We start from the raw sequence: 57671 nt of genomic DNA on the forward strand, positions 1-57671 counted from the left end.
GCACGCCACGCCACGTCGCGTCCGCGCGGCTGCGCGGCATGTTGCGTCCGCGCGCGGCCGGCACGTCGCGTCGCGTTTGCGCGGCTCCACGGCATGTCGCGTCGCGTCCGCGCGTGGCTTCACGGCATGTCGCGTTGCGTCCGTGTGGCTGGCTCGGCGCGGTGCGTCTGTGCGGCGGGTCCGTCGTGGGTCAGCGCGACGGGGTCAGCGTGGGTGAGGGGGTGAGCGCGGGCGAGCCGGACGTGGAGGGCACCGCCGAGGGCGTGGGGGTCGGGGCGGCCTTGGTGTCGGGCTGGACCAGGTGGCGCTGGAGGGCGACCTCGGTGAGGCCGGTGCCGCCGACCTGGATGTCGTCGTAGGCGGAGAGGTGCTGGTTCTCGTCGAAGTACAGGATCGACAGGGCCAGCGGCAGGGGTTTCGAGCGCTCCAGGCCGCGCAGGCCGGCCCCGCCGGTCGAGCCCTCGACCATCAGCAGGGTGCGCTCCTGCAGGGCCTTGAGGGCGGCCGGCGACTCCGACGTCGACGGGGAGGGGACCGGCACGGGCGCGGGGGCGGCGTTGGCGGGGTTCGGGTTGAGGCGGGCGATCGAGCGTTCGTGCTTGTGACCGGCCAGGACCAGCGGGCACAGGCCGGCCAGTTGCTGGGCCGCGACCGGGTCGTGCACCATCGCGACGTCGACCGGCTTGGAGCTGCTGCGGATCTTCGCCGCGAGCACGTTGCCGGCCTCGATGACCTCCTGGTGCTGCTGCTCGTCCGTCTCGTCGGTCGACTTGTCCGGGGTGAACCGGGGGTCGCCGATGCCGGCGAAGGTGATGCCGTCGACGGTGACGACCGTGTCGTCGAGGACCGTGGCGTTGGGCTGGCGGCCGACGGCGGCTGCGGTGACGGCCGAGTCGTGGTTGCCGCGGACGTAGAGGTACGGGACCTTGAGGTCGCCGATCACGTTGACGTAGGAGGCCTCGGGCTCCGAGCCCCAGTCGTTGATGTCGCCGGTGTCGACGATGATGTCGATGTCGAACTGGTCCGCGACCGAGCGCACGACGCCCCACGCGGCCGGGTTGAGGTGCATGTCGGAGATGTGCAGCACCTTGGTCGTGCTCGTGTCCGGCTCATACACCGGCAGCGCCGAGATCGTCCCGTACAGCTTGCTGACGTTGAGCACGAGCTTCTGCAGCTGGTCGCGGTACTCCTCGAACCGGTCGGTGATCCGCTTCGCGTCACCGATGATGGCCGGCGCGTTGACCAGCAGGCCGCGATAGGTGGGCTCCTGGATCGCCGCCGGCTTGAAGGTCAGCAGCGTCGCCGCCCCGGTCGATGCCAGCACGCCGAGCACCACGAAGCCCGCGATCGCCGTCTCCCGCCGCGCCCGGAACACCAGCGCGACCAGGATCATCCCGCCCAGCAGCCCGAAGCCCGCGGTCTGCATCGCCAGCCGCCGCACCCCGAGGTTGAGCTGGTCGACGGCGTCGTGGCTGAGCTGCTCCAGGTTGCCGGACTTCGCCGCGAACGCGCGGGTGCGCGCCTCGTCCAGCGACTCCAGCCGGATCCGCAGGTGCGCCGGCCCGTCGTGGCTGTCCAGCTCCAGGGAGCCCAGCGGCGGGATCTCCACCGACGTGTCCCCGGTGAACGACGGCGCCAGGGAAAGCTGCGCGCGGAACGGTCCGATGTCCTGCGTGGTGCTGCCGCCGAGCGACACCCCGATCAGCATGCCGACGATCGCGACCGCGCCGACGAGCAGTCCGTGCCCGAGCCGCCGCAGCCGGGGGTGCTTCGGCGTCTTCGACCTTCGGCCCGGCCCGGCCGGATGGTGCCGGCGCCCGGCCGCCATGACGATCGCGCGGCGCCGGGCCCGGGCGGCGGCCAGGGCGACGCGGCGCCGGAACAGCGATCTCAACTCTTGCCGGCCTCGCCGACGTCACTGATCACCAGGCGCAGAAGCTGGTCGTCGTCCGGCTTCGGCGTGCCCCGGCCGTCCTTGTTGGACGTCGACACCCACAGGCTGCCGTCGGGCGACACCGCGGCCGCGCGCAGGCGCCCGTACTTGTCGTCGAGCAGCGGCACGGGTGCGCCCAGGAGCGTCCCGGCTTCGGTGGCCTGCATGACGTACAAACGCTGGCCCTTGAGACAGGAGGTCACGAGGAAGCCCCCGAGGTAGGCGAGCCCGGAGCAGGAGGCGTCGGCCGGCTTCCAGGTCTGGATCGGGTTCGTGTACTTCGGGTCGCTGCCCTTGCCCTCCACGGCCGGCCAGCCGTAGTTCTTCCCGGCCTCGATCACGTTGAGCTCATCGACACTGTCGGCCCCGTAGTCCAATGCGTACATGCGCTGGTTCTTGTCCCACGCGAACCCTTGCACGTTGCGATGTCCGTAGCTGTACACCGCGGTTCCGAACGGGTTACCGGGCGCCGGCTTCCCGTCCGCCTGGAGCCGCAGGATCTTCCCGCCGAGGCTGGTGAGGTCCTGCGCCGTCTCCGGCTTGTTGGCGTCGCCGGTGGCCACGTAGAGGAACCCGTCCGGCCCGAACCGGATCTGCCCGCCGTCATGCGTGGTCGCCTTCGGGATGCCGGTCAGGATCGGCGTGGGCGGCTGCCCGAGGGTCAGCTTCGCCACCCGGTTGTCGTCCTGGGCGGTGTAATACACGAACACCGTCTTGTCCGTGTCGTACTGCGGCGAAACCGCGACCCCGAGCAGCCCGCCCTCGCCACCGGACACCGCCGCGTCGATCTTCTGCAGCTCGGCGACGAGCATCCCGTCGGACGTGGTCTCCTTGCCGACCTTGAGCAGCCGCTTGCTGTCCCGCTCCGTGACCAGCGCCGACCCGTCGGGCAGGAACGCGATCCCCCACGGCACCGCGAGCCCCTTGGCCAGCACCGTGACCGGCACCTCCGCGCCGCCGTCATCGCTCCCGCCCGACCCGGAGGGCGACGGATACGGCGAAAGCTTCGGCGGCGACCCGAGCTCGTCAGGCGGCGGCGGCCCGAACGAGCAGGCCGCGAGGCCGAGAACCGCCACCGCCGCGCAGAGGCCAGCAACACTCCGGCCGACGGCACGGCCTGCAAAACGGTACGTCCGGGCGCTCACCCGGCCAAGCGTAGCGTTGCCACCTGAGCGCTACCGTTCCCACCGCACATCCGCCCTCAACCGCCTCAAACCCACCCAACGCCGCACCGCGTCGGGGCGTTGGAAGTTACTTGGTCGGCTGCGGGCTGTCCGCTACGGCGTCCAGCTGCCGGCTGTTCTGCACGGGACCCGGCTGTGGGCGGTCTTCGGTTGCGGCCGGCTGTGAGGTGTCCTCGGCGGCGTCGGGCGCGGTTGCATCGGGTTCGGTCGCATCGAGCTCGGTCGCGTCGGCGTCCAGGGCGTCGGGCGCGGTTGCGTCGGGTTCGGAAGCGTCGGGCTCGGGCGCGTCAAGTTCGGCGGGGTCGGGGTCGGTCGCTTCGGAGTCCGGGGTGCCGGGGTGGGTGGTGGGGCGGTCCGGCTGCAGGTCCTGGCCGCTGGCCTTGATGAGGCGGGGGAGGTCGGCCGGGCGTACCGCGTCCAGCTGCACCAGGTGGCCGTTGGCCAGGCGGGCCTGGACCGTGTTGCCGTCGGTGACCAGGCCGTCGACGGCGTTCCACGGGACCGTGCGGTGGCCGAAGAGCGCACGCACCGTGAAGCCGCGCTCGTCGGCGTCCGTGCCGGCCCGCCAGGCCCAGACGGCGATCGCGAGGGGGATCAGCAGGAGCGGCAGAAACCAGACGCTCTCGGCGAGCAGCGGAATGCCGCCGATCACCGTGATCGCGCCCGCCACGGCTAGGGCGGCGCTGCGGCGGAACTTGACCTTGATCTGCTGGCTCACACCGCCATCCTCCCACCTTTCGAGGAACTGCCTCCGGGCGCCCGGGCGGGCATACTGAGCGCCGTGGGGGATGAGAACGGCCGCCCTTCGCCGCCACGGGCGGCCGGGGTTACGCTCGGTGCCGTGCTTGACGAGATCGCGACCGGTCGGGGGGCCGGACGGGCGATCGGCGGTGGTATGTCCGGCTTCGTAAGCTTCCCCGGCGATCGCCGGCCGGCCCGGGCCGTGCGCTCCGTAACCGCGCCGGTGCGTGGTCGCGGTCCGCGGTCGGCCGCGTGCTCCGCAACTGTGTGCGGCGGTGAGTCTGCTGGTCGTCGCGGTGCGTGGTGTGGCGGGCACGTTGCGGCCGGATGTCGGGATTATGGCTGTGGCGGGGGTCGCATCGGCTTCCGGTCCGGGTCGGTGGCGTGGGACGCTGGGCGATCCGCGACCGGTCGGGGGGCCGGTGTCGGAGACGTTCGATATGTCCAGCTTGGCGGGTTATCGCCCGTGGCGGGAGGCTAGGACGTGACCACCACATTCCGCCCGGACGCACCCGCGCCGTGGGCCGACGGGGTCAAACGCAGCAAGCGCGTCGCCGTGCGCCCGACCGGTCTCGTGGCGGGCGTGCTGCTCGGTGTCGCGGTCGTCGTGGGGCTCGCCGTCGCCGGCTGGGGGATCAAGGAGCTCAGCATCCTGTGGGGTGCCGCGGCGATCCTGGCGCTCGCCGGTGTCGTGGCCCTGACGCTGCGCGGCTTCCCGCTGTTCGCCATTCTGGCCATCGCCGGCGGCGCGGTCGCGTGGGGAGCGGCCACGCGCGGACGGCTGCCGGACAGCTGGTTCGACATCCTCGGGGTCCTGGAGTTCATCGGGATCAATCTCGCGTTCGTAGTACCACTGGCCGGGTCTTTTCTTTCCGCTCTTCTCCTTGACGCCCGCCGCGTGTCCCGGCTGTCCATCGACGAAGCCGTGAGCGGCCGCCGCTGGTGGGGCAAGCCCGACGATCACCTGCCCCGCCTGAAGGAGCTCGAGGCCATCCCGAGTGCGCGGTTCTTCGCGCTGGGTGAGGGCGGCTGCACGCATCTGGTCGCCGCCGGCCGCCGGGTCGCGCTGTTCCTGCCGACGGTGTGGCCGCACGGTGAGTTCACGATGGACGCCGCGGGGCAGGTCCTGCGCGGCGGCCGGCTGTTCGTGCCCGGGTCGGAGGACGTCGACGGCCTGGCCGCCGAGGTGCACACCTGGCGCGAGCAGTTGGCGAAGGTCGGTGGCTCGGTGCGGGGGTACCTCGTGGTCGCCCCCTCGCGCGGCGACGTCTCCGAGGACCTGGTCATCTCCGTCGCGCCCGGCGAGCACCTGCACCTGGTCCACGCCCACGAGATGGTCGACGCGGCCGGCCGGTGGCTGTCGGCCGAGCCATACCGCGTCGATCTCCACGTCATGGAGCGCCTCCTGGTGCTGGCGGCCGGCAACGAACTGCCCGAGCCGCTGTCGCTCCCGCGCACCTTCGCCCGCGAGGCCACCGAGCCGTCGGCGGAGCGCTCGACCTCACCTACGGACGCCGCCTTCGCCGCCGCGGCTTCCGCGCCGACCGGCGGGGCGTCTGCCGGTGGGCCGCCGGCCGTGCTGGGTGGTACGCCGAGCGAGGCGGCCGGCACGACGACGGCGTGGCGCCCGGGCAGCGGTGCGATGCGCGCCCGGCTCGGCCGCCTGGCCCGCAGCGCGACGACCCGCGGCGAGGGGCACGGACCGGCCGTGGACGAGCCGTCGGGCGATCGGCCGGACGCGTTGACCGCGGATCGGGCCGACGCTTCGGGTGGTGCGCCGGACACGCTGGGTGCTCGGGGTTTCAAGTCCGACGGCGAATTCGCGGCCGAGGGGTTGTTGGCTGACGACGACCGGTTCGAGTCCGCCGATCGCCGTGACCGCAGTTCCGGCTTCGGGGCCACGCTGGGGCTCGGGCGCGATGCGGAGCTCGGCGGTGATGCCGGCCGTTCGGGTCGGGGCATGGACTCGGGTGGTGCCGGCCGCTCCGGTCGTGGCGTGGACTCTGGTGCGGGCTCCCGCTCGGGTCGCGACGACGGGGACTCGGGTGGGGGAGCGCGCGGGGGCCGGGGTGCCGGGGCCGGGGGCGGTTCGCGCTCCGGTGGGGACGGCGGCCTGGGTGGTTCGGCGGGAAATGATCGGGATTCTGACTTCGGTGGACGTCCGCGCCTTGATCGCATGTTCGATGATGGTGCTGCTTCGGGATCTGATGGCGACGCTCGGTCCGCGACCGAGCGGCGTGCGGCGGGTCGCGAAGGTGACGGGCGTTCGCGCTTTGAACGTGAATTGGACCGGATTGACCGCGACTCGGGCGCGTCCGCGCGCCGGGGTTCCGATCTTGGAGATGAGTCGTTGACGCGCCCTTCTGGCGAACGGAACGATCACGAGCAAGCCGGCGAGTCCAGTGCCTCCTGGGAGGCGCGGGCCACTCGCGAACTGGTGGGGGACTGGGACAACGACTCCGCCAGCCGCTTGGCGGCCTGGGCGGCCGAAGGCGCCACCGAGCCGGAGTCTCGCTCCGCGGCTCGGCGGTCCTGGTCGCCGATGGGCGGCGAGACGCCCGCGCCGGGCGACCGGTTCCAGTGGAGCAGCCAGGCCGACGACTTGCCGGTGGCGTACGAACCCGGGAACTGGCCGGAGCAGGCCTCCGACGCCTCATCGAACACGGAGCGTGACCGTTCGGGTGCGGGATCGTGGGACGGGTCGTCGTCGCGGGCCGCGTCCGCGCCGGCCGGCGAGTCGTGGCGGGACAGCCGGGCGCCGGAACCCGTGGCGGACTCCCGGTCGGATCGCCGTGCGCCGGAGCCCGTGGCGGACTCCCGGTCGGATCGACGCGCGCCGGAGCCCGTGGCTGACCCGTGGGCGGATCGCCGTGCGCCCGAACCCGTGGCCGAGTCCTGGCGCGAGCAGCGGGCGCCCGAGCCGGTTGGTGAGTCGTGGCGGGATCGCCGTGCGCCGGAGCCGGTGGCGGACTCCTGGTCGGATCGGCGGGCGCCGGAGCCGGTGGCGGATGCTTGGCGGGAGCAGCGGGCGCCGGAACCTGTGCCGGACTCCTGGCGGGAGCAGCGGGCGCCTGAGCCGGTGCCGGACTCGCGGCGGGATCGGCGGGCGTCGGAGTCGGTTGGGGAAGCCTGGCGGCCGTCGCGTGCTTCGGAGCCGGAGCGCGGGCGGGAGCCCTGGGGTGGCGCGTTCGAGCGGGCGCCCGAAGCCTGGGATGGCGGGGCTGAGCAGGGCGGGTCTGAGCTTGGGCGGTCGGACGAGGCGGCGCGGTCGGACGGATCACAGTGGTCGGACGGGGCGTCGCGGTCGGACGGGGCGCGTAGGTCGGATGGGGTGCAGCGGGCGGCTGTTGAGTGGCCGCCGCCGGCTGAGGAGCGGCCCCGGCTCGGTGGGCGGCCTTCGGTTGAGTGGCGGTCTGCGGGTGATGCCGGTGGGTCGGCGGGGCAGTCCGGGTCGTCGGGGCGGCTTGGCCAGGCGGAGCAGTTCGGGGCGGCGGGGTCGTGGTCGGGCGGATCCGAACCTCAGGCGGGCTCCGGGGCGCTGGGGGATGGGTACGGGCCGCATGCCGGTGGAGGTGACCGGCCCCTTGCCGGTGGGGGTGAGCGGCCTTCCGTTGCTTGGCGCAGCGCGGGTGAGGCGGGAGGCGAGCGGCCCTCCGTCGAGTGGCGTAGCGGGGCTGAGGCTGGGGGCGAGCCGGCTTCGAGTGCTTGGCGTAGCGGGGCTGAGGCTGGGAGCGAGCAGTCCGCGGGCGGCTGGCGTGGGGCGGCTGAGGCTGGGAATGAGCAGTCCGCGGGCAGTTGGCGTGGGGCGGCTGAGCCGGGGGGCGAGGCGGCTCCGGGTGACTGGCTTGGCGGGGGTGAGGCGGCTCCGTACGGGCGGGGGGCTGAGGTGCCTTCGGCCGGGGAGCGGCGGCGGGGCGAGCGGGGAGCGTTCACCGGGAATCTCTTTGACGGGGATTCGCCGGAGTTGGTGGCGCAGCCGCTCGAGCTTGGGCGTACGTGGGATTCGGACGCCGGGGCGCGGTCCATCCGGCGGCGGGATCGGATGCAGCAGGCGGACGGGTCCCAGCATCAGGCTGCGGGGCCGGACTGGCGCGGTGATGATGGCGGCGCCGGCGGCTTCGGCGGGGATGTCGGGAGCTCTTCCGGGGCCGGGGTGCCGGTTGTCGAGAATCGGCGGCCCGAGTTCGGGGGGTCGGCTGAGCGTTGGGGTGGCCGGGCCGAGCCCGTTGCCGATGCTTCGGACTGGAGTGGCCGGGGTGACACCGCGCCGGCGGCCGGTGCCGGCTGGGGTGATCGTGGCGATGGCGGGCCGGTCGCTGGGCGCGGGCGCGCTGAGGTGGCTGGGGCCGAAACCGGCTGGGCTGGACCGGGCGATGGTGGGCCGGTCGCCGGGCGCGGGCGGGCCGATGTGCCCGGTGCCGGCGGCAACTGGAGTGGTGCGGCTGACAACTCGCCCGTAGCTGGGAACAGCTGGGGTGGTGCGGCTGACGACTCGCCTGTAGCTGGGAACAGCTGGGGTGGTGCGGCTGACGACTCGCCTGTAGCTGGGAACGGCTGGGGTGGTGCGGCTGACAACTCGGGTGCGGCTGGGGCTCGCTGGGGGCAGGCGGCGCAGCCTGATGCCGGAGCTGGGAACGGCTGGGGTGGACATGCCGCTGGTGGGGGCGAGCCGCAGTACGGGCCGGGCTGGGGGGCGCATCCTTCCAGTGCGGCTGGTCAGGGTTCGGCTTCGAGCGCCGGCGCGGAGAACGGCGGTGGCTGGGGAGCGCATGGGCGGGGTGCGGCGACTTCGGGCCCCCAAAACTCTCAGGTCCCGCAGAGCCCTCAGAGTCCTCAAGGCCCTCAAGGACTTCAGAGTTCTCAGGGCGCTCAAGCTCCTCACGGCGCTCAAGGTCCTCACGGCGCTCAAGGTCCTCACGGCGCTCAAGCTCCTCACGGCGCTCAAGGTCCTCACGGCGCTCAAGGTCCTCACGGCGCTCAAGGTCCTCACGGCGCCCGGGGTTCTCACGTGGCCGCTGCGGGTGGGAACGGGGCTGAAGACGCCTGGTGGGACTCGGGGGCGCCGCCGGCTGCTGAGAGCGCCGAGAAGGGCAAGAAGTCTCGGTGGGGGCGCAACAAGGACAAGGACGCCGGGGCGGAGCGGGACGACGCCGGGAACGCTGACTGGGCGGCTGAGGCCACCACTCGGTGGGATCGGGGCGCGGCCAAGAGTGACGATCGGGCGGTCGGGCGGAACGAGGAGCGTCCGGCCGGGCGCAACGACGACTGGGATCGGCGGGGCGAGCGGGAGGCCGGGCGGCGCAATGACGACGGGGCCGGCTGGGGCAACCGCGGGGAGTCGATTCCGGAGCAGCGCAAGCGGGAGGTCGGGGCCTTCGAGGACCTGGCGCCGCTGGAGCTGAACCTGGACGAGGAGCCCAAGGAGAAGACCTCACGGCGGTTCCTGCGGCGCAAGTAGCTTGACTCTCCAGCCACGGGAGACACCACGCTGGTTTCCATGACGATGAACGTGACACCCGAGGAGCGGCGGGAACTGTTCGGGGACAACGACCCCGAGCAGTACGCCGCGGAGGCTCAGGAACGCTGGGGCGACACCGACGCCTACAAGGAGTCGGCGCGCCGGACGGCGCGGTACACGAAGGCCGACTGGGAGCGGATCAAGGCGGAGGCGGCGGCGAACACCGAGGGGTTCGCGGCCGCGTTCGACGGCGGTGTTCCGGCCGATGATTCGCGGGTCATGGACCTGGCCGAGGCGCACCGGCAGCACATCGGCCGGTGGTTCTACGACTGCCCGGTCGAGATGCATCAAGGGCTGGGCGAAATGTACGTCGCCGATCCGCGATTCACGGCGAACTATGACACCGGGCATCCGGGACTCGCCGCGTACATCCGGGATGCGATCCGGGCCAACGCGGCCCGGCAGTCCTCATAAAGGCCCGCCAGGGCCGGATCCGGGTCGGCAAAGGCCCGCCAGGGCCGTCGTGGTAGAGGTCCGTAACTAAGGCCCGCCAGGGCCGTCGTTGTAGACGTCCGCATGTGCGGACCTGGCAGGGAGGCCCCCCGGGGCCGACCGGTGTCTGGCGGGAGCGGCGGACCGCAATCACCGCGGACCCGAGTAAATAGGCGTTTGAAAAGGGGCCCCTTTCTCGGAAGGGGCCCCTCAATCACGAAATCGCTCAGGCCGTTTCGTTCAGTGGCCGGTCGACCCAGCTCATCATCGACCGCAGCTGCTTGCCGGTCTCCTCGATCGGGTGGTTGGCGCCCTGCTCGCGGTACTTGGTGAAGTTGGGCCGGCCCGCGTCGTCCTCGGCGATCAGCTCGCGGGCGAACTCGCCCGACTGGATCTCGCCGAGAATGCGCTTCATCTCTTCCTTGACGCGGCCGTCGATGACGCGCGGGCCGCGGGTGTAGTCGCCGTATTCGGCGGTGTCGGAGATGCTGTAGCGCATCCGCGCGATGCCGCCCTCGTACATCAGGTCGACGATGAGCTTGAGCTCGTGCAGGCACTCGAAGTAGGCGATCTCCGGGGCGTAGCCCGCCTCGGTGAGCACCTCGAAACCGGTCTGGACCAGCGCCGACGCGCCGCCGCAGAGGACGGCCTGCTCGCCGAACAGGTCGGTCTCGGTCTCCTCCTTGAACGTCGTCTTGATCACGCCGGCGCGGGTGCCGCCGATGCCGGCCGCGTAGGCCAGCGCGAGGGCCTGCGCGTTGCCGGTGGCGTCCTGCTCGATCGCGATCAGGCAGGGGACGCCCTTGCCGTCGACGAACTGGCGGCGGACCAGGTGGCCCGGGCCCTTCGGGGCGACCATGCACACGTCGACGTCCGCGGGCGGCGTGATGAGGCCGAAGCGGATGTTGAGGCCGTGGCCGAAGAAGAGCGCCTTGCCGGCGGTCAGGTTGGGGGCGACGGCCTCGGCGTAGAGGGAGCGCTGGACCGTGTCGGGCGCGAGGATCATGATGACGTCCGCCTCGGCGCTCGCCTCGGCCGGCGTGAGGACCCGCAGGCCCTGCTCCTCGGCCTTGGCGCGGCTCTTGGAACCCTCGGGCAGGCCGATGCGCACGTCGACGCCGGAGTCGCGCAGGCTCAGCGCGTGGGCGTGGCCCTGGCTGCCGTAGCCCAGCACCGCGACCTTGCGGCCCTGAATCAACGACAGGTCGGCGTCGTCGTCGTAGAACACCTCGGCGGGCATGTACTTTCCTCTCAGGCGAACAAAACGACCAAATCGGTCAAAACCGAAAAGAACCAGTCTTACGCGGCGGCGCGGAGCGCTGGGCCGGTCGTGATCGAGCGGGAGCCGCGGCCGATGGCCACGACGCCGGACTGGACCATCTCCTTGATACCGAACGGCTCCAGGTCACGAAGCAGCGCGTCCAGTTTCTCCGACGTGCCGGTCGCCTCGATGGTGAGGGCGTCCGCGGCGACGTCGACCACGCGGGCCCGGAACAGGTTCACGGTCTCGAGGACCTGCGAGCGCACCGGGCGTTCCGCGCGCACCTTCACCAGCAGCAGCTCCCGCTGCACGCTGGCGGTGGTGTCGAGTTCGACGATCTTCAGGACCTGCACGAGCTTGTTGAGCTGCTTGGTGACCTGTTCCAGCGGCGATTCGTCCGCGTTGACCACGATCGTCATCCGGGAGACCTCGGGGTGCTCGGTCTCGCCGACGGCCAGGGAGTCGATGTTGAACCCGCGCCGGGCGAAGAGCCCGGCGACGCGAGCCAGTATGCCGGGCTTGTTCTCCACCAGGACGGAGAGCGTGTGCTTGGCCATGATTGCGGAGTCTCCTACACGTCGTCCTGGTCGAACGCGGGACGGACGCCCCGCGCGAACAAAATCTCGTCGTTGCTGGTGCCGGCCGGGACCATGGGCCACACCATGGCATCCTTGCCGACCACGAAGTCGACGACGACCGGCTGGTCGGTGACCTTCATCGCGGCCTCGATGGTGGCGTCGACGTCCTGCTTGGTCTCGCAGCGCAGCCCGACGCAGCCGAGGGCGTCGGCGAGCTTCACGAAGTCCGGGATGCGGTGCTTGTGGGTGCCGAGCTCGGTGTTGGAGTACCGCTGGTCGTAGAAGAGCGTCTGCCACTGCCGGACCATGCCCAGGTTGCCGTTGTTGATGACGGCCACCTTGATCGGGATGCCCTCCAGGGCGCAGGTGGCCAGCTCCTGGTTGGTCATCTGGAAGCAGCCGTCGCCGTCGATCGCCCAGACCACCTTGTCGGGCCGGCCGACCTTGGCGCCCATCGCGGCCGGGACGGCGTAGCCCATGGTGCCCAGGCCGCCGGAGTTGAGCCAGGTCGCCGGGTGCTCGTACTTCACGAACTGGGCCGCCCACATCTGGTGCTGCCCGACGCCCGCGGTGTAGATGGCGTCCGGGCCGACCAGGGCGCCGATGCGCTCGATGACGTACTGCGGGGCCAGGGTGCCGTCGGACGGCTCCTCGTAGCCGAGCGGGTAGCGGCCGCGGATGTCGTCCAGCGTCGCCCACCAGTCCCGCAGCACCGGCTTGTGGCCGGCCTGGTGCTCGGCCGTGACGGCGGCGATGAGCTCCTCGATCACGTGCTTGGCGTCGCCGACGATCGGCACGTCCGCGGTCCGGTTCTTGCCGATCTCGGCCGGGTCGATGTCGGCGTGGATGACCGCCGCGTTCGGCGCGAACGTCGACAGCTCGCCGGTGACCCGGTCGTCGAAGCGGGCCCCGAGGGTGATGAGCAGGTCGGACTTCTGCAGCGCGTAGACCGCGCCGACGGTGCCGTGCATGCCAGGCATGCCCATGTGCTGCGGGTGGGAGTCGGGGAACGCGCCCCGGGCCATCAGCGTCGTGACGACCGGGGCGCCGGTCAGCTCGGCCAGCTTCAGCAGCACCTCGGAGGCGTGGGCCTTGATGACGCCGCCGCCGACGTAGAGGACCGGGCGCTTGGCGTTGGCGATGAGCCGGGCCGCCTCGCGGATCTGCTTGCCGTGCGGGTGCAGCGTCGGGTGGTAGCCGGGCAGCTCCAGCGTCGGCGGCCACTTGAACGTGGTCTGCTTCTGCAGCACGTCCTTCGGGATGTCGACCAGGACGGGGCCGGGGCGGCCGGTGCCGGCCAGGTGGAACGCCTCGGCGAGCACCCGGGGCAGCTCCTCGCCCGACTGGACCAGGTAGTTGTGCTTGGTGATGGGCAGCGTGATGCCCGCGATGTCGGCCTCCTGGAAGGCGTCCGTGCCGATCGAGGCGGAGGCGACCTGGCCGGTGATGGCGACCATCGCGACCGAGTCCATGTAGGCGTCGGCGATCGGGGTGACCAGGTTGGTCGCGCCCGGGCCGGACGTGGCCATGCACACCCCGACCTTGCCGGTGGCCTGCGCGTAGCCGGTCGCGGCGTGGCCGGCACCCTGCTCGTGGCGGACCAGGATGTGCCGGACGTTCTCGGAGTCGAACAGCGGGTCGTACGCGGGGAGGATGGCCCCGCCGGGGATGCCGAACACGACGTCGGCGCCGAGCGCCTCGAGCGAGCGGACGAGTACCTGCGCGCCGGTGAGCAGTTCCGCCGAGACCGCGGGCGCGGCCTTCTTGGGGTCGGCCGCCGGCGGTGTGGGATGCGCTCGGTGGGCGAGGACTTCTGGCGTGGGTCTCGTCATCGCAGTACGCACTTTCGCTCGAAGGTGTCGGGGCAAAGACTCCGGACATGAAAAAACCCCACGTGCTCGGCACGGGGGGCTAGCGCGCTGACGTCAGGCGTCGGCGCGCTAGATGATAAGTACTCGGAGCGACCTCGACGACATGTGCCCACTTTGGCGCATCTCATGGCCTGAGTCAACCTATCCCAGAATGCGGAACGTGTCAGACTCGCAGGTATGCCCGAGCTGCGATCCAAGACCTCTACATCTGGTCGCAACATGGCCGGCGCCCGCGCCCTGTGGCGCGCCACCGGCATGACCGACTCCGACTTCGGCAAGCCGATCGTCGCCATCGCCAACAGTTTCACGCAGTTCGTGCCGGGCCACGTCCACCTCCGCAACCTCGGCATGATCGTCGCCGACACGGTTGCCGAGGCGGGTGGGGTCGCCAAGGAGTTCAACACCATCGCCGTCGACGACGGCATCGCGATGGGCCACGGCGGGATGCTCTACTCGCTGCCCAGTCGCGAGCTCATCGCCGACGCCGTCGAGTACATGGTGCAGGCCCACTGCGCCGACGCCCTCGTGTGCATCTCCAACTGCGACAAGATCACGCCCGGCATGCTGCTCGCCGCCCTCCGCCTCAACATCCCCACCGTCTTCGTCTCCGGCGGCCCCATGGAAGCCGGCAAGACCATCGCCATCGGGGGCGTCGTCCACGACAAGGACGCCAAGCTCGACCTCATCGACGCGATGATCGCCTCGGCCGACGAGGCCGTCACGGACGAGGAGCTCGGCCAGATCGAGCGCTCGGCCTGCCCGACGTGCGGCTCGTGCTCCGGCATGTTCACCGCCAACTCGATGAACTGCCTCACCGAGGCGATCGGCCTGGCCCTGCCCGGCAACGGCTCGACCCTCGCGACGCACGCCGCCCGCAAGGCGCTGTTCGAGCGGGCCGGTTCGCTCATCGTCGACCTGGCGAAGCGGTACTACTTCGAGGACGACGCGTCCGTGCTGCCCCGCGCGATCGCGTCCCGGCCCGCGTTCGAGAACGCGGTGGCGCTGGACGTGGCCATGGGCGGCTCCACCAACACGGTGCTGCACCTGCTCGCGGCCGCGCGCGAGGCCGAGCTCGACTTCTCCGTGGCGGACATGGACGCGATCTCGCGCCGGGTGCCGTGCCTGGCGAAGGTGGCGCCGAACACGCAGAAGTACCACATGGAGGACGTTCATCGAGCCGGTGGCATTCCTGCCATTTTGGGCGAATTGTCCCGTGGCGGATTGCTGGACGAATCGGTTAAATCGGTCCACGCCGACTCGTTCCGCGAATGGATCGACGAGTGGGACATCCGCGGCGGGAAGGCTTCCGAGCAAGCGCTTGCTTTGTTCCACGCTGCACCCGGAGGCGTCCGCACCACCGAGCCGTTCTCCACGGAGAACCGCTGGAACTCCCTGGACACCGACGGGGAAGACGGCTGCATCAGGAGCGTCGAGCACGCCTACACCAAGGACGGCGGCCTGGCCATCCTCTTCGGCAACCTCGCGCCCGACGGCGCCGTGGTGAAGACGGCCGGCGTCCCCGAGGAGAACCTCGTCTTCTCCGGCTCGGCCCGCGTCTTCGAGTCCCAGGAGTCCGCCGTCGACGGCATCCTGGCCAAGGAGGTCGTCGCCGGCGACGTCGTGGTCATCCGCTACGAGGGGCCGAAGGGCGGGCCCGGCATGCAGGAGATGCTGTACCCGACCAGCTTCCTCAAGGGCCGCGGCCTCGGCCGGGCCTGCGCGCTGATCACCGACGGGCGCTTCTCCGGTGGCACCTCGGGGCTGTCGATCGGGCACATCAGCCCGGAGGCGGCCGGCGGCGGGCTGATCGCGCTCGTCGAGACCGGCGACCGGATCGACATCGACATCCCCAACCGCTCGATGCAGCTCGTCGTCCCCGACGAGGAGCTGGCCGCCCGCAAGATCGCCCAGGAGAAACGCGAGCGGCCCTACACCCCGGAAAACCGCGAGCGCCCGGTCTCCGCAGCGCTGCGGGCGTATGCGTCGATGGCCACCTCGGCCAGTGACGGCGCTTACCGCCGGGTGCCGTAAAAGGCACTATGATGTGCGTCAGTCATCTGCGACTGGCGCACATCAAGGTGGAGTCAACCACCGGGGAGCTTCCGCGATCATGACACCGCGCGCCTGGGTGTCATCGCAGAGGAGGCCCCTGTGCACGATCAGCAAGTCGCCGAACTGATCCGCCTCGAGACCGGGCGGCAGCGCGACACGCTGCGGATGATCGCCTCGGAGAACTACGTCTCCCGCGACGTCCTCGAGGCGACCGGCTCCGTCTTCACCAACAAGTACTCCGAGGGCTACCCCGGCAAGCGCTACTACGAGGGCCAGCGCTTCGTCGACCCGCTCGAGGAGCTGGCCGTCGAGCGCGCCCGCGCGCTGTTCGGGGTCGAGCACGCCAACGTCCAGCCCTACTCGGGCTCGCCGGCGAACCTCGCGGTCTACCTGGCCCTGGCCCGGCCCGGCGACACCGTGATGGGCATGGCGCTGCCGATGGGCGGGCACCTGACGCACGGCTGGCCGGTGTCGGCGACCGGCGCGTGGTTCCGCCCCGTGCAGTACTCGGTGCGCCGCGAGGACGGCCGGATCGACTTCGACGAGGTGCGCGACCTCGCCCTGCGGGAAAAACCAAAGATCATTTTCTGCGGGGGTACTGCCATTCCCCGCACGATCGACTTCCCGCGCTTCGCCGAGGTCGCCCGTGAGGCCGGTGCGGTGCTCGTGGCGGACATCGCGCACATCGCGGGCCTCATCGCCGGCGGCGCGCACCCGTCCCCGGTCGGCCACGCCGAGGTCATCTCGACCACGACCCACAAGACGCTGCGCGGCCCGCGCGGGGCCATGCTCATGTGCGACGAGCGGCACGCCAAGGCCATCGACAAGGCCGTGTTCCCGGGCCTGCAGGGCGGCCCGCACAACCACACCACCGCCGGGATCGCGGTCGCGCTCGGCGAGGCCGCCCAGCCGTCCTTCCGGGTGTACGCCCGGCAGGTCGTCGCCAACGCCCGGGCCCTGGCCGCGGCGCTGCTCGAGCGGGGCTTCGACCTGGTGTCGGGCGGCACCGACAACCACCTGATCCTGCTCGACCTCACCGGCAAGGGCATCGGCGGCAAGCCGGCCGCGAAGGCCCTGGACCGGGCCGGGATCGAGACCAACTACAACACCGTGCCCTACGACACCCGCAAGCCGTTCGACCCGTCCGGCCTGCGCATCGGCACCCCGGCGCTGACCACCCGCGGCCTGACCGAGGACTCGATGCCGCAGGTCGCCGAGTGGATGTCGCGGGCCGTCGATGCGGCCCTGAAGTCCGACGACGCCGCCTTGGATGCCATTGCGGGCGAGGTGCGGGAGTTGCTCTCCACCTACCCCATCTGAGGCAGGACAGCGAACGGCCCCGGCGGGCAGGGAGTTCCGCGCCGGGGCCGTTCTGTCCGTGGAGGCACGATCAGTAGCGGGCGTAGTCCTTGCCGTCGCCCTCGTAGGTCTTGTCGCCCTCGTACGCCTTGTCGTCGGCGTTGTAGTCCTTGGCGTCCTCGTCGTACGCCGGCTTGTCGCCCTCGTACGCCTTGTCGTCGCCCTCGTAGCCCTTGTCCTCGTGCGCCTCGTGGCCCTCGTAGCCCTTGACCTGGTCCTCGATGCGCTCGATGGCGTCGTGGATCTTGTCCTGGATATCCTCGTGGCCATACGCCTGCTGCGCGTGGTCGTCGTACGCGTTCTCGTGACCGGCCTGGTACTCGTGGCCCTGGTCCTCGTAGCCCTTGTCGTGGTTCTGGTCCTCGTAGCCGGCCTCGTGACCGCCGTCGTAGTACTCGCTCATCTCGTTCTCCAAGCCGGTTTCGGGTGGGGTGCCGCTGATGCCCGGAGACACGGGGCGGGCCCGGCCGCGGGTTCAGGACGAACCGGTCAGGAGTGCGACACTGCAACGCCTCGCTGTGATCGCGCTCACGCAATTGGGTCACAGACCCCTGGTCAACCGGGCCTACCATCGCCTGAAGAGGCCGTCCGCCCGGCCCCGTCGCGGTTTCTTCAGTGCGTGGCGGGCAATGCCGCGCGCCCCGCCGAACCGACGCCAACCGTAAAGCCTGGAAGTCGAGGTCCCATGACCCTCCCTCCTGACCGCCCGGTGGTGCTGATCGCCGAGGAGCTGGCCCCGTCCGCTCTCGAGGTGCTCGCCGACGACTACGACGTCCGTCACATCGACGGCACCGATCGCTCCGCCCTGCTGGCCGCGCTCGCCGACGCCAGCGCCGTGATCGTGCGCAGCGCCACCCGCATCGACGCCGAGGCGGTCGCCGCGGCTCCCAGGCTCAAGGTCGTCGCCCGCGCGGGTGTCGGCCTGGACAACGTCGACGTGCCCGCCGCGACCGCGCGCGGCGTCATGGTCGTCAACGCCCCGACGTCCAACATCGTCTCGGCGGCCGAGCAGGCCGTCGCGCTGCTGCTCGCCGTCGCCCGCAACACCGCCGCCGCGTCCGCCGCACTCAAGGCCGGGGAGTGGAAGCGGTCGAAGTACACCGGCGTCGAACTGAGCGGCAAGGTCGTCGGCGTCGTCGGGCTCGGGCGCATCGGTGTGCTCTTCGCCCAGCGGATGGCCGCGTTCGGGGTCCGGCTCGTCGCCTACGACCCGTACATCCAGCCGGCGCGCGCGGCCGCGCTGGGCGTGCGGCTGCTGGGCCTGGACGAGCTGCTCCGGGAGAGCGACTTCATCTCGATCCACCTGCCCAAGACCCCGGAGACCCTCGGGCTCATCGGCGTGCGCGAGCTCGGCATCGTGAAGCCCGGCGTGCGGATCATCAACGCGGCCCGCGGCGGCCTCGTCGACGAGCAGGCCCTGGCCGACGCGATCGCCGACGGGCGGGTCGCGGGCGCGGGCGTCGACGTGTTCTCGAAGGAGCCGTGCGTCGCGTCGCCGCTGTTCGCGTTCGACAGCGTCGTCGCCACCCCGCACCTGGGGGCCTCGACGGTCGAGGCGCAGGACAAGGCCGGCCTCGCGGTCGCCCGCAGCGTCAAGCTGGCCCTCGACGGCGAGTTCGTCCCCGATGCGGTGAACGTGCAGGCCGGCGGCGTCGTGGCGGAGGAGGTGCGGCCGCTGCTGCCCCTGGCCGAGAAGCTCGGGGCGGTGTTCACCGCGGTCGCGGGTGGCATCGCGTCGGCGGTCACCGTCGAGGTGCACGGCGAGGTGGCCAGACACGACGTGTCGGTGCTCAAGCTGGCGGCCACGAAAGGGTTGTTCGGCAGCGTCGTCGCGGAGCAGGTCACGTACGTCAACGCCCCGCATCTGGCGGCCGACCGCGGGGTCGAGGTAGCACTCGCGGTCTTCACCGACTCATCCGACCAGCCCAACCTGGTGACCGTGCGTGGAGCCCTGCCGGACGGGCGGGTAGCCTCGGTGTCCGGTACGTATGTCGCGGGCCCGCGCGAGGCGCTGAAACTGACCGAGATCGACGGTTTCAGCCTCGAGCTGGCGGCCGACGGCGTGCTGCTGTTCTTCCGCTACGCCGACCGCCCCGGCGTGGTGGGCACGGTGGGGTCGATACTGGGTTCGGCGGGGGTCAACATCGCCGCGATGCAGGTCGCCCGGCGCGAGGCCGGCGGGGAGGCGCTCATGACGCTGACCGTCGACCAGCTGGTGGCCGCGGACCTGCTCGGCGAGGCCGGGCAGGCGATCGGGGCGACCGCGGCAAGCACGGCGGACCTGTCCGTCGGTTAGGACTTTCCTCTCACGAGGGTGGGGAGCGTGGCGGCGCTCCCCACCCTCATTTCTTTCCCCGTGTTCTCATTGACCGGGACACGCGTCCACCAAGTAGGACGGCGGCGTACGGTTGAGCGGAATTTCACGAGAGGGGCTAGTGGTGGCGAAGATCGCGGTAGTGGCCGGGGACGGCATCGGCACCGAGGTGGTGGCGCAGGCGCTCAAGGTGCTGCGCGTCGTCCTGCCCGGCGTCGAGACGACCGACTACGACCTGGGCGCCGCCCGATACAACCGCACCGGCGAGGTCCTGCCCGACAGCGTGCTGGAGGAGCTGCGCGGCCACGACGCCATCCTCCTCGGCGCCGTCGGCGACCCCAGCGTCCCGCCGGGCGTCCTGGAACGGGGCCTGCTGCTGAAGCTGCGTTTCGACTTCGACCAGTACGTCAACCTGCGCCCGTCGCGCCTCTGGCCGGGCACGACCAGCCCGCTCGCCGGGGTGAAGCCGGGCGAGATCGACCTCGTCGTCGTCCGCGAGGGCACCGAGGGCCTCTACGTCGGCGCCGGCGGCAACCTGCACCCGGGCACCGCGGCCGAGGTCGCCACCGAGGAGAGCCTCAACACCCGCCACGGCGTCGAGCGGGTCATCCGCGACGCGTTCGCCCGCGCGGCCAAGCGCCCGCGGCGCAAGGTGACGCTGGTGCACAAGACCAACGTGCTCACCCACGCCGGTGGCCTGTGGGCCCGCACCTTCAACGCGGTCAAGGCCGAGTTCCCGGACATCGAGACCGAATACCAGCACGTCGACGCGGCCGCCATGTTCCTGGTCAGCAACCCGCAGCGCTACGACGTGGTCGTCACCGACAACCTGTTCGGCGACATCCTCACCGACATCGCGGCCGCCGTCACCGGCGGCATCGGGCTGGCCGCCAGCGGCTCCATCAACCCGGAGCGGGCCCATCCGTCCATGTTCGAGCCGGTCCACGGCTCCGCGCCGGACATCGCCGGCAAGGGCGTCGCCGACCCGTCGGCGGCCGTGCTGTCCACCGCGCTGCTGCTCGACCACCTCGGCCACCCCGAGGCGGCGGCGAAGGTCACCGAGGCCGTCGGCAACGAGGTCGCCACCCGCACCCCGGGTTCGGCGCTGTCCACCGAGGCCATCGGCGACCGCCTCGCGGCCGCTGTGGCCTAGATTCTGCGAATTTAACGTCCGTTCGGGTAAGTTGGCGGCACGCGGCGCGCGCGTGTCGCCGCGCCCATTTCTGGAGGTATGCATGAACGGCGGTGAAACGCTCGATTTCGAGATCCGTCCGAATCCGCAGCCCGTAGCCGCCGCGGAGCGTTCCGCGCTGATGGCCAACCCGGGCTTCGGCCGGATTTTCACCGATCACATGGTGACCGTGCGCTACGCCGAAGGCAAAGGCTGGTACGACGCGCGGGTGGAACCCCGCGGTCCGATCCCGATGGACCCGGCGACCGCGGTGCTGCACTACGCGCAGGAGATCTTCGAGGGGCTCAAGGCGTATCGGGCGGCCGACGGCGGCGTCACGATGTTCCGCCCCGAGGCCAACGCGGCCCGGTTCCGCAACTCGGCGCAGCGGCTGGCGATGGCCCCGGTGCCGGACCAGCTCTTCCTGGACGCCCTGTCCGAGCTCATCCGCATCGACCGGGACTGGGTGCCGACCGACCCGGAGGGCAGCCTCTACCTGCGCCCGTTCCAATACGCCAGCGAGGTCTTCCTGGGGGTGAAGCCCTCGTCGGAGTACCTCTTCCTGGTCATCGCCTCCCCGGTCGGCAGCTACTTCAAGGGTGGCGTCCAGCCGGTGAGCGTCTGGGTGTCGCGCGACTACACGCGGGCCGCCCCGGGCGGGACCGGCGCCGCGAAGTGCGGCGGCAACTACGCCGCCAGCCTCGTGGCCCAGGCCGAGGCGATGGAGCACGGCTGCGACCAGGTCGTGTTCCTCGACGCGGTCGAGCAGAAATTCGTCGAAGAGCTCGGCGGCATGAACGTGTTCTACGTCTTCGACGACGGTTCGATCACCACCCCGCCGCTGACCGGCTCGATCCTGCCGGGCATCACGCGCGAGTCGGTCCTGCGCCTGGCCGCGGACTCGGGCCACGCGGTGCGGGAGGAGCAGTATTCGTACGAGCAGTGGCGGGCCGACGCCCTCTCGGGCCGGCTCCGGGAGGCGTTCGCGTGCGGCACCGCCGCCGTGATCACGCCGATCGGGACGGTCCGCGACGCCGACGGCGAGTTCGCGGTCGGCGAGGGGAAGGCCGGGGCGGTGACGATGGGCCTGCGCGAGCAGCTCGTGTCGATCCAGCGCGGCACGGCACCCGACCCGCACGGCTGGGTGCACCGGGTTTTGTAACGCTCCGTTCACAGCTGGCTCGGGCGGCGCCGGAATTTACTTTCGGCGCCGCTTTTCCTATTTCGGGCGTTTGGGGTCTTTCACGCCGACCAGCGGCCGAGGTTCGAGGTGCGGGCCGCGCCCGCGCGGACACCGCGCGGCTGCCGGTCGTAGGCCAGCTGCAGCGCCTCCTCGGCCAGCTGCGCGTCCGCGCACGGCCAGAACGCCTTGCACTCGCAGAAGTTGTCGGTCCGGGGCCGGTGCGCGTCGTGCAGCGCCCGGGCGACGCGCCACAGCATCGGATCGGCGCAGCCGAGGGGAGGGTCGACCGGCAGCTCGGCCGGCTCTCGCGGAACTCCGTCGTCCATGATCTCTCCCCAGGAAATATGCACTGCCCGTACTGATCCATACGGTAGACGTCCCCGGAGCCCGGCCACAGACACGGTGTGCGCAACTTGCACGAGCGGATTAGGCCATTTGCAGCAGGTCCAGCGCACCGAGTACCGGATGCGAAGCAAGACCCGGCAATGCGCACCGGCCCGGAAATGCGTACGGGTGCCGGGGCCGCCACCCCGACACCCGTACAAGAGGAAAGCTCCTAGAAGGAAGCCGCCTCTGCATCGAGGGTTACCGCCAGCGCGTGAACAACCGCGGCGACACGCAACACCTCGTCGACCACTTCGCGGGACACCCCTGCACCACGAAGCGATCTTTCGTGCGATTCCAGGCACACCCCGCACCCGGTGATCGCGGATACTGCCACTGACCACGCCTCGACGTCGGCGGCCCCGACCCCGGGCGTGGAGGAGACCTGGCGGCGCAGACGCGCGGGCAGGCCCTGGAACGCCTCGTCACCGATCAGGTGCTTGGCGCGGAAGTAGATGTTGTGGATCGCCATCCGCGACGCGACCGCCTTCGCGGCCTCGACCGCCTCCGGCTTCAGCCGGTCACCGGCCTCCGCCGCGGCCGCCCGGATCACGATCGCGCTGCGGGTCGTCATCGCGCACGCCAGCACGGCGCCCCACAGCCGCTGCTCGTCCAGCAGCTCCGTGGCGAGGACGGAGTCGAGGTTGAGCCGAAGATCCCGCGCATATGGCGGCACGGCCGCCTTGAGCGTCTCGATGCTCACTTCCCCACCCCCTCACCAACGGTGATCGACGCTCCCACACGGGCGCGCCGTCCTGCGTGGCTCCAACAGTGACCGACGCTCGTTACAAGGACGTGACGAACAGGGTGAATCGTGAAGCAGATCACGCCCGATCCCAAAATTCGGAATCACGTGTCACGGACGGCCCACGCGTGGCAAGCTACCGAACGTGACTCGGCTCATTATTGGCCCCTAGCGCGCCCGGCAACCATCCGCCGGACGCGCAGACCTCCCGCATTTCGCGGGGGGTCTTTTTGTTGCGTCTGGCGACCGTGGTGGCCAGGCCAGAAGGCCTCGCTCCGCCGAGCCCTTACGGCCCCTCTCCCCCCGCCTTTCCGCCGAAGGAGCACAGACATGCAGGTGTACGACACAACGCTGCGCGACGGGGCCCAGCGCGAGGCGATCAGCTACTCCGTCGTCGACAAGCTGGCCGTCGCCCGCCTGCTCGACGAGTTCGGCGTCGGCTTCATCGAAGGCGGCTGGCCCGGGGCCATGCCGAAGGACACCGAGTTCTTCCGCCGGGCCCGCACCGAGCTCAACCTCAAGCACGCCGTGTTCGTCGCGTTCGGCGCCACCCGCAAGGCCGGCGTCCGCGTCCAGGACGACCCGCAGGTCCGCGCCCTGCTCGACGCCGAGACCCCGGCCGTCACCCTCGTCGCGAAGTCCGACCTCCGCCACGTCGAGCGGGCCCTGCGCACCACCCGTGAGGAGAACCTCGCGATGGTCCGCGACACCGTCGAATACTTCATCTCCGAAGGCCGACGGGTCTTCCTCGACTGCGAGCATTTCTTCGACGGGTACCGCTTCGACCCCGACTACACCGCCAGTGTCGCCGCCGCCGCGCTCGCCGCGGGCGCCGAGGCCGCCGTCATGTGCGACACCAACGGCGGCATGGTGCCGTCCCTGATCACCCGCACGATCCTCGAGGTCCGCGACCGGCTCGCCGTCGCGCTCGGGGTCAGCGCCGCCGACGCCGTCGCCCGCCTCGGCATCCACTGCCAGAACGACACCTCGTGCGCGGTCGCCAACACGGTCGCCGCGGTCGAGGCCGGCGTCCCGCACTTCCAGTGCACCGCCAACGGCTACGGCGAGCGGCCCGGCAACGCCGACCTGTTCGCCGTCGTCGGCAACCTCCAGCTCAAGCTCGGGATGCCCGTCCTACCGGAGGGCTGCATCGAGCAGATGGTGCGCGTCTCGCACTCCATCGCCGAGATCGCCAACATCGCACCCGACACCCACCAGGCCTACGTCGGGTCGTCAGCGTTCGCTCACAAGGCGGGCCTGCACGCGAGCGCGATCAAAGTGGATCCCGTGCTCTACAACCACATCGATCCCGAGGTGGTCGGCAACGACATGCGGATCCTGGTCACCGAGATGGCCGGCCGGGCCAGCATCGAGCTCAAAGCCCGTGAGCTCGGCGTCGACCTGGCCGCCAACCCGGAGGCCCTGTCCCGGGTCACGAACCGGGTCAAGGAGCTGGAGGCCCGCGGCTGGTCGTTCGAGGCCGCCGACGCCTCCTTCGAGCTGCTGGCCCGGGCCGAGCTGGCCGAGGGGGCGCTGCCGAAGCCGTTCGCGCTGGAGTCCTACCGCGTCCTGGTCGAGCACCGCGAGGACGGCGCCGTCGTGTCCGAGGCGACCGTGAAGGTCCGGGTCCGCGGCGAGCGGGTCATCGCCACCGCCGAGGGCAACGGCCCGGTCAACGCGCTCGACGAGGCGCTGCGGGTGGCGCTGACCCGGCACTACCCGGAGCTGGGCCGCTTCCAGCTGGCCGACTACAAGGTCCGGATCCTGGAGGGCAGCCACGGCACGGGGGCCGTGACCCGGGTGCTCGTGGAGACCCGGGCGACCGGCGAGGACTGGACCACCGTCGGTGTCCACGAGAACGTCGTCGAGGCCAGCTGGCAGGCCCTGGTCGACGCGCTCACCTACGGGCTGGCCCGCGTCCGGGTGTGACCTCGCTCTGTCGATGAAGGGCCCTCGCGAGAGGGCCCTTCGCCGTTATGGGCACTTGTTCTGCCGGTAGGCGGTCAACGCCGCCGGGTCAGGTTCGAACTTCCAAGCCCCGTTCTGGTACTTCACCGTGCTCTGCCCCGGCGCCGCGCTGGTCCCGGCGGCCGGCGTGTGCGTCCACTTGATCGTCGCCGTCGAGTCATTGACCGGCGTCACGCCTGTGACCTGGTATTGCCCCTGCTGTCCGGTGCAGGTCGCGACCAGGTCGATGTAGGCGTCCTTGCCGATCGCCGACTTGGCCTCGTCCGTCCACAGATCCCAGGCACCGGCCCAGTCACCCTCCGACAGGTTGTCGAACACCTGCTCGGCGGCCACCTGTGCCGACTGCGCATCCTGCGGCTGCGCGGTCACCTCCACCGTCGGGCGGTCGGACGCCGGGTCCGCCTTGCCGCCCTGCTTGTCCGAGCACGCGGCCGCCGCACTCAGGACAAGCGGCACGGCGATGGCGAGCGCGAGGCCGCGAAACGTTCGTGTCACCCATCTGCTCCAACGTGGTTCCCGTTCGGGCGGGGGCCCGATCCGTAGGTGAAGGTACTCCCGGCCAACGAAGCTCGTATAGCCGGAGGTACGCCTACGGTACTCAACCCTTGGGAAGGACCAGTTCGGCGAAGACGGCTTTGTGGTCGCTTTGAGGAACCTGGTGTACGGACACCTTGCCGACCCCGACCCGCCGGTCCGCCACCACGTGATCGAGCACCACGCCGGGGATGTACCAGCGCTCGTCATACGGCCACGAGGCCTCGAAGCCGGCCCCGGCGACGTCGGCGGCGTCGCGGTACCCCGTAGCCAGCAGTTCCCGGAACTTCTCATGGTCAAGGGTCGCGTTGAAGTCCCCGATCAGCAGGCTCACCGCCCCGTCCGGGGTTGCCGCCGGCTCCTGCGCGATGTCGCGCTCCCAGCAGTGGCTCAGCCGCGAGGACGCGGGCGCGCACGGGTGCACCGACTCGACCCGCACGTCCTTCGCCCCCGGCACCGTCACCGCGGCCTGGGCCTGCCCGAACGTCGACGGGAACGCCCGGTAGCCGAGGTCGGTCACCGGGAAGCGGCTGTAGACGGCGGAGCCGGTCACGCCGGGCTTCGGGTAGGACACGGCGTTGGGCAGCACGTCGTCCAGCCCGGCGGCGTCCAGCGCCGTCCTGGCCTCCGGGGTGTACTCCTGCAGGGCCACGAGGTCCACATGGAGCTGCCGGACCAGGCCGACGATCGTCCCCGCGTCCGCGCCGCCCATGAGCATGTTCACACTGAGCACGCGCAGCCCCGGCCCGCCCGGGTCGGGGGAGCTGTCGGCGATCCAGCGCGGCACGACACACGCGGCGAGGGCCACCGTGGCGACCGCGGTGAGGACGGCCGGCCAGATCCGTTTCGTCAGGAGCGCCACGAGCAGCGGCACCAGGGAGGCCGCGGCGACATACGGCGTGAAAGCGATCAGTTGTACCGCCGGGAAGCCCGACTCCAGCCCGAGCACCCGCAGCGCCGCCCAGGCCGCGAACGGGACGGCCAGCAGCCACATCAGCGTGCTCCACCACCGGCCGCGCCGGCGTCCGACCGGGCTTTCCGGCGGCAGTCGCAGCGTGTCCTCGGTGCTGACCATCCCGCCAGCGTACGAGACCGCCGCAACGCCGGGTGCGATTCGGCATATGGCATTAGGCTCGGCCCCCGTGCACCCGGTGATCACGCGGATCGGCCCGGTGGCGATCCTGTCCCACGACGTCTTCGTCGCGCTCGGCATCCTGGTCGCCGCCGTCGTGCTGCTCTGGGAGATCCGCCGGCGCCGGGCCCAGGACGAGCGCCTCTGGTACGTGCTGGCCGGCGCCATGGTCGGCGGGGCGCTGCTGGCGCGGCTGGGGACGTGGGCGCAGCACCTCGATCCCCGGGACAACGCGCCGCTGCTGGAGCAGTGGGCGTACGGCAACCGCAGCATCCTGTCCGGGCTGCTCGGCGCCTACCTGGGGGCGCTGCTCGGGAAGCGGATCGCCGGATACCCCCACAAGACCGGCGACCTGTTCGCGCCCGCGGTCGCGGCCGGCATGGCGGTCGGCCGCATCGGCTGCCTCCTGGCCGAGCCGCCGGGCACTCCTACGCACCTGCCGTGGGGCATCCGCCTGGACCCGGCGCACGCCGCCGCGATGCACGTCGCGGCGGAAGTACCACTGCATCCGTCGTTCGTTTATGAGATTTTGTTCCATCTGCTGGCATTCGCCGGGCTGCTGTGGGCGCGCGGACGCGTGACCGTGCCCGGGCGCCTGTTCACCTACTACCTGGCCGCGTACGCCGCGTTCCGCTTCGGCGTCGAGTTCGTCCGGGGCAACGAGGTCGTCTGGGCGGGTCTGACCCGCTCGCAGCTGTTCCTCCTCGCGCTGCTGCCCCTGACGTTGCTGCGGTTCGCGTGGTCCCTTCGGTCGTCCAAGAAAGAGGTGCCGGCATGAGCTGGACCGTGCCCCCGCCCCCGCCGCCGCCGAAGCCGCCGATCCGCACCGGGCGGGTGTTCGCCGGGATCGGGATCGCCTTCGGGGCGCAGGTCGTCGCCGTGCTCATCGGCGTCGCCATCGCGGCCGCCGTGGGCGTCGCCGGCCTGTGGGTGGAGATCGTGCTGCAGGTCGTGCTGTTCATCGCGTGCCTGGCCCTCGGCATCATCTGGATCGCGCACAAGGACCGCGGCATCGGCCTGGGCCTGCTCATCGGCTGGGGCGTCAGCGTCCTGATCTTCCCCGTCATCGGCATCGGCGTGTGCATCGCGCTCCTCAACAACCAGGGAACGGTATGAGCACCGGCATGCAGCTGCGGGGCGACCGCATCCACCGCTACGTGAACGCTTTTTGCGCTATTTGTGCGGCCGACGGTCCTCTGGAGGATGTCCAGCGGCTCTCGGGCTGGCTCGCCGAGCGGGACGGGCGCATCTGGCTGGAGCGCGGCTGCCCACGCCATGGGCTGATCCGCACCCTTTACGACGAAAACCCCGAGATTCTGCGGTACCTCGAGCAGTGGACGGCCCCCACCAAGGTCCACGTCCCGGATGTGGCCGGCAACTTCGCGCCCGTGCCGGCGGCGTATCTGGCCGGGTTGCCGGAGATGCAGACCCAGCACACCTGCATCCTGCTCGCCGACCTCACCGACAGCTGCAACCTGCGCTGCCCGACCTGCTTCACCGACTCGTCACCGGCGATCGAGGGCGTCGTGCCGCTCGCCGACGTCCTGGCCTCGGTCGACACGAAGCTGGCGCGGGAGAACGGCCGGATCGACGTGCTGATGCTGTCCGGCGGGGAGCCGACGCTGTACCCGTGGCTGGCCGAGCTGCTCGACTCGGTCTCCGCCCGCAACGTGGTCCGGATTCTGATCAACTCCAACGGCGTGAAGATCGCCCGCGACGACGCGCTGCTGGATCTCCTGACCCGGCATCGGGAACGGGTCGAGGTCTACCTGCAGTACGACGGCGTGTCCGAGCGGGCCGCCCGCCACCACCGCGGCGCCGACCTGCGCCGGCTCAAGGACCAGGCCGTCGACCGCCTCTCCGCCCGCGGCATCTTCACCACCCTGACGATGACCTGCGCCCTCGGCGTCAACGACGACGAGATCGGCGCGGTCGTCAAGCGGGCCCTCGACACCCCCTACGTCGGCGGCGTCTCCCTGCAGCCCCAGTTCGGCTCCGGCCGCTCCGGCCCGATCGACCCCCTCGACCGCCTGACCCACACCGGCGTCCTCGCGCGCCTCGGCCCGCAGACCGGTGACCTGGTCACCTGGCGCGACCTCACGGCCCTGCCCTGCTCCCACCCGCACTGCTGCTCCGTCGGCTACATGCTGCGCGACGACGCGGGCGAGTGGCAGTCGATGACGAAGCTCATCGGCCACGACCGCCTGCTCGAATTCCTGGACCTCGCCCCCGACCTGGTCGCCAACCGCATCGCCGACGTCCAGCTCCCGGCCGCTCTGCGCACCGCGGTCAAGGACTCCCTGCTGGGCCTGCTGTCGGAGCAGTCGTCGCTGTCCCACCCGGACGTCGGCAGCCTGTGGCGCGACATCTGCGAGAACTGCGACCTGGGCATCTCGACCCTGACCACCCTGGTCTCGGCCTCGCTCCCGGGCGGGCGCAACCGCCTGCGCAAGATGCTGGGGGAGCGGGTCAAACGCATCACGGTCAAGCCGTTCATGGACCTGCACACCATGATCGAGGAGCGACTCCTGCAGTGCTGCGTGCACGTGGCCGGCGTCGGTGCGGGCGGTCATCAGTGCGCACCGTTCTGTGCGGTGCAGGCCTGGCCGGCGCTCGGGGCGCAACGCCTGCCGCGCGCGGTCGCGCTCGAGACGCCGGTCGTGCGATGAACAGCTCGGCGCCGTACGACCCGCTGCGCCTCTGCGTCTACGCCACCATCGCCGCCCTGGCCTGGCTGCTCGGCCCGGTCGCGGTCGTCGGGTTCGCGCTGCTCGGCTTCGCCGGCTACCTCCGGGCCCGCCGCCAAGGCCTGACCCGCTCGAAGTGCGTCCTGCGCGACACCCGCCTCGTCCTGGCCTACCTGGCCCTGCTCGCCCTGGCCGGCACGGCCGCGATCGGCTGGCGGGTGTACCACTTTCTCGGGTGATGGGTCTACGGTTGCTCTCCGTGAGCGATCTTCCGCCTGCGTTGGACCTCGGGTCCGACGGATCGTCCAAGCCCGGCAAGCCCCCGTCGCCGCTGCCGGGCTGGCTGCGCCGCACGGAGGCGGAGCAGCGCTGGCCGGCCGCCCTGGTCATCGCCGTCGCGATCGTCATCCACCTGGTGCTGCCGGCCGACCTGGCCCCGCACCCGCGCTGGCTCCTGCCCGGCCTCGAGGGCGCCATGCTGCTCGCGATCGTGGCGGTCAACCCGCTGCAGATCAACCGGGAGACCCGCGTCCTGCGCCCCCTCGCGCTGGCCATGGTCGGTGTCCTGACCCTGGTCACGATCTGGTCGGTGACGCTGCTCGTGCGCGCGCTGTTCCGGACGCAGGGCGGTGCGGTACCCCCGGCGCACCTGCTGTTGTGGGGCGCGGCCATCTGGCTCACCAATGTGATCGTGTTCGCGCTGTGGTTCTGGGAGACCGACCGCGGCGGACCGGCCGCCCGCGCGGACGCGGACCGCCCCCACCCGGACTTCCTGTTCACCCAGATGCAGGTGCCGGAGCTGGCCCCCAAGGACTGGGAGCCGGGCTTCTTCGACTACCTGTACGTGGCCTTCACGAACGCGACCGCCTTCAGCCCGACCGACACCCTCCCGATGTCGGCCTGGGCGAAGCTGCTGATGGCCACCGAGTCCGTGATCTCGCTGGTCACGGTTCTGCTGGTGGTAGCCCGCGCTGTGAACGTGATCGGCGGCTGACCCCGGTGCCCACCGACCCGATCACCTGCCTGGCCGCCCCGGCCGCCTGGCTGTCCGACTCCCTTCGTGACGACTCCCTTCGTGACGACGCGCTCCATGACGACGCCCTTTTCGTGGATGGTGCGCGCATCCTGTCCGGGTGGCAGCTCCTGGTCGACGGAGCCGCCCCAACCCCCGCGTCGTCACACCGCACGGGCGCGTCGTCGGCTTCCTTCACAGCCGCGTGCGCCAACCCGTCCTTGACCATCACCCGCCGCCGCGTGGCCGAGCCAATGGGCGGCACCGAGATCATCACGCTGGCGAACGCCTCTGACGCTTCGATCACGGTCACCGTGTCGGTACTGACCGAGCCGTCCACGTCCGCGCGCATCGAGGCCACGCCGCCACCCTCGTCCACGTCCGCGCGCATCGAGGCCACGCGGCCACCCTCGTCCGCGCCCGCGCGGATGGAGGCCACGCCGCCGCCCTCGTCCGCGCGTATGGAGGCCGCGCCGCTGTCCGCGTCCGCGCGGTTCGAGGCTGCGTCGCCCGGCCCGGCCGCGCCGCTGACCTGGACCGCGGCGGTGCCCCCGCGCGGCACGTGGTCGGCCGAGGTCCGGATCACCCGCACCGACATTCCGTCGATCGCCCGCCCGAAGCGCTTCAGCACACTCCGGGTGACGGCGGACGACGCCCGCCTGAACGCCCTGGTCCGCGCGGGTGTGCAGGACCTGGACGCACTGCGCCGCACCCGGGGCCCGGACGCGTACTACAGCACCAGCAGCCCCACACACCTGACACTGTCCCCACGGGAAGCGCTGTGGGCGGCCCGCCTGGCCCTCCCACTGGGCCACGACGTAGCTGCAGGCACACTGCGCCTGGTGGCCGACCTGCTCGACGCCGCCCTGGCCCCGCTGTACGCCGCCACCCTGGCCGAGGCGATCCGCTGGGGCATGTCACCGGACGCGGCCCCGCCGGTCTCCTTGGACCTTTCAGCATTTGGCCCGCCAGGTTTGCGCCTCCGCGCGCCAGGCGTGATCACTGATCTCCTGGACGCAGCCGAGCGCCACGACTACCGCCTGCCGCCGCCCGCCGACCTCGACCCGTCGATCTCGTCGTCCGACCGCCCGCACGCGTGCGGAGCCGCCACCGCCCCGGCCGTCCTGACCGCGCTGCTGGGCCTGGACGTAGACGTACCCAAGGGCCAGATCACGTTCGATCCGCTGACCCCGTCGCCGGTGGGTGCTTTCCGCATCCGCGGCCTCAAAATCGCCGACGGTCTGCTGGATGCTTCGGTCACCTCCGAGGGCACACTGACGGTCCATAATGGACCACTCGGCGTGACCTTCCACAACGCGGACGGTAGCCCCGCGCGGATCGCCTGAGCGCGTCCGCGCGGGATCGGCGTGGCGCGTCCGCGCGCGATCGCTTGAGCGCGTCCGCGCGGGATCGGCCAGTGCGCCTCCGTGCGGGATCGGCCTGCGCGTGTCCGTGCGGGATCGCCCTGCGCGCGTCCGCGCGGATTGGCCTGTGCGCCTCGCGCGTGATCGCTTGAACGGATCCGCGCGGGATTGCCTGTACGCGTCCGCGCGCGGATGCCTGTGCGCGGCCGCGCGGGGGATTGCTCGGGCGAGTCCGCGCGTGATGCCTGTGCGCGGCCGCGCGGGGGATTGCTCGGGCGAGTCCGCGCGTGATGCCTGTGCGCGGCCGCGCGGGACGGTCAGCCGGTGACGGCCGCCAGGAGACGCTCGCACTCGGCGATCAGCCGGTCCCGCAGCGGAGCGGCGCGCGTCGCAAACGAGCGCTGCGCCTCGATGTACCGGGCGCGGCCCTCGGGGGTCTCGATGCGCACAGGCGCGTAGCCGAGGTCGGCCAGGTCGTACGGCGAGGCCTGCATGTCGAGGGTGCGCACGTCGCGGGCGAGTTCGAAGCAGTCGGCGATGAGCTCGGCCGGGACGAGCGGGGCCAGCTTGTACGCGTGCTTGTACAGGTCCATGTTCGCGTGCAGGCAGCCCGGCTGCTCGTTGGCGACCTGCGTCTCGCGGGTCGGCTGCAGCAGGTTCAGCGGCCGCGCGGGCGCGGTGTAGAAGCGGAACGCGTCGAAGTGACTGCAGCGGATGCGGCTGGCTTCCACGAGCGCGTCCGTGCCGGCCGGGCCCAGGCGCAGCGGCCAGGCGTTGTGGCGCAGTTCGTCCTGCGTCTGGCGATACACCATGGCCCACTCGTGCAGGCCGAAACAGCCCAGGTGCGGCGCCCGCGCGGCCGTCGCGGTGAGCAGGTCGTGAACCCAGGCGATCGCTTCCGCGCGCCGGGCCGGCACCGCGACCGTCTCCAGGCCGCTATCGCGCAGGAAGACGCCCGCGCCCGGGTGCCAGCGGCGCAGCTGGGCGGGCCGGTACGAGTAGTACGTGAACAGGAAGTCCTCGACCGGATGCTTGCGGCCGAGCCGGCGGCGGGCGAGGTGCGGCTCGATCCACGCGTCCACGCGCGCCTCGTGGGCGGCGCGGCGCGCCTCCCAGGTCGGCCGGTCGAGAACGGTGATCTGCACCGTACAAGCTTACGAAGAGGTAGCTTCGATGCCATGCGCAAGCTCGCCGCTCTGCTGCTCGCCTGCTCAATGGCCCTCGCCGCCTGCTCGGACGCAGGGCAGGAAGGGTCCGCGCCCGCGCGCCCGGGGCCTTCGGCAGCGACCGGGTCGCCGAGCGCGTCGGTGCTCGGTCCGTCGCAGAGGGTCAAGGTCGAGGTGCCGTCCGGGCTCGCGTCCGCGCCGTTCAACCAGGACCGATACCTGCAGCTGCCCGCCGGCTGGACCGCGGCCGTCTACGCGCGGGTGGACAAGGCTCGGTTCATGGCCCTGACGCCCGGCGGCGACCTGCTCGTGTCGCAGCCGGGGGCCGGAAAGGTGCAGGTCGTACGCGCGGGCGCGGTGTCGGAGTTCGCCACCGGGCTTCGGCAGCCGCACGACATGCTGTTCGCGCCGGTGAACGGGCAGATGTTCCTGTTCATCGCCGAGTCGAACCGCGTCGTGCGCTACCCCTACACCAACGGCGACCTGAAGGCCCGCGCCGGCCAGGTAGTCGTCGACGGGCTGCCCGACACCAGCACACCGGAGCTGCGCGGCGCCTACGCGCACGTCCTCAAGAACATCGCGGTACACGGCGAGACGCTGTACGTGTCGATCGCCTCGACCTGCAACGCGTGCGTCTCCGACACCGTGAGCGACCCGCAGCGTGCCACGATCTACGCGTACGCGGCCGGCGGTACCAACGCGTCCCGGCGCCTCCTCGCGCGCGGCATCCGCAACGCCGAGGGTCTCGCGTTCCGACCCGGCACCGACGAGCTCTGGATCGTGGTCAACAACCGCGACAACACCCTGGTCCCGGACGACCGCGACGTTGACGGCGACGGCCAGTCCGACAAGGGCAAGAAGATGCCCCAATTCGTCGACGACTATCCGCCGGAGGAGTTCATCAAGGTCCGCGACGGCGGCTTCTACGGCTGGCCGTTCTGTAACCCGGACCCGGGCCAGGGCCTGCACAACATGGGCTTCCTGCGCGACTACGAACTCAACCGCGACGGCTCGAAGGCCGACTGCACCAAGGCCGACCCGATCGACCTGGGCCTGCCCGCCCACAGCGCGCCCCTGGGCCTGACCTTCTACAACGGCGCCGCGATCGTGCCGCTGCACGGCTCCTGGAACCGCACGAAGCCCGCCGGCTACAAGGTCCTCTACATCCCGTGGACCCTCACCGGCCCAGCCGACCCGGTCGACCTGGCGACGGGCTTCGTGGGCGCCGACGGCAAGGCGTGGGGCCGTCCGGTCGACGCCGCAATAGGCACCGACGGCACCATTTTCATAAGCGACGACGCCGGGGGTACTGTCCTGCGCCTGACGCCTCCGCGCGCCAACTAACCCCACCACCACCACCCACGCGCCCGCACCGCACCGCACCTACGGAGGCCGCGCACCCGCGCCCGCCTCACCTACGGAGGCCGCGCACCCGCGCCCGCCTCACGTCGCGCGTCCCACTCGCCCGTGCGTCACGCGCCCGCGCATCCCCGTGCCCGCCGCACGTCACACGCCCCCGCGCCCGCGCGTCAACGCAGCCGCGCCCCGTGCCCGCGCCGCCCCCGCGCGTCACGCGTCTACGCAGCCGCGCCTCCGCGCGTCACACCCCCGCCTGTGCAGCCATGCGCCCGCGCAACCCTGTAACCACATGCTCGCGCAGCCACGCGCCCGCGCCGCCCCCGCGCGTCATGCCTCCGCCTGTGCATCCATGCGCCCGCGCAACCGTGTAACCACATGCCCGCGCAGCCACGCGACCGACGCTTCCGGCCATCACATGCCCGCGCAGCCGCGCGCCCACGCGACCGACGCATCCCAGCACCACGAGCTCCCACGTCCGAACCTCACGCGCCCGCGCGGGGCAGTCTGATCGCCGGAACCGGAGGCTCCTGGCGGCTGTTGTCGGATGGCCGCAGGGAGGAGTTCGCGCGCGGGCGCCTAGTGTATAAGTCGGGTTCATGTTCTGGCGGGAACTCGGGTCCGGGGAGTGGCAATGAGTGAGGTTCGGCGGCGTCTGGGTTCCCTGCTGGGCATGTGGGACACCGTCGCCACCGTGAACGGCAAGGTCACCATGCGCGGCTGGGCGAGCTTCGCGTGGGCCGACGACGGAGAGTTCCTGGTCCAGCGCGCGGACGCGGACCCGCCCGGCGACGACGTGCCGCGCGAATGGATCGAAAATTCACCGTTCCCGACCACATCGGTCATCGGCTATGACGATGGAAGCAAGATGTTCACGATGTTGTACTCCGACCGCCGCGGCGTACTCCGGGCGTACGGGATGGACGTCGACGGCGGCACCTGGCGCATCTGGCGCGCGGCCGAGGGCTTCAACCAGCGCTTCACGGGCACGATCACCGCGGACGGCAAACGCATCGACGCGCACTGGGAGATGTCCAAGGACGGCCTCAAATGGTCGAAGGACTTCGATCTGACCTACACGCGCAACTGACCGCCCGGAGCCCGCTTCGGCCGCCACGCCGCTCCGGCCACCACGCCGCTCCCGGCCGCCGCGACCGCTCTCGAGCCGTTCGAGCCCGCGCGGTTGCGCCCAACCCGTACGGCGACGCGACGTTGCCTGCGCGCATCACGTCCGGCCGGTGTGGCACACCGCAATCACGCGCGGCCGCCGGTGATGTCTGACCGGGACCCGGCTCGTGGCAGCGCCGGGATCCGCTCCCGCTTCCCGCTTCCCGCTTCCATGATGCTGGGCTTCGGGGCCACGCCAAGATCAATGCTGTCAGCCGTGAGCTTCTCCGACGAGTCCGGCCACCGCGTCGGCACAGCCCCAGGACAGCGTGACGCCCGCGCCGCCGTGGCCGTAGCAATGCACGAGCCGTGTACGACCCGGGAGCCCCGCAGCGTCCACCTCGACCCGCGGCCCACCCTCCCGCGCCGGCCGCAACCCGGCCGCCTCCCACAACGGCCGCGCCCCGGCGAGCTCCGGCACCAGCTCCGTACACCGTTCCAGAATCGCCACAGTGGTAGCCGGATCGGGCCGCTCGTTCCAGTCCCCAGCCTGAAAGGTGCCCCCGAGCACGATGTCCCGGGAGCGCGGATGCACATACGTCATGCCCCTTGGATGCCCCTCATCCCGCACCGACGTCTCCAGCCCCGGATTGGCCACGCCGACGATCTGCCCGCGAGCCGGGAAGACCGCCGGATCATCCGCGAGGACGCGCGAAGCCAGCCCGGTCGCATTGACCACCGTCCCGGCCTGGCCACCGAGCTCAGCCAGCCGCCCCACGCGCCCGCGCGCGACGACGCCGCCGTTGGCGCGGACGCGATCGACGAGCCACTGGAGGTACACCTCCATCTCGGCCGAAGGCACAGTGAACCGCCATTCCCCCGAGTGCACCGCGAAGTCCGGCACCGCCGCCGCCCACCAGGGAGCGCTGTCCGCACCGTGACCAACCACCATCCGGGTGGGTCGCCGGGCGACGCCGGGAACACCGTCAGCGGCCTGCGCCATGAGTTCGTCGAACGCCGCCCGCGCCCACGCCAGGACGCGCGGATCGCCCTCAGTGTGCGTCGGGTACCAGACCGCCGCCGCGAGCCGGGAAACCGTCCGCGCCGGCTCATCGGCGGTCAGTACCCGCACCCGCGCGCCGGCCTCCAGCAGCCGTATCGCACAGGTGAGCCCGATGATCCCCGCCCCGAGCACGACAACGTCATCCATGACTCAAGGCAACCGCTCTCGTCCGCCGTTGTCCAAGGCGGACGGGTTACCACGTGATAAGCCCGCCTTATGACCGCCTGCGGCGGGCGCGCCTATGCTCGGTCGATGGAACCGCTGGATCTGCGGCGGCTGCGATACTTTGCGGTGCTCGCCGAGGAACTGCACTTCACCCGCGCGGCCGCGCGGTTACGGATCGCGCAGCCGGCCCTGAGTCAGCAAGTTCGCACGCTGGAGCGGGAGGTCGGCGCCCGGCTCGTCGAGCGCGGCGCGGGCGCGTGTTCGCTCACCCCGGTCGGTTCGGTCGTCGCGACCGAAGCGGCGCTACTGCTCGCCCAGGCCGGTAGCGCGCGGGAGCGCATCGAGGCGGCCGCGCGGGGGCAGGGTGGCCGGATCCGGCTGGCATACACGCGCTCGGCTCGTGGCGGGCGGGTCGACGCTCTGGTCGAGCGCTTCCGGGCGCAGAACCCGCTCGTCGAGGTGCTGCCGGAGACCGGCTGGCACGCCCCGAACGTTGCGGGGTTGATCGCCGGGCGGTATGACGTGGCGTTCGTCCGGCCACCGCTCGACGAGCCCGGCATCCGCTGGCGGCTGGTCGGCACCGAGGAGCTGCGTCTGGCCCTGCCGGCCGGCCATCGCCTCGCCCACCTGCGCCGGGTACCGCGGGAGGCGGTCGCCGGTGAGCCGGCGGTGATGTGGCCGCGCGAGAACGGGCCGGGCATGTTCGACCGCATCGTCGCGCAGGTGTGGCCGGCCGGGATCAACCTGGTCCGCTACGAGCCGGATGACGAGCAACTCCTGCGCGCGGTCGCGGCGGGCGGGGTCGTCGCGGCGGTGCCCGAGGGCCGCGCGAAGGCCCTGCGACTCCGCGGGGTGGTACTGCGCCGCCTCACCCCGCCGGCGCCGACCGTCGACATCGGACTCGCCTGGAACGTCCGCACCGCAACCCCGGTCGTGCAGCGCCTCCTCGCGACCCTGGACGACCTCGGCTGACCGGCCGCCGAACGGCCGCCATCCCCGTCTCACCCTCCGTCGCCGTACGTGCGAAGCGATTCAGTCTTCGATGAAGGCGAGCAGGTCGGCGTTGAACGCGGCCTCGTAGGCGCCGCTGATGCCGTGGGGCGCCCCCGGGTACACCTTCAGGCTTGCGTTCTTCAGCAGTCGCACTGTTTTCACCGCCGCGGCCTGAATCGGCACGATCTGGTCGTCGTCGCCGTGCGCCACGAACACGGGAATGTCGATGCGTTGCAGGTCCTCGGTGAAGTCGGTTTCGGAGAACTCGCGCACACAGTCGTACGCGGCCTTGAGCCCCACCTGCATGCTCAGCCTCCAGAACTGCTCGCGCAGACCCTCGGACACGGTGTTGCCGGGGCGGTTGGCACCGTAGAACTGGATGCTGAGGTCGCGGTAGAACTGGGAGCGGTCCGCGATCATGCCGGCGCGGATGTCGTCGAACACGGCGCGCGGGCTGCCCTCCGGGTTGGTGTCGGTCTTGAGCATCAGCGGCGGTACCGCACTGGCCAGCACCGCCTTGGCGACGCGCGACGTGCCGTGGCGGCCGAGGTACCGGACGACCTCCCCGCCGCCAGTGGAGTGTCCGACCATGATTGCGTCGGTGAGGCCGAGCTGGTCCATCAGCTCCGCCAGATCGTCGGCGTAGGTGTTCATGTCGTTGCCCGGCCACGTCTGCGTGGACCGTCCGTGACCGCGGCGGTCGTGCGCGACCGCGCGGTACCCCCGCGAGGCGAGCAGCATCAGTTGGTCGTCCCAGGCGTCGGCGCTCAGGGGCCAGCCGTGGCTGAACATGACGGGGCGGCCGGTTCCCCAGTCCTTGTAGAAGATCTGGGCGCCGTCGGACGTGTTGATGAAGGGCATGGTGTCTCCTCGCGGGGCCGGATGCGAGCCGGGTCGGGCGACCTCCCGCTGGGTCTGACCGCACCAGGCTCGATGAACCTCGCCCTCTCGGGTGGCGCGGGCGCGCGGGCGCGGCGGCCTTAAGGAGCGGTAAACCGTACCTCAAGTGAGAGCGCTCCATTGACCGATATTCATAAAGGTTATTTACTGTTAACAATCCTTCCCTTACATTGAGCGGCATCACCCCCTGCTGGAAGGAGCGATTGGATGCGCAAAGCGATCGCTGCGATACCTCTGACGCTGGCCGCTGTGGCCGCCGCCCTCGTTGCGACGGCGGCACCCGCGTCCGCGCACGGGTACATCTCCTCACCGCCCAGCCGCCAGGCGATGTGCGCCCAGGGCCGCGTGGCCAACTGCGGCGAGATCGTCTATGAACCGCAGAGCGTCGAAGGGCCAAAGGGTCTGACGAGCTGCAGCGGCGGCAACAGCCGGTTCTCGCAGCTCGACGACCCGAACAAGGGTTGGCCGGCTACGTCGGTCGGCAACACCGTCGTCTTCAACTGGGTGTTCACCGCCCGCCACGCCACGGCGAACTTCGAGTACTTCGTGGGCGGCACCCGCATCGCCAACATCGACGGCGGCAATCAGCAGCCGCCCGCTACCGTCTCCCACACGGTGAGTCTCGGCGGCCGCACCGGCCGGATCCTGGTGCTGGCCCGCTGGAACATCTCCGACACCGGCAACGCGTTCTACTCGTGCGTCGATCTGCAGGTCGGCACCGGCGGCAACCCGACGCCGACGCCTACCCAGCCGTCGCCGTCCCCGACGCGTCCGAGCCCCACACCCACCACCTCCCCGACCCCCACGCAGCCGCCCGGGGGCACGACCACCTGGGCCGTCGGCACCGCGTACAAGGTCGGCGACCGCGTCACGTACAGCGGCGTCACGTACCAGTGCCGCCAGGCCCACACCGCGATCGCCGGCTGGGAACCGCCCAACGTCCCGGCCCTGTGGCAGCGGGTCTGACCAGGCAGTACCGCTGAAGCAAGGGTGGCGTTGCGACCATCGGGACGCCGCTCCCGCGCGCAAGGAGACCAATGAAACGCATCGCGCTCCTGCTCGCGGCGTTCCTGCTGGCCGGCTGCACCGCCGCCCCGGTGCAGCCGGCTCCGGCCGGCACCGAGCAACGCGTCTTCAACGACACCGACGTCATGTTCAGCCAGATGATGGTCGCCCACCACGGTCAGGCGCTGGAGATGGTGCGCCTGGCCCGCACCAGGGCCGTCCGCGAGGACCTGCGCACCCTCGCGGCCGCGATCGACGTCACCGAGACCGACGAGCTCAGGACGATGCAGGTCTGGCTCGACTCGTGGGGCCGGCTGCCCACCACCGACGCGTCCGCGCACGCCGGCCACGGCGGTGCCCACGGCGCCGACCCCGACGACCTCAAGGCACTCCAGGCCGCGACCGGCACCGACTTCGAGACCAAGTTCCTGAACCTGATCATCGCCCACCAGCACAACGCGATCGAGATCGCCCGGATGGAGACCAGCACCGGCGTCAACCCCGGGGCGCTCGACCTCGCGAAGCGCATCGACGAGTCGCGAACCGCCGAGATACAGCAGATGCTCCGGTACCTCAACGACCCCGCCTGACCCGGCGACCCTCACGGACCGTAGGGCTGCCGCGCCCGCGCGCGCCTTGACGAAGGCTTCCCGGACCAGGCCAAATCCCGCGCCCGCGCGGGTCGCATGAAGCTTCACCCTGGCCGCCCGAGGTCAGCGCGGGTGCTTGGCGCGTGGAGGCCCGAGCCGGCCGGCCCGAGACCCGCGCCGGTGCGTGTTGCGCTGCGACGATGCCCGCGTGGATCGGGCCGAAGCCCGCGACCGCGCGGAGGTGCCTCCCGATCAGGCCGGTATGCGCCTCCGCGCGTGCGTCAGGGCCGCGGTCGGTCCGTTCACTCGCAGCCGATGCCGTCGTGGTCGGTGTCGAGGCGGTACGGGTCGCTGCCGATGACCTGGACGGGGCCCTTGACGTAGGACGGGCCGTCGCCGGAGCCGCCCGCGCAGTCGACGTCGACCGGGTCGTTCGGGACGCAGGGGGTGTAGTTCGGATTGCAGTTCTGCGCCGGAGGCTTGGTCGTGGACTTCGTCGGCGGCTTGGTGGTCGGCGGCTTCGTCGTCGCGGCCTTCGTCGTCGGCTTCGAGTCCGTCGTGGCCGCGGGGGCCGGCGCGGTGGTCGTGGGCGCGGACGCGTCTGTGGTCGGCGGCGGGGCGGTCGTGGTCTGCGCGTTGACGGTCGGGGCGGTGGACGGCGGCGCATCGCTGACCGGGGCTCCCAGCGCCCCGTTGCGTGCGGCGTCCTGCGGCTTCGATGGCTGCTCCTGGTTGCCGGCGGCGGCGATCACGATGCCGCAGAAGACGAAGAGCCCGAGGACTCCGGCGGCCAGGACGAGGTACCAGCCGTGCTTCCGCGGCCCGCGGCCGATCGGCGGGCCGCCCGGTTGCGGCGGGCCGTACTGCGGGCCGGCGACCTGCGTGGAGCCCGTCCACGGGCCGCCGGGCCGCACAGGTCCGGTCGGCGGTCGGCTGAATTGCGCGGCACCGGTCCACTGGCCTTCCGTGTGCGCCGGGCCCGCCTGCGGCCCGCCGGCTTGTGCGGGGCCGGTCCACGGGCTGCCAGGCTGCGCAGGACCACTCGGCGGGCCGCTGACTTGTGCGGCGCCCATCCACGAACCACTGGCCTGTGTGTAGCCCGGCCGCGGGCCGCCCGGGAGCGGACCGGTGCCGTGCTGGCCACCCGCTAGAGGTGAGGCGGCCCAGGTGGTGTCGGCCAGCGGGATTCCGGAAGTCGGAGGCGCGCTCTGCGGAGGGCCCGGCACGTAGAACGACGTGGAGCCGGTCAAGGAGCCGAAGGGCCGGTCGAGCGGGCGCGGCGCCGGGCCGTACACGTCCGTGCGGGCACCACCCGGTCCGGCGGGGGACTGCGGGACGGGCGCGGGCGCGTCGTGGCGGCGGTCGGGGTTGTTCGCCGTGGCGTGGGTGTGGTCCGCGTGGCCCGGCTCCCCGTCGGGATCACCGGGCTGGCCGGGCGCGGAGGCGGGGAGACCGTGCTGCCCGGGCCGCCAGGGGTCGGTACCTTGCGGTCGCTGAGAGGTCACGAGCCGAAGTCTGCGCGGGTGCCCGCGCGCGGGGGAGCGGCCGAATGGCCCTCTCCGGCCTCGTTCGGTGGCGAACAACCCGCATTCGGTGGTTGCCGGATCGGAAGATCGGCGGCCGGGGATCGGCCGTCGGTCGACCTGTTCCGGGTCGTGTCGCAGCACCGCTACGACACCGCCGCACCGAGCGTGGCGTCCCTCCTCGTGACCGTCGGCGCCAAGCCGCTCCACCCGGTGCGACGACGACGAACATCGTTCGGGCCGCTCTCGAGCCGTCGGAGTCAGAGCGGATTCGGCCCAGCCCGGTTCGGGATCGACGCGGAGCCCCGTGTGGCGGAGCCCCATGGCGCTAAAGCCCGCGTGACGGAGTTCCACCGCGCATAGCCCCGCGTGGCGGAGCCTCAGTGCGCAAAGCCCCGCGTGGCGGAACCCCAGTGCGCAAAGTCTGGCTTGGCCGAGCCCTAGTGCGCGAAGCCCCTCGTGGCGGCGCAAACCCGTCGTCGTCCCGGCTGATACGAGGCGGCCACATCCGCGCGGTGGGGGATCGCAAGTGACCGTCGGCGGGCGGAGGCGCGGGAGCGGCGAGGTCGTTACCGTGGCGGGCAGGACCGGGCTTGTGAGGTTGGAGGCGGCGAATGGGTGAGCGGCTGCGGAACTGGGCCGGGAACATCGAGTTCAACGCGGCGCGGGTGCATCGGCCCGGGAGCGTTGAGCAGGTGCAGGAGATCGTGGCGGCGACGGAGAAAGTGCGGGTGCTCGGGACCGGGCACTCGTTCAACACGATCGCCGACACCGACGCCGACCTGGTCAGCGTGGCCGGGTTGCCGGCCGACATCCGGATCGACGCCGACGGCGGGACGGTCAGCGTCGCGGGCGGGGTGCGGTACGGGGAACTGGCGCGGAAGCTCGACGCGGAAGGCTACGCCCTGCACAACCTCGGGTCGCTGCCGCACATCTCGGTGGCGGGCGCGGTCGCGACCGGGACGCACGGGTCCGGTGTGCGGCTCGGGAATCTCGCCACCGCCGTCGCCGGGGTCGACATCGTCGCCGGCAGTGGCGAACTGGTGTCGCTACGGCGCGGAGACCCGGAGTTCGACGGGGCCGTGGTCGCGCTCGGGGCGCTCGGCGTCGTCGTGCGGGTCACGCTCGACATCCAGCCGCGTTACCAGATCAGCCAGCACGTCTACGAGCGGCTCCCGCGTGCCCAGCTCGACGCGCACTGGGACGAGATCGCCTCCGCCGGCTACAGCGTCAGCCTGTTCACCGGCTGGCACGGCGACACCGTCGACCAGGTCTGGGTCAAGCGGCGCGACGAGGACGCGCCCGCGCCCCCGGAGCTGTTCGGCGCGGTCGCGGCTCCCGGCAAGCGGCACCCGATCGCGGTCATGTCGCCGGAGCACTGCACGGAACAGGGTGGCGTGCCCGGGCCGTGGCATGAGCGGCTGCCGCATTTCAAGCTCGAGTTCACGCCCAGCAGCGGGGAGGAGCTGCAGTCGGAGTACTTCGTGGCGCGCGCGGACGCGGTGGCCGCCTTCGCGGCCGTCGAACGGGTCCGTGACCTGGTCACCCCGGCCCTGCAGATCTCCGAGATCCGTACGATCGCGGAGGACGCGCTCTGGCTCAGCCCGCACTTCGGGCGCGACAGTGTGGCGCTGCACTTCACGTGGGTACCAAATCTGGATCTTGTTCTTCGGGCCGTTGACGCGCTGGAAGAGGCACTCGCGCCGTATGCGCCGCGCCCGCACTGGGGCAAGGTCTTCCGGAGCGCACCGGCGTATCCGCGCGGGCGCGATTTCGCCGCCCTCGCCGCTCGGATGGACCCCGCGGGCGCGTTCCGCAACGCGTTCGTGGAGCGCCATCTGGCCGCGGAGTAGATTTCCACCCGTGCGTATCGCTCGTTTCGCCCACAGCAGTGGCATGTCGTTCGGAGTCGTCGAGGGTGAGCCGTCGTCCGGTGCTTCCGGGCTGACCGTCGCCGAGATCGACGGCCATCCGTTCGGGGAGATCAAGTTCACCGGCCAGCGCTGGGCCGTCGCCGACGTGCGGCTGCTCTCGCCGATCCTGCCCAGCAAGGTGGTGTGCGTCGGGCGCAACTACGCCGACCACGCGGCCGAGCTGGGCAACGAGGTGCCGAAGGAGCCCCTGCTCTTCCTCAAGCCGTCCACGTCCGTGATCGGTCCCAACGACGCGATCCGGATCCCCCCGCAGTCGCAGCAGGTCGAGCACGAGGCCGAGCTCGCCGTCGTCATCGGGGTCACCGGCGCGCGCCGGGTCGACCGCGCGGGCGCGGCCGCGGCCATCTTCGGCTACACCTGCGCCAACGACGTGACCGCGCGTGACCTGCAGCGCAAGGACGTGCAGTTCACTCGCGCGAAGGGCTTCGACTCGTTCTGCCCTATCGGCCCGTGGATCGTGACCGGCATCGACGTCAGCGACGTCGAGGTCCGCTGCGAGATCAACGAGGAGGTCCGCCAGCTCGGCCGGACCAAGGACATGGTGTTCGACGTGCCGACCCTTGTGTCATATGTGTCACATGTGATGACGCTGCTCCCGGGCGACGTGATCCTCACCGGCACCCCGGCCGGTGTCTCCCGGATGGTCAGCGGCGACGAGGTCGTGGTCTCGATCGAGGGCGTCGGCGCGCTCAGCAACAAGGTTCTCACCTTGGAATAGGCGTGTTGCCGACAACCGATTTGGCTAGGGGGAGGACCTCCGGTAAAGTTCTCTTTCGGCGCGGTAAGCGCCAATGGGGTATGGGGTAATTGGCAGCCCGGCTGATTCTGGTTCAGCTAGTCTAGGTTCGAGTCCTGGTACCCCAGCACCGCAGCAACATCGCGGTGCTGTAGTGTTCGGCCGCAAGTCAGCACCAACAGCACGTACTGGGGCCCCGTCGTCTAGCGGCCCAGGACGCCGCCCTCTCAAGGCGGTAGCGCCGGTTCGAATCCGGTCGGGGCTACCACGCGCGCAGACCAGCCGCTCCGAGGCGCCAGACCTCAGAGCGGCTGATTTGTTTCCCGGGAACTTTTCGCGCGCCGCACAAGGCCAAGGCCCACCGCGGCCGACGCTCAGGGCCCCGAGGTCTCCCTCGGGGCCCGTTCCGCGTCTAGGCCAAGATCAGGCGGGCGTGCACGACCATGTCCGCGCCCGCGCGCTCCGCGGTCACTCCGAGCGCCTGAACCGGCCCGCCGACCGAATCTCCGGTGAAGTACGCCGCCGCGACCGGGCTCGCGACCGCGCCCGCCATCGCGCGTTTGAACAGCGGACTGTCCGCTAGCCGCGAGGTCGCGCCCGCATACGTCGGCGAGCGCAGCACCACACGGTCCTCGTGCTGCTCAACGGCCGTCTTGTTGATCTTCGTCAGATCGCCGAGATCCCGTACCACCCGCGCGGCCGCGGCGGCGTCCGCCATCCGCAGATCGAGCAGCAGCGGCGCCCCCGCCGACTCATCACCCGCCTTGCCGGCCACCGTGAACGACACCGTCCGCGCCGCGCCCAGCTCCGACTCCAGCGTCGCCGCCAGCTTGTCGAACTGCACCATCGGCTGCAGCCCGTTCAACTGGCCCGGGTCGAGGAACACGACCGAGCCCTCGTTCTGGAGACGCTCCAGCAGCTCTGGATGCTCCTGCAGGTACTTCTCGAACGCCGCCTCGTCGTCCGGCGTGAACTCCGGCGGGCCGCCCTCCGCGACCGCGCCCATGCTCAGCCCGCCGAACATGCTCAACGGGAGGTACCCGGCGTCCGCGCCGAAAAGCTTCGACAGGTCCCCGAGCGGCCCCGCGAGGACGCCCGCCGCGGACGCGTCGCCGGAGAGGGCACCGAGAGCGTTCACGACGTCCGTTTTTGCTCCGGGGGTACTGCCTGGAAGCCCGTCGACCCCGATCAGCCGCACGGTCGCCTCAAGGGCGTCATCAGCCGCTCGCACACCGACGACCGCGACCCCGTTGAGGTCCGGCACCGGCTGGACATCGCTCAACGCCGGCCCGCCACTCGCGGCCGGCCCGGCGCTCACACCCGGACCCGGGCCCGCGCCCGCGCCCCCGCGCAGCTCCGCGATGTACTCCTCCTCGACCGCCGGGCTGAGCTTGCCCGCCGCGGCCAGGTCCGCCCAGCCGAGCAGTGGCTGGTCACCCGGGAGCGTCGCGACCGAGCTGCGGAACACGCCGTTCTGCGACAGCGGGGCCCGCTTCGCCTCCCCGGCTGCGGCCGTCGCGCTGCCCTGGGCGTCCGACTCGTCGAAGGCCATCAGGACGTACCCGTCCGCGACCACGAAACCGACCCGGTCCGTGCCCCGCCTCTGCTGCACCGCCTCCAGCGACGCCCGCGCCTGCTTGGCGTCCTTGGTCGACGCCGCGACGAGCGTCACGGCCCGGTTCGGATGCGCGGGCGCGGCCCACATCGCCACCCCGATCCGGTCGTCGAACCAGGGCGCCACGTCGGCGTACGTGATCGGCGCCTCCAGCTGCTCGAACGCCTCGCGCTTGACGTCCTCGAGCTGCGGCCCGCCGGTCGACTTGCGCAGCAGCTCCTCGAACTTGACCCGCTGCCCCAGACCCGGGCTCAGGTCGATCCGCGCGAACGCCGCGACCGTGCCCGGCAGCCGCTCTTCGGGCAGCGCGCCGGACGGCTTCTCCCAGCGCTGCATCACCGCGTACGCCGTGCCGGCCGCCAGCACCGCCACCACCGCGGCCGCGGACCCGAGCACGAGGGCGAGCCGGCGGCGCGGCCGCGCGGGCGCGTCGAAGGTCATCGCGTCGGCGGACAGGGCACCGGTGAGCGCGGCCTCGACCGGGGTGAAGGTACTGGCGGGGGCAGCGGCCACGACCACCGTCCTACCCGCCTCCGCGCATTCGTCTGCCTCGGTGCGCACCTCGGCTTCGGTGTGCAACTCACCCTTCGGGTACGCGTCCGCGCCTGTACCTGCCGCGTTGGGCGAACCTGCGATTGGGCCGGCGTCGTACGAGGCGACTTCGTTCAGCGCGGCGTCGGGGCTGCGGGTCGGCGCGGATTCAACCGGCTCGAGCAACATCGGCGCGGGCGCGTCGGACTCGGGCGTCACGGCCACCAGCGTGTTGGACCCGGGCGTCACGGACTCAAACGTCACCGGCTCAAACGTCACTGGTTCGGGCGCGACGGGCTCGGGCGTCACGGGCGCGGGCGCGACGGACTGGGGCGCGATCAGGTCAGACGCGATCGGCTCGGATGCTGGCTGCGAGGATTCCAGTGGCGCGGGCGCAGACGGTGCGGCCGACGCAGGCGCCGGCGAGAGTGGCGCGGATATGGGCGGCTCGGGCGCCGGATGTATGGGCTCGGATGCCGCGGCATCCCCGGTGAATTGTGACGGATTGTCCGTCGGTGACATGGTTCTGCCTCCCCGCGCTGATGTGAGCGAGATGCTAGCGGGGGCCGGTGATCGTCATGAATCCCCCGAACCGGCCGCTTCCGTGCGGGAGCGGTGGAGATGGGAGCGTGGCGATGGGAGCGGTGGTAACGGGGGAGGTGGCGGTGGGGCGGTGGCCCTGCCGGTGGTCCGGATCTTGACAGTAGTTCGGACCTTGGCGCTGGCCTGGGCCGCGGCGACGTCGGCGCTGCCGCGGCGACCCGGGTCCTCGGATTGGAGTCCGAGCCGGGGTCGGCCGTGGCAGCGCGCGGTCGCGTCGTGATGGTGCGTTGGTCGGTCGCCTCGGCGCACCAGTCTGGAGCCGGTGGAAGTGTGCGCGGTCGCGTCCCGGTGGTGATGTCCGGTCGGGACGCGCTGGCCCGGGCCGCACGGACGTCGGCCAGTACGGTCTCCCGCTCGGCGGCTGGGTGATGTGTGGAGCCGCCGCCCGAGCGGCCGCCGTCGTCTTCGCTGTGTGTTGCGCAGGTTACAGCTGGGTGGCGATGCCGAGGATCGCGGCGAGGAACACGACGAGGGCGACGATCAGCGACATGCACCCGCCACGGCCGCTGCCACTGTCGCCGGACTGGGCCGGCGGCGGAACCTGCGGCGTCGAGGGTGACTCGGGCGCGTCCGGGCCGCTGGGTCCGTGCCCGGATGGGCTGGCCGGCGTGCCGGACGTGTGGGTGGAGTGGATGCCCGCGGAGCCGTCCGGCTCGGGGCTGGCTGGTGTATTCGAATCGGGCACTGGCGTTCCTTCCAGCTGATGCGCTCCGGGACCGCGCCCCGGATTCCGCCGATGTACTACGCGCCCGCGCCGGTACACCCGGAACTCCGCACGGCACGCCCCGCCGATCGTATGCGCGTCCGCCCGCCGCGCAACCCGCACGACCCACCTCCCAGCATCCCCAGCCACCGTCGATGCCCTCCGCGACTGCGCACGCCGCGTGCAGCGTTCACGCGACCGCGCGCGTCTCTGCACCCGAGGGCCTCTGCACTCCAAACTCGCGCACGTCTGCGATGGGCACCTCGGCGCCCAAGGGCTGGTAGGTCCAGCGCGAACGAAATCCGGCACGTCAACCCGGCGAAAGCGGCACGTCAGCCCAACGAAAAGCGGCCCGGCCGAAGCCGAGCCGCCCGCCGAAGTAGCTGAACCACTGATGCTGCGCCGAGAGCTGAGGAACCGGCGAATTGTCAGCCGGCCGTGGTGTACGAACCCGGGCCCCGAAAGCCCGGTACCTACAGGCCCGACAACCGCTGCCCCGCCCGTACCACGGCCATCGCGTGCCGATCCCCCGGGCGGCGCCCCAGGCGCTCTATCGGCCCGGAAACGCTGATCGCCGCGATCACCCGCCCGGTGCGGTCCCGGATCGGCGCGGACACGCTCGCCACGCCCGGCTCCCGCTCGGCCACGCTTTGCGCCCAACCGCGCCGCCGCACCTCCGCGAGGGTGCGGCCGGTGAACTTGCACCTTGGCAGCAGCGGCATCACCGCCTCCGGCGGCTCCCAGGCCAGCAGAACCTGGGCGGCCGAACCCGCCGTCATCGGCAGCACGGCGCCGATCGGCACGGTGTCGCGCAGGCCGCTGGCCCGTTCGGCGGCGGCGACGCACAGGCGTTCGTCGGCGCGGCGGAGGTACAGCTGCGCGCTCTCACCCGTCGCATCGCGCAGTGCGGTCAGCATCGGCTCGGCGGCGGTCAGTAGGACGTCGGGCGCGGCGTTGGCCAGCTCGCCCAGGCGCGGGCCCGGGCGCCAGCGGCCCTGGGCGTCGCGGACGAGTAAGCGGTGGATTTCCAATGCCTGTGCCAGGCGGTGCGCGGTGGCGCGCGGAAGCTTGGTCCGCTCCACCAGTTCCGCCAGGCTGGCGCCGTCGACGCAGGCGGCAAGGATGACCACCGCCTTGTCGAGCACGCCGACACCGCTCATACTGTGTCCCACAGACCGAAACATACCTCCCAAATTTTAGGATGTCCAGATGGTGGGAGAAGCACAACCGCAAGCTCAGGAGCGGCCGCGGACCCTGGCGGAAAAGGTGTGGGACGCGCACGTCGTGCGGTCCGCCGACGGCGAGCCCGACCTGCTCTACATCGATCTGCACCTGGTGCACGAGGTCACCAGCCCGCAGGCGTTCGACGGCCTGCGGATGTCCGGGCGGCCGGTCCGCCGGCCCGACCTGACGATCGCGACCGAGGACCACAACACGCCGACCGACAATCTGCTGACGATCAGCGACCCGGTCTCCCGCACGCAGATCGAGACGCTGCGGCGCAACACCGAGGAGTTCGGGATCCGCGTGCACTCGCTGGGCGACTCCCAGCAGGGCGTCGTCCACGTCATGGGACCGCAGCTGGGCCTCTCCCAGCCGGGCATGACCATCGTGTGCGGCGACTCGCACACCTCCACGCACGGCGCGTTCGGCGCCCTCGCGTTCGGTATCGGCACGTCCGAGGTCGAGCACGTCCTGGCGACGCAGACGCTGTCCCAGGCGCGCCCGCGCACCATGGCGGTCAACGTCGTCGGTGAGCTCGGGCCCGGAGTCACCGCCAAGGACCTTGTGCTGGCCCTCATCACGCAGGTGGGCACCGGCGGCGGGCGCGGGCACGTGGTCGAGTACCGCGGCCCCGTGATCGAGGCGCTGTCGATGGAGGGTCGGATGACCATCTCCAACATGTCGATCGAGTGGGGCGCCAAGGCCGGCATGATCGCGCCGGACGAGACCACGTTCGCCTATATCGAGGGCCGGCAGTACGCGCCGAAGGGTGCCGACTGGGACCGGGCCAAGGAGTACTGGCGGAGCCTGAGCACCGACGAGGGCGCCAAGTTCGACACCGAGGTGACGCTGGACATCTCGCAGCTGACCCCGTTCGTCACCTGGGGCACCAACCCCGGCCAGGGCGCGCCGCTCGGCAGCGTGGTGCCCAGCCCGGACGACTTCACCGAGAACGCCGAGCGCGTCGCGGCCGAGAAGGCGCTGGAGTACATGGCGCTGACCCCCGGCACGGCGCTGCGCGACGTCGCGATCGACGTGGTGTTCCTGGGCTCCTGCACCAACGGCCGGCTCGAGGACCTGCGCGCGGCCGCGGACGTGCTGCGCGGGCGCCGGGTCAGCGAGAGCGTCCGAATGCTCGTCGTGCCCGGATCCGCGTCCGTGCGCGCGGCCGCGGAGGAGGAGGGCCTCGACAAGGTCTTCACGGAGGCCGGCGCGGAGTGGCGTTTCGCGGGCTGTTCCATGTGTCTGGGTATGAATCCGGACACACTCAAGCCCGGTGAGCGCTCCGCTTCGACCTCCAATCGCAACTTCGAGGGCCGTCAGGGCCGCGGCGGCCGCACGCATCTCGTGTCGCCTCCGGTGGCCGCCGCAACCGCCGTCGCGGGTCATCTCGCCGCCCCCGCCGACCTGAACTAAAAGGGACAACGGACACATGGAGAAGTTCACCGTCCACACCGGCACCGCGGTTCCGCTGCGCCGGTCCAACGTGGACACCGATCAGATCATCCCCGCCGTCTACCTCAAGCGCGTCACCCGCACCGGGTTCGCCGACGGGCTCTTCAACGCCTGGCGCTCCGACCCGGAATTCGTCCTCAACAATCCCGCGTATGAAGGGGCCTCGATCCTTGTGGCGGGGCCCGAGTTCGGCACCGGCTCATCGCGTGAGCACGCTGTTTGGGCTTTGCAGGACTACGGTTTCCGGGCCGTCGTGGCGCCGCGTTTCGGCGACATCTTCCGGGGCAACGCGCTCAAGGGCGGCCTGCTGCCGGTCGAGATCGGCACCGAGAACGTCGAGGCTCTGTGGGCCGCGATCGAGGCCGACCCGAAGCTTGATGTAACGGTCGACCTCCAGGCTCGCCAGTTGCGCGCGGGCGACCGGGAATGGGACTTCCCACTGGACGATTTCAGTCGCTGGCGGTTGCTGGAAGGACTCGACGACATCGGTCTCACCCTTCGCCACGAGGGTGCTATCACCGCCTTCGAACAAGGCCGTCCGGAGTGGACACCCGTCGTTCGCTAGCCCCCGCAGGGCGTCTCGACGAGCCTCCGGCCAAATCCGTTACTCCACAACGATTTCTTTTCCGTCATATGTTTGTATCCTGTGTGCGTTGGGATACCTTGCCCACAGGGACTTCAATTTCCAGTACGGGAGGAAACAACGTGAACAAGGCCGAGCTCATCGAGGCGCTCAGCGCTCGCCTGGGCGACAAGAAGTCGGCGAACGCGGCGCTGGACGCGGTGCTGGCCGAGATCCAGGCCGCCGTGACCAAGGGCGACAAGGTTGCCATCACCGGCTTCGGTGTCTTCGAGAAGCGCATCCGCGGTGCGAGAACCGCCCGCAACCCGCGCACCGGTGAAGCGGTGAAGGTGAAGAAGACGTCGGTTCCCGCCTTCCGCGCGGGCGCCAGCTTCCGTGAGATGGTCGCCAGCGGCAAGGTGCCGAAGGTCGCCGCCGCGAAGAAGACGACCACCGCCGCCGCCACGAAGGCCACCACGGCCAAGGCGACGACCGCCAAGGCCACCACGGCGAAGGCGACTACGGCGAAGGCCGCTCCGGCCAAGGCCGCCGCGACCAAGACCGCCCCGGCCAAGGCCACCGCGGCCAAGACCGCTCCGGCGAAGAAGGCCGCCACCAAGACGACCCGCGCCGCGGCGTCGACGACGGCTCGCAAGACCACGACGGCCACCACGGCCGCCGCCAAGAGCACCACCGCCGCGAAGAAGGCCCCGGCCAAGAAGGCCGCCGCCAAGTAAGCGCACGCACCGAAAAGGGCGGCGCCGCAATCGCGGCGCCGCCCTTTCGCGTTTCCGGCAAGCGCTATCGCAGGGTCACCGGCGCCAGCCGGTCGCGCCCGGCGAGCCGCCCCTCGGAGAAACACAGCACCCAGCCCGCGCCCTTGCGGGTGTGGAAGTTGACGTCGGCCCGGCCGGTGAGCGCCTTCAGCATCGGCGGCATGAGTTTTCCCTGACTGCAAATCACGGTGGTACCCCCACGGCGCGCCCAAGCCGCCAGCGCCTCCGCGGCCGGGCCGGGCTCCGCGTCCTCGTCGAAGGCCGGCTCGATCGCCACCGGCAGGCCCAGCGGCTCGACTGTCTGCCGGCAGCGCACCGGGGTGGCCGACACCACCCGATCCGGCCGCAGCAGCGTCAGCAGGCCGCTCAGGGCCCGCGCATCACGCTCCCCGGCCGTCTCCAGGGGCCGCTCAGCGTCCGGGCCCGACCATTCCTTGCGCTTGCCGGCCTTCGCGTGCCTGACCAGCGCCACCACCGACGTCACGGGCGGCACATCCAGGAACGCACGCACAACGCCGCGGTCATGCGCGTAGCTCAGCATCGTGTGGGCCTCGGTCGCGGGGACCCACCGGGCCTCCTCGATCTCGTGGTCGGCCGGTCGCGGCGCCCACGCGACCGCGCGCATCGACCAGAAGTCCACGCTCTTCTCCACGCCGGGCTCGCCGGTCAGGTATCGCACCGACGGCAGCCGCACCTGCGGCACCGCCTCCACCGAGGTCTCCTCGAAGACCTCCCGGACCGCGGCGGTCAGCTCGTGCTCACCCGGATCGAGCTTGCCCTTCGGCAGCGACCAGTCGTTGTATCGGGGGCGGTGCACCAGCACGATCTCGGTCACCCCGGCGCCGGAACGCCGCCACACCACGCCGCCCGCCGCCCGGACCAGCGAGTTCACCTCAGCCATGCGATGTTCTTTTCCTCCATGACCATCTCCCACACTGCCGGAAAGTCCGCGCGGGCGCGGGTCACCGTCGCCCGCTCGCGCTCGAAGAGCCGCCCGGCCGTCACCGCGAGGTCGTGGTCGTCCGGCGAGGCCGCGGCGACCGCCAGCCACGCGTCCCCGGCGATCGCCGCGTCCTGGTGCTCGCCCAGCACACCTTGCGCCCGCGCGACCGCCTTGGCCAGCAGACGCGCCTGCGGGCCCATCACCGCCGTCACCGCGTCGGCGGCATAGCGGGCGCGTTTGGCCCGCTTCCGGACCTCGTGCCAGTCGAAGTCGGGCAGATCCGAGGTCAGCTCACCCGCCCCGACCACGTCGCCGCCGCCCTCCACGAGGCGCCGCCACGGCTTGCGCACGATGTCCGCGAGGACGTCCTCGGCCTCCTCCCAGGCCGGTGGGGCCAGGCGAGGTGCCTCGACGGCCTCGATGAGCGCGTCGAGCAGTTTGACGTACCGCCGCGAATGCAGTGCCTTGTCGAGGTTTCGCAGCGCCGCGTCCTGCTGCTTCGCCAGCGCGGTGTCGATCCGCGCGACCGCGCGCGAGTCGACCGGCACCAGCGGATCGGCGGCGGCGGTGCGGAACAGCCGTTCGCGCAGCACTTCGACGTCGCGGGCGCCCCCGAGCGCATCGGCCAGCCAGGCCAGGTCCTCCCGCAGCCGCGCCGTCCACCGCGGGTCCAGCAGGGCCTGGAAGGTCTGCAGGTCGCTGCGCAGGCGCCGGGTGCCGACCCGCATCTGATGCACCGGGGTGTCGCCGTTGGGCATCGTCTCGCGCAGCCGGGCGAACGGGTCGTGCTTGAAGATCCGGGTCACGTCGCGCCGGATCGCCTCGGTGACCACGTCGCCGGCGTAGGTGACGCGCGGCCGTGCGGGCGCGGCGAGCAGCGGCCCGTCCAGCGACCCGAGCGCCTCCATGGCCCGCAGGTGCTTGGGCACGAATGCCTCCGCGCCGGTCCCCGCCCGCGCGCCCGCGGCCAGCAGTAGCTTCTCGATGTCGTCCAGCACCGCCCGGTCGCCGTCGACCAGCTCCACCTCGATCTCGCGGAACCGCAGCGCGACGTCGCGCCCGTCGAGCACGCTGACCACGTCATCGGCGACTTCGGCCAGCAGCCGGCCATCGGGCCCGCTCACCTCGTACACGGTGCGCACCGTGCGCAGCACCGCGGCCGGGGTGAGCGCGCGCCCGCGCCGGTAAGCCGTGACGAGGTCCAGCAGCGCTGGTGGTACCACGCCCGCGCCCTGCGACGGCCGCGAGTGCTCGTGGCGCACACCGGCCCGCGACGTCGGCAGTTTCACCGTCCACACCTTGGACGCGGCGTCGCCCTTGCGGTACCGCAGCGAAATCCCGTGGCGGGTCAACAGCCGCTCGGGGGTGTCGTAGTAGGTCGCCCGCAGCGTGACCGGCTCCCGCGCGTTCACCCGCCCGGCGGCGCCGAGGTCGGGCATGGTGAACCCGTCGCCGGCCAGGTACTTGCGCTCTTCCTCAAGCATCCAGCCACCCTAAAGAGGTCGACCCGGGTCACTCCACCCGGTCGACGATGCGGCGCAGCAGCGCCTCCTGCGGGTTCTTGCCCGGCCGGCGGTGCCACACACCGCTGCCCGAGAGCTCGAACGCCCCGGTGTCGTCGTTCATCATCAGGCTCAGCACCCGGTGCAGCTCGTCCGTCGAGGCCGGGTCCGTGACCTGGACCAGCGCTTCCACGCGGCGGTCGAGGTTGCGGTGCATGAGGTCGGCCGAGCCGATCCAGTACTCCGCGCGGGCGCCGTGGCCGAACCGGAACACCCGCGAGTGCTCCAGGAACCGGCCCAGAACCGACCGGACCCGGATGTTCTCCGACAGGTCCGGCACGCCCGGCCGCAGCGCGCAGATGCCGCGCACGATCAGGTCGACCCGCGTCCCCGCGCGGCTCGCCCGGTACAGCGAGTCGATGACCTCCTCGTCGACCAGCGAGTTCACCTTGAGCTGGACGAGCCCGTCCGCGCCGTACGCGACCTCGCGCTCGATCCGCTCGATGATCCCGCGGCGCACCCCGTGCGGCGCGACCAGCAGCCGGCGGTACGACGTCTGCCGGCTGTAACCGGTCAGCACGTTGAACAGGTCGGTCAGGTCGGCGCCCACCTCCGGATCGGCCGTGAGCAGCCCGTAGTCCTCGTACAGCCGCGCCGTCTTCGGGTGGTAGTTGCCGGTACCGATGTGGCAGTAGCGGCGGATGTGGTTGCCCTCCTGGCGCACCACCAGGGCCGTCTTCGTATGCGTCTTGAGGCCGACCAGGCCGTACACGACGTGGCAGCCGGCCCGCTCCAGCGTCCGCGCCCAGCCGATGTTCGCCTTCTCGTCGAAGCGCGCCTTGACCTCGACCAGCACGACGACCTGCTTGCCGGCCTCGGCCGCGTCGACGAGCGCGTCGACGATGGGGGAGTCGCCGCTGGTCCGGTACAGCGTCAGCTTGATGGCCAGCACGTTCGGGTCGGCCGCGGCCTGCTCGACGAAGCGCTGCACGCTCGTGGAGAACGAGTGGTAGGGGTGGTGCACGAGGATGTCGTGGTCGCGCAACCGCGCGAAGACGCTGCGCGGCGTCTCACCTTCTGCGAAGTGTGGGTGCGTAGCGGGTACGAACGGCGGATCCTTCAAATCCGGACGGTCGACACCGTTGTAGACCTCCCACAACGCGGTCAGGTCGAGCCACCCGGGCACCCGCAGGACGTCGTGAGAGTCCATGTCCAGCTCGCGGACGAGCAGCTCCAGCACGTGGTCCGAGATCGACGCCGCGACCTCCAGGCGCACCGGCGGCCCGAAGCGCCTCCGCGCGAGCTCGCGTTCGAGAGCCTGCAGCAGATCCTCGTCGCGGTCCTCGTCGAGCTCGACCTCGGCGTTGCGGGTCACCCGGAACAGGTGGTGCTCCAGCACCTGCATGCCCGAGAACAGCTGCCCGAGGTGCGCCGCGATGAGCTCCTCGACCGGCAGGAAGCGCATCACCCGCGCCCCGTCGCGCGCGGCGTGCAGCGCGAAGAAGCGCGGCACGTTGTTCGGCACCTTGATCCGCGCGAACAGCTCCGGCCCGCCGTCCTTCTCCCGCACCACGACGGCAAGGTTCAGCGACAGCCCCGAGATGTACGGGAACGGGTGCGCCGGGTCGACCGCCAGCGGCGTCAGCACCGGGAAGATCTGCTCGCGGAACGACGCGCGCATCCGCTCGCGCTCGGCCGGGTCCAGCTCCGCCCAGCGAACGATGTGGATGTTCTCCCGGGCCATCGCCGGCGCGATCTCGTCGGCGAACACCCGCGACTGCCGCGACATCAGCCCCGACGTGCGCTCGGCGATCTGCTCCAGCTGCTCCGTCGGCGGCAGAAAGCCGGGGAGCCGCCGCACGGGCAGACCGGTCTGCAGGCGCCGCTTCAGGCCCGCGACGCGCACCATGTAGAACTCGTCGAGGTTGCTGGCGAAGATCGCGAGGAACTTGGCCCGTTCCAGCAGGGGCGTCGCGGGGTCCTCGGCGAGAGTCAGCACCCGCGCGTTGAAGTCCAGCCAGGAGAGCTCGCGATTGAGATACCGGTCCTCCGGCAGAGGCTTTTCCTCCTCTGGTACTGCCACAGCGCTCCCTTCCGACCCGAACCATTCCGCATCGGCGTCTTCGTCGCCATCGAGCGCGTCCGCGCGCTGGGCGGCCGGAGACGTCTTGGGGTTACCCAGAACTGCCGCCGGCTGATCCAGGGGCGTGGAAGCGCCCTCGACCGGCTGGGCGGCGGTGGCCGGACGGGCCGGGACGGCAGGCGTCACCGGGGCGGCTTTGACGGCCGGCGTCGCTTTGACGGCCGGCGTGGCCGGCACGGCCGGTTTGAGGTCGGCGAGTGGCTCGGTCGTCTTGCGCACCGGCGTGGCCGTCGCGGTGGCCGCGGGCCTGGTCGCGGAGCGCGACGTAGCGGCCGGGCGGGCGGCTTTGGCGGCCGGTCCGTCGGGCTCCGCCGGCGTTTCGGTCGGCGCCGGGTCTGCCTTCGGCGCCGGGTCGGCCTTGGCTGCCGGCCTCGCCGCCGGCGTCGTCGGGGACTTCTGCGCCGGCACCCGCTCGGACGCCTGCGCGGACTCTGTCGTGGCCTCGTTCACCGTGACCTCGCTCACCGTGGCTTCGTCGGCCGGCGCGGAGGGCGCGGCCTTTGTGGCTCGACGAGCCCGTGCTGGGGCCCCGTTCCCACCGGACCTCGTCGTCTTGGGCGGCGCACTCGCCGGTTCTGGCCGCTGGGCGGCGCTGCGCGGGCGGCTTCGACCGGTCGTGCTCTCGTCCACCGGATCATCATGGCCCGTTTGTGCCGGTCTGAACATGAACTTCCCGCTGCTTGGCAACTATGGGAAGGTGGGCAAAGTGACCTTTGTGATCGTCCCCACGTCGTCGTGGTCGAGCCGGACCCGCTGACCCAGCCGCAGATGGCGCAGCCCGGACGCGTCGAACGCCGCCGCCGGGAAAGCCACCTCGACCCCGTCGTCGAGCAGCACCGTCCCGGTGCGACTGCCGTCATCGAACGTCGCGACCGTGCCCTGCATACCGATCACGCTACCGTGCAGAGGACTTGTCCGGTATGTGCGCCGAGTCCCAGCCGCGCGGCGGCATCCAGATCGGCTGCGGTGTCGACGTCCCGGCGCAGGCTCGGCCAGGCCCCGTCGAGCCGCACCGCGCCTGAGCGCTGGTGGGCCGCGGCCGACCCGGGCCCGAACTGGGGCGCGAGTGCCTCGCCGGCGGGCGCGGCGAGCAGCACCGTCCCGGTGCCCTCCAGGTCCGGCACGAACGCCCGCCGCCCGGTCCGCACGGCCGCGGCCAGGGCGGCCTCGAGGTCCTCGGGGCGCATGGCCGGCAGGTCGGCGGTCAGGGCCACCACGGCGACACCGGCCGCGCCCGCGCCCGCGAACGGCACTTCCGCTCCCGCGGCCGGCGGCTCCGCCTGCTGGGCGGCCTGGGCGCCGTACGCCAGGGCCGCATTGAGGCCGGCCGCGGGCGCGTCCGGCAGGCACAACGCGCCCAGACCGGACAGCTCCGCGCAGACCGCCGGGTCGTCGCAGACCACGACGACGCGGGCGACCGCGCGGCAGGCGAGCGCGGCGGCTACCGTGTCGCGTGCCATGGCCAGGACGAGATCGGGGTGCACGGCCTCCGGCACCGCGCCCCGCAGGCGCGTCTTGGCCGCCGGCAGCGGCTTGACCGGGACCACCGCGACCCAGGCGGCCGTCCGCTCGGACGCCGTCGGCTGGGTCGTCGACTGGCCGTGGCAGTGCATGAGCCATCCTGACACGGCCACCGGGCGCCCGGCAGTGGCA

Annotated in this window: 49 protein-coding genes and 2 tRNA genes; 26 read left to right on the forward strand and 25 right to left on the reverse strand. The window is 71.5% G+C overall.

Features of this window, described 5'->3' with window-relative positions; genetic code table 11:
• Positions 1–190: 190 nt before the first annotated feature.
• From ACIA8L_RS06360 to ACIA8L_RS06380, 5 genes are all read right to left on the reverse strand, one after another.
• On the reverse strand, positions 191–1894 hold the full coding sequence (locus ACIA8L_RS06360) for a metallophosphoesterase (protein ID WP_395901053.1): 1704 nt from the start codon (positions 1892–1894) through the stop codon (positions 191–193).
• Positions 1891–3078, reverse strand: a complete 1188-nt coding sequence (locus ACIA8L_RS06365; protein WP_395901055.1) for a PQQ-dependent sugar dehydrogenase — start codon at positions 3076–3078, stop codon at positions 1891–1893. Before ACIA8L_RS06365 ends, ACIA8L_RS06360 begins: the two co-directional genes overlap by 4 nt.
• Before the next feature lie 106 nt (positions 3079–3184).
• Positions 3185–3835, reverse strand: coding sequence for a PH domain-containing protein (locus ACIA8L_RS06370; RefSeq protein ID WP_395901057.1), 651 nt, complete (start codon positions 3833–3835; stop codon positions 3185–3187).
• Between the two features lie 480 nt (positions 3836–4315).
• Positions 4316–5248, reverse strand: coding sequence for a hypothetical protein (locus ACIA8L_RS06375; RefSeq protein ID WP_395901059.1), 933 nt, complete (start codon positions 5246–5248; stop codon positions 4316–4318).
• Between the two features lie 989 nt (positions 5249–6237).
• The gene (locus ACIA8L_RS06380) at positions 6238–6522 is read right to left on the reverse strand and encodes a hypothetical protein (protein WP_395901061.1); all 285 of its coding nucleotides are present in this window, start codon (positions 6520–6522) and stop codon (positions 6238–6240) included.
• 2344 nt (positions 6523–8866) lie between these two features.
• Between ACIA8L_RS06380 and ACIA8L_RS06385 the strand changes: the two genes are divergently transcribed.
• Complete coding sequence (locus ACIA8L_RS06385) at positions 8867–9316, forward strand: hypothetical protein (RefSeq protein ID WP_395901063.1); 450 nt, start codon at positions 8867–8869, stop codon at positions 9314–9316.
• Between the two features lie 39 nt (positions 9317–9355).
• Complete coding sequence (locus ACIA8L_RS06390) at positions 9356–9790, forward strand: TipAS antibiotic-recognition domain-containing protein (RefSeq protein WP_395901065.1); 435 nt, start codon at positions 9356–9358, stop codon at positions 9788–9790.
• 244 nt (positions 9791–10034) lie between these two features.
• Here ACIA8L_RS06390 and ilvC read toward each other — a convergent pair whose 3' ends face one another.
• Genes ilvC through ACIA8L_RS06405 form a run of 3 tightly spaced genes read right to left on the reverse strand, consistent with a single transcriptional unit; the run spans position 10035 to position 13479 of the window.
• Entirely contained in the window at positions 10035–11048 is a 1014-nt protein-coding gene (ilvC, locus tag ACIA8L_RS06395; protein ID WP_395901067.1) for a ketol-acid reductoisomerase, read from the reverse strand.
• 59 nt (positions 11049–11107) lie between these two features.
• Positions 11108–11626: an acetolactate synthase small subunit gene (gene ilvN / locus ACIA8L_RS06400; protein WP_223101686.1), complete on the reverse strand. Its 519-nt coding sequence runs from the start codon at positions 11624–11626 to the stop codon at positions 11108–11110.
• 14 nt (positions 11627–11640) lie between these two features.
• Entirely contained in the window at positions 11641–13479 is a 1839-nt protein-coding gene (locus ACIA8L_RS06405) for an acetolactate synthase large subunit (RefSeq protein ID WP_395901069.1), read from the reverse strand.
• A gap of 216 nt (positions 13480–13695) precedes the next feature.
• Between ACIA8L_RS06405 and ilvD the strand changes: the two genes are divergently transcribed.
• The gene (gene ilvD, locus ACIA8L_RS06410; RefSeq protein ID WP_395901071.1) at positions 13696–15549 is read left to right on the forward strand and encodes a dihydroxy-acid dehydratase; all 1854 of its coding nucleotides are present in this window, start codon (positions 13696–13698) and stop codon (positions 15547–15549) included.
• A gap of 120 nt (positions 15550–15669) precedes the next feature.
• The gene (gene glyA / locus ACIA8L_RS06415) at positions 15670–16890 is read left to right on the forward strand and encodes a serine hydroxymethyltransferase (RefSeq protein ID WP_395901073.1); all 1221 of its coding nucleotides are present in this window, start codon (positions 15670–15672) and stop codon (positions 16888–16890) included.
• A 70-nt stretch (positions 16891–16960) separates the two neighbouring features.
• On the opposite strand, the gene ACIA8L_RS06420 is transcribed toward glyA, so the two are convergent.
• Positions 16961–17332: a hypothetical protein gene (locus ACIA8L_RS06420; protein WP_395901075.1), complete on the reverse strand. Its 372-nt coding sequence runs from the start codon at positions 17330–17332 to the stop codon at positions 16961–16963.
• Between the two features lie 282 nt (positions 17333–17614).
• On the opposite strand from ACIA8L_RS06420, the gene serA reads away from it, so the two are divergent.
• From serA to ACIA8L_RS06435, 3 genes are all read left to right on the forward strand, one after another.
• On the forward strand, positions 17615–19225 hold the full coding sequence (serA, locus tag ACIA8L_RS06425) for a phosphoglycerate dehydrogenase (RefSeq protein WP_395901077.1): 1611 nt from the start codon (positions 17615–17617) through the stop codon (positions 19223–19225).
• A 142-nt stretch (positions 19226–19367) separates the two neighbouring features.
• Positions 19368–20396: a 3-isopropylmalate dehydrogenase gene (locus ACIA8L_RS06430; RefSeq protein ID WP_395901079.1), complete on the forward strand. Its 1029-nt coding sequence runs from the start codon at positions 19368–19370 to the stop codon at positions 20394–20396.
• An 82-nt stretch (positions 20397–20478) separates the two neighbouring features.
• A complete protein-coding gene (locus tag ACIA8L_RS06435; RefSeq protein WP_395901081.1) occupies positions 20479–21576 on the forward strand; it encodes a branched-chain amino acid aminotransferase in 1098 nt (365 codons plus the stop codon).
• Between the two features lie 80 nt (positions 21577–21656).
• Here ACIA8L_RS06435 and ACIA8L_RS06440 read toward each other — a convergent pair whose 3' ends face one another.
• Positions 21657–21923, reverse strand: a complete 267-nt coding sequence (locus ACIA8L_RS06440) for a hypothetical protein (RefSeq protein ID WP_395901083.1) — start codon at positions 21921–21923, stop codon at positions 21657–21659.
• 230 nt (positions 21924–22153) lie between these two features.
• Positions 22154–22684 carry a carboxymuconolactone decarboxylase family protein gene (locus tag ACIA8L_RS06445; RefSeq protein ID WP_395901085.1) on the reverse strand — a complete coding sequence of 177 codons (531 nt, stop codon included), beginning with the start codon at positions 22682–22684 and terminating at the stop codon, positions 22154–22156.
• Positions 22685–23056: 372 nt separating this feature from the next.
• On the opposite strand from ACIA8L_RS06445, the gene cimA reads away from it, so the two are divergent.
• The gene (gene cimA, locus ACIA8L_RS06450; RefSeq protein WP_395901086.1) at positions 23057–24655 is read left to right on the forward strand and encodes a citramalate synthase; all 1599 of its coding nucleotides are present in this window, start codon (positions 23057–23059) and stop codon (positions 24653–24655) included.
• A gap of 45 nt (positions 24656–24700) precedes the next feature.
• Here cimA and ACIA8L_RS06455 read toward each other — a convergent pair whose 3' ends face one another.
• Both ACIA8L_RS06455 and ACIA8L_RS06460 read right to left on the reverse strand, forming a co-directional pair.
• Entirely contained in the window at positions 24701–25189 is a 489-nt protein-coding gene (locus ACIA8L_RS06455; RefSeq protein ID WP_395901088.1) for a hypothetical protein, read from the reverse strand.
• 103 nt (positions 25190–25292) lie between these two features.
• Complete coding sequence (locus ACIA8L_RS06460) at positions 25293–26222, reverse strand: endonuclease/exonuclease/phosphatase family protein (RefSeq protein WP_395901759.1); 930 nt, start codon at positions 26220–26222, stop codon at positions 25293–25295.
• Positions 26223–26370: 148 nt separating this feature from the next.
• On the opposite strand from ACIA8L_RS06460, the gene ACIA8L_RS06465 reads away from it, so the two are divergent.
• From ACIA8L_RS06465 to ACIA8L_RS06490, 6 genes are read left to right on the forward strand one after another with little or no spacing between them, the layout of a single operon-like run.
• The gene (locus tag ACIA8L_RS06465; protein WP_395901090.1) at positions 26371–27138 is read left to right on the forward strand and encodes a prolipoprotein diacylglyceryl transferase; all 768 of its coding nucleotides are present in this window, start codon (positions 26371–26373) and stop codon (positions 27136–27138) included.
• On the forward strand, positions 27135–27476 hold the full coding sequence (locus tag ACIA8L_RS06470) for a hypothetical protein (protein WP_395901092.1): 342 nt from the start codon (positions 27135–27137) through the stop codon (positions 27474–27476). Before ACIA8L_RS06465 ends, ACIA8L_RS06470 begins: the two co-directional genes overlap by 4 nt.
• Positions 27473–29029, forward strand: a complete 1557-nt coding sequence (locus ACIA8L_RS06475; RefSeq protein WP_395901094.1) for a radical SAM protein — start codon at positions 27473–27475, stop codon at positions 29027–29029. Before ACIA8L_RS06470 ends, ACIA8L_RS06475 begins: the two co-directional genes overlap by 4 nt.
• Entirely contained in the window at positions 29026–29286 is a 261-nt protein-coding gene (locus ACIA8L_RS06480; RefSeq protein ID WP_395901096.1) for a hypothetical protein, read from the forward strand. Before ACIA8L_RS06475 ends, ACIA8L_RS06480 begins: the two co-directional genes overlap by 4 nt.
• Before the next feature lie 20 nt (positions 29287–29306).
• Positions 29307–30041 carry a hypothetical protein gene (locus tag ACIA8L_RS06485; protein ID WP_395901097.1) on the forward strand — a complete coding sequence of 245 codons (735 nt, stop codon included), beginning with the start codon at positions 29307–29309 and terminating at the stop codon, positions 30039–30041.
• 5 nt (positions 30042–30046) lie between these two features.
• Positions 30047–31405 carry a glycogen debranching N-terminal domain-containing protein gene (locus ACIA8L_RS06490; RefSeq protein ID WP_395901099.1) on the forward strand — a complete coding sequence of 453 codons (1359 nt, stop codon included), beginning with the start codon at positions 30047–30049 and terminating at the stop codon, positions 31403–31405.
• Between the two features lie 335 nt (positions 31406–31740).
• On the opposite strand, the gene ACIA8L_RS06495 is transcribed toward ACIA8L_RS06490, so the two are convergent.
• A complete protein-coding gene (locus tag ACIA8L_RS06495; RefSeq protein WP_395901101.1) occupies positions 31741–32568 on the reverse strand; it encodes a 3-methyladenine DNA glycosylase in 828 nt (275 codons plus the stop codon).
• A gap of 33 nt (positions 32569–32601) precedes the next feature.
• Between ACIA8L_RS06495 and ACIA8L_RS06500 the strand changes: the two genes are divergently transcribed.
• Positions 32602–33933 carry a PQQ-dependent sugar dehydrogenase gene (locus tag ACIA8L_RS06500; protein WP_395901103.1) on the forward strand — a complete coding sequence of 444 codons (1332 nt, stop codon included), beginning with the start codon at positions 32602–32604 and terminating at the stop codon, positions 33931–33933.
• A gap of 646 nt (positions 33934–34579) precedes the next feature.
• Positions 34580–35035: a hypothetical protein gene (locus ACIA8L_RS06505; protein ID WP_395901105.1), complete on the forward strand. Its 456-nt coding sequence runs from the start codon at positions 34580–34582 to the stop codon at positions 35033–35035.
• 288 nt (positions 35036–35323) lie between these two features.
• Here the strand turns inward: ACIA8L_RS06505 and ACIA8L_RS06510 are convergent, their stop codons facing one another.
• A complete protein-coding gene (locus ACIA8L_RS06510; protein WP_395901107.1) occupies positions 35324–36262 on the reverse strand; it encodes an FAD-dependent oxidoreductase in 939 nt (312 codons plus the stop codon).
• Positions 36263–36367: 105 nt separating this feature from the next.
• Here ACIA8L_RS06510 and ACIA8L_RS06515 point away from each other — a divergent pair, with 105 nt between their 5' ends.
• Positions 36368–37252: a LysR substrate-binding domain-containing protein gene (locus tag ACIA8L_RS06515; protein WP_395901109.1), complete on the forward strand. Its 885-nt coding sequence runs from the start codon at positions 36368–36370 to the stop codon at positions 37250–37252.
• Between the two features lie 60 nt (positions 37253–37312).
• Here ACIA8L_RS06515 and ACIA8L_RS06520 read toward each other — a convergent pair whose 3' ends face one another.
• Positions 37313–38134, reverse strand: coding sequence for an alpha/beta fold hydrolase (locus ACIA8L_RS06520; protein ID WP_395901111.1), 822 nt, complete (start codon positions 38132–38134; stop codon positions 37313–37315).
• A gap of 246 nt (positions 38135–38380) precedes the next feature.
• Between ACIA8L_RS06520 and ACIA8L_RS06525 the strand changes: the two genes are divergently transcribed.
• Complete coding sequence (locus tag ACIA8L_RS06525; protein ID WP_395901113.1) at positions 38381–39139, forward strand: lytic polysaccharide monooxygenase; 759 nt, start codon at positions 38381–38383, stop codon at positions 39137–39139.
• Between the two features lie 71 nt (positions 39140–39210).
• Positions 39211–39768, forward strand: coding sequence for a DUF305 domain-containing protein (locus ACIA8L_RS06530; protein ID WP_395901115.1), 558 nt, complete (start codon positions 39211–39213; stop codon positions 39766–39768).
• Positions 39769–40070: 302 nt separating this feature from the next.
• On the opposite strand, the gene ACIA8L_RS06535 is transcribed toward ACIA8L_RS06530, so the two are convergent.
• Entirely contained in the window at positions 40071–41273 is a 1203-nt protein-coding gene (locus tag ACIA8L_RS06535; RefSeq protein WP_395901117.1) for a hypothetical protein, read from the reverse strand.
• Between the two features lie 632 nt (positions 41274–41905).
• Between ACIA8L_RS06535 and ACIA8L_RS06540 the strand changes: the two genes are divergently transcribed.
• The 4 genes from ACIA8L_RS06540 to ACIA8L_RS06555 all read left to right on the forward strand — a co-directional run bounded on the left by ACIA8L_RS06540 (position 41906) and on the right by ACIA8L_RS06555 (position 44229).
• Positions 41906–43144 (forward strand): FAD-binding protein, encoded by a 1239-nt coding sequence (locus ACIA8L_RS06540; RefSeq protein WP_395901118.1) that lies wholly within the window; start codon positions 41906–41908, stop codon positions 43142–43144.
• Positions 43145–43154: 10 nt separating this feature from the next.
• Entirely contained in the window at positions 43155–43943 is a 789-nt protein-coding gene (locus ACIA8L_RS06545; RefSeq protein WP_395901120.1) for a fumarylacetoacetate hydrolase family protein, read from the forward strand.
• Positions 43944–44017: 74 nt separating this feature from the next.
• Positions 44018–44089 (forward strand) — tRNA-Gln (locus ACIA8L_RS06550).
• Between the two features lie 64 nt (positions 44090–44153).
• A tRNA-Glu gene (locus ACIA8L_RS06555) sits at positions 44154–44229 on the forward strand.
• Positions 44230–44373: 144 nt separating this feature from the next.
• Here ACIA8L_RS06555 and ACIA8L_RS06560 read toward each other — a convergent pair.
• The 3 genes from ACIA8L_RS06560 to ACIA8L_RS06570 form a co-directional block, all read right to left on the reverse strand.
• A complete protein-coding gene (locus ACIA8L_RS06560; protein ID WP_395901122.1) occupies positions 44374–46089 on the reverse strand; it encodes a hypothetical protein in 1716 nt (571 codons plus the stop codon).
• Between the two features lie 1045 nt (positions 46090–47134).
• On the reverse strand, positions 47135–47395 hold the full coding sequence (locus ACIA8L_RS06565; protein ID WP_395901124.1) for a hypothetical protein: 261 nt from the start codon (positions 47393–47395) through the stop codon (positions 47135–47137).
• A gap of 491 nt (positions 47396–47886) precedes the next feature.
• Positions 47887–48573, reverse strand: a complete 687-nt coding sequence (locus ACIA8L_RS06570) for an IclR family transcriptional regulator (protein WP_223101757.1) — start codon at positions 48571–48573, stop codon at positions 47887–47889.
• Between the two features lie 49 nt (positions 48574–48622).
• Here ACIA8L_RS06570 and leuC point away from each other — a divergent pair, with 49 nt between their 5' ends.
• From leuC to ACIA8L_RS06585, 3 genes are all read left to right on the forward strand, one after another.
• Positions 48623–50053: a 3-isopropylmalate dehydratase large subunit gene (gene leuC / locus ACIA8L_RS06575; RefSeq protein WP_395901126.1), complete on the forward strand. Its 1431-nt coding sequence runs from the start codon at positions 48623–48625 to the stop codon at positions 50051–50053.
• A gap of 16 nt (positions 50054–50069) precedes the next feature.
• Positions 50070–50657, forward strand: coding sequence for a 3-isopropylmalate dehydratase small subunit (gene leuD / locus ACIA8L_RS06580; RefSeq protein WP_395901128.1), 588 nt, complete (start codon positions 50070–50072; stop codon positions 50655–50657).
• A 140-nt stretch (positions 50658–50797) separates the two neighbouring features.
• Positions 50798–51391 carry an HU family DNA-binding protein gene (locus tag ACIA8L_RS06585; protein ID WP_395901130.1) on the forward strand — a complete coding sequence of 198 codons (594 nt, stop codon included), beginning with the start codon at positions 50798–50800 and terminating at the stop codon, positions 51389–51391.
• Between the two features lie 64 nt (positions 51392–51455).
• Here ACIA8L_RS06585 and ACIA8L_RS06590 read toward each other — a convergent pair whose 3' ends face one another.
• The 5 genes from ACIA8L_RS06590 to cofC form a co-directional block, all read right to left on the reverse strand.
• A complete protein-coding gene (locus ACIA8L_RS06590) occupies positions 51456–52331 on the reverse strand; it encodes an NUDIX domain-containing protein (protein WP_395901132.1) in 876 nt (291 codons plus the stop codon).
• Positions 52319–53857 (reverse strand): CHAD domain-containing protein, encoded by a 1539-nt coding sequence (locus ACIA8L_RS06595; protein WP_395901134.1) that lies wholly within the window; start codon positions 53855–53857, stop codon positions 52319–52321. The genes ACIA8L_RS06590 and ACIA8L_RS06595 overlap by 13 nt, the downstream gene beginning before the upstream one ends.
• A 28-nt stretch (positions 53858–53885) precedes the next feature.
• Complete coding sequence (locus ACIA8L_RS06600; protein ID WP_395901762.1) at positions 53886–56144, reverse strand: RNA degradosome polyphosphate kinase; 2259 nt, start codon at positions 56142–56144, stop codon at positions 53886–53888.
• Between the two features lie 561 nt (positions 56145–56705).
• Positions 56706–56903 (reverse strand): cold shock domain-containing protein, encoded by a 198-nt coding sequence (locus tag ACIA8L_RS06605; protein WP_223101766.1) that lies wholly within the window; start codon positions 56901–56903, stop codon positions 56706–56708.
• Positions 56904–56908: 5 nt separating this feature from the next.
• Positions 56909–57631: a 2-phospho-L-lactate guanylyltransferase gene (gene cofC, locus ACIA8L_RS06610; protein WP_395901136.1), complete on the reverse strand. Its 723-nt coding sequence runs from the start codon at positions 57629–57631 to the stop codon at positions 56909–56911.
• Between the last annotated feature and the right edge of the window lie 40 nt (positions 57632–57671).

It is taken from the genome of Dactylosporangium sp. NPDC051541 (genome assembly GCF_044454505.1).
Taxonomy (GTDB): Bacteria; Actinomycetota; Actinomycetes; order Mycobacteriales; family Micromonosporaceae; genus Dactylosporangium.

Bases quoted from the DNA above. Each gene is read 5' to 3' on its own strand.
- ACIA8L_RS06605 (WP_223101766.1), bottom strand. From the start codon at position 56,903: ATGCAGGGCACGGTCGCGACGTTCGATGACGGCAGTCGCACCGGGACG.
- ACIA8L_RS06500 (WP_395901103.1), top strand. From the start codon at position 32,602: ATGCGCAAGCTCGCCGCTCTGCTGCTCGCCTGCTCAATGGCCCTCGCC.
- serA (WP_395901077.1), top strand. From the start codon at position 17,615: ATGACCCTCCCTCCTGACCGCCCGGTGGTGCTGATCGCCGAGGAGCTG.
- ACIA8L_RS06390 (WP_395901065.1), top strand. From the start codon at position 9,356: ATGACGATGAACGTGACACCCGAGGAGCGGCGGGAACTGTTCGGGGAC.
- ACIA8L_RS06525 (WP_395901113.1), top strand. From the start codon at position 38,381: ATGCGCAAAGCGATCGCTGCGATACCTCTGACGCTGGCCGCTGTGGCC.
- ilvC (WP_395901067.1), bottom strand. From the start codon at position 11,048: ATGCCCGCCGAGGTGTTCTACGACGACGACGCCGACCTGTCGTTGATT.
- ACIA8L_RS06460 (WP_395901759.1), bottom strand. From the start codon at position 26,222: ATGTGGCTGCTGGCCGTCCCGTTCGCGGCCTGGGCGGCGCTGCGGGTG.
- ACIA8L_RS06530 (WP_395901115.1), top strand. From the start codon at position 39,211: ATGAAACGCATCGCGCTCCTGCTCGCGGCGTTCCTGCTGGCCGGCTGC.
- ACIA8L_RS06440 (WP_395901083.1), bottom strand. From the start codon at position 21,923: ATGGACGACGGAGTTCCGCGAGAGCCGGCCGAGCTGCCGGTCGACCCT.
- ACIA8L_RS06435 (WP_395901081.1), top strand. From the start codon at position 20,479: ATGAACGGCGGTGAAACGCTCGATTTCGAGATCCGTCCGAATCCGCAG.
- ACIA8L_RS06515 (WP_395901109.1), top strand. From the start codon at position 36,368: ATGGAACCGCTGGATCTGCGGCGGCTGCGATACTTTGCGGTGCTCGCC.
- ACIA8L_RS06540 (WP_395901118.1), top strand. From the start codon at position 41,906: ATGGGTGAGCGGCTGCGGAACTGGGCCGGGAACATCGAGTTCAACGCG.
- ACIA8L_RS06510 (WP_395901107.1), bottom strand. From the start codon at position 36,262: ATGGATGACGTTGTCGTGCTCGGGGCGGGGATCATCGGGCTCACCTGT.
- ACIA8L_RS06480 (WP_395901096.1), top strand. From the start codon at position 29,026: ATGAACAGCTCGGCGCCGTACGACCCGCTGCGCCTCTGCGTCTACGCC.
- ACIA8L_RS06405 (WP_395901069.1), bottom strand. From the start codon at position 13,479: ATGACGAGACCCACGCCAGAAGTCCTCGCCCACCGAGCGCATCCCACA.
- ACIA8L_RS06420 (WP_395901075.1), bottom strand. From the start codon at position 17,332: ATGAGCGAGTACTACGACGGCGGTCACGAGGCCGGCTACGAGGACCAG.
- ACIA8L_RS06570 (WP_223101757.1), bottom strand. From the start codon at position 48,573: ATGAGCGGTGTCGGCGTGCTCGACAAGGCGGTGGTCATCCTTGCCGCC.
- ACIA8L_RS06590 (WP_395901132.1), bottom strand. From the start codon at position 52,331: ATGGCTGAGGTGAACTCGCTGGTCCGGGCGGCGGGCGGCGTGGTGTGG.
- cofC (WP_395901136.1), bottom strand. From the start codon at position 57,631: ATGCACTGCCACGGCCAGTCGACGACCCAGCCGACGGCGTCCGAGCGG.
- ACIA8L_RS06475 (WP_395901094.1), top strand. From the start codon at position 27,473: ATGAGCACCGGCATGCAGCTGCGGGGCGACCGCATCCACCGCTACGTG.
- ilvN (WP_223101686.1), bottom strand. From the start codon at position 11,626: ATGGCCAAGCACACGCTCTCCGTCCTGGTGGAGAACAAGCCCGGCATA.
- ACIA8L_RS06470 (WP_395901092.1), top strand. From the start codon at position 27,135: ATGAGCTGGACCGTGCCCCCGCCCCCGCCGCCGCCGAAGCCGCCGATC.
- leuC (WP_395901126.1), top strand. From the start codon at position 48,623: ATGGTGGGAGAAGCACAACCGCAAGCTCAGGAGCGGCCGCGGACCCTG.
- ilvD (WP_395901071.1), top strand. From the start codon at position 13,696: ATGCCCGAGCTGCGATCCAAGACCTCTACATCTGGTCGCAACATGGCC.
- ACIA8L_RS06595 (WP_395901134.1), bottom strand. From the start codon at position 53,857: ATGCTTGAGGAAGAGCGCAAGTACCTGGCCGGCGACGGGTTCACCATG.
- ACIA8L_RS06505 (WP_395901105.1), top strand. From the start codon at position 34,580: ATGAGTGAGGTTCGGCGGCGTCTGGGTTCCCTGCTGGGCATGTGGGAC.
- ACIA8L_RS06520 (WP_395901111.1), bottom strand. From the start codon at position 38,134: ATGCCCTTCATCAACACGTCCGACGGCGCCCAGATCTTCTACAAGGAC.
- leuD (WP_395901128.1), top strand. From the start codon at position 50,070: ATGGAGAAGTTCACCGTCCACACCGGCACCGCGGTTCCGCTGCGCCGG.
- cimA (WP_395901086.1), top strand. From the start codon at position 23,057: ATGCAGGTGTACGACACAACGCTGCGCGACGGGGCCCAGCGCGAGGCG.